The following is a 42,661-nucleotide window of genomic DNA, read 5'->3' on the forward strand; positions in this document are numbered from 1 at the left end:
CAGTGCGATTTCCTTGTTGCCGTTGGGCTTGAGGTTGTGCACATCGTCCAGCGTTTTCAAGTCCACCGGCGGCCGGTAGGACACGAAGCCTTCGCCGAACGCGATCATCCAGGGGTGATCCATGTAGAACTGCTGGCGGCCAGTCAGGGTGCGCCATGGGATCAGCTCATGCACGTTGGTGTAGCCCGCGTTGTACGAGACCTTCTCGCTTTCCAGGCCAGACCAGGTCGGCGAAGAGATGATCTTGCGCGGCTGCGCCTGGATGTCGCGATAGCGGATCTTCTCGTCTTCGCGGTGCAAGGCCAGGTGGGCATGCTCACGGCCAGTTTGCCTGGACAGGGCCTCCCAGGCCTTGACCGCCACATGGCCGTTGGTCTCGGGGGCCAGCATCAGCACCACTTCGGTGGCGTCGATGTCCGACACGATCTTGGGCATGCCCTGGCTGACGCCCTCTTCCCTCACCAGGCCATTGAGCTCGCCCAATGCCTTGACTTCGTCCTTGGTGTCCCAACCGATGCCCTTGCCACCGTTGCCCAGTTTGTTCATCAGCGGGCCCAGGGAGGTGAAACGCTTGTAGGTGTTGGGGTAGTCGCGCTCGACCACGAAGATCTGGGGCGCCGTCTTGCCGGGGATCAGGTCGATCTCGCCGCGCTGCCAGTCCTGCACACCGAAGGGCTGTGCCAGCTCGGCGGCCGTGTCGTGCATGATCGGGTTCATGACGACTTCTTTCTCGGCGCCCAGGTGGCCCACGCAGACCTCGGAGAACTTCTGGGCGAAGCCCTTGTAGATCTCCCAGTCGGAGCGTGCTTCCCAGGCCGGGTCCACCGCCGCAGACAGCGGGTGGATGAAGGGATGCATGTCGGAGGTGTTGAGGTCGTTCTTCTCGTACCAGGTGGCCGTGGGCAGCACGATGTCCGAGTACAGGCAGGTGGTGCTCATGCGGAAGTCCAGCGTGACCAGCAGATCCAGCTTACCTTCGGGGGCCTGGTCGTGCCACTTGACCTCTTGAGGCTTCGCGTCTTGGCTACCAAGGTCCCTGCCTTGCACACCATTGGTGGTACCCAGCAGGTGCTTGAGGAAGTACTCGTGCCCCTTGCCCGATGAGCCCAGGATGTTGGAGCGCCACACGAACATGTTGCGCGGCCAGTTGGCAGGGTTGTCCGGGTCGTTGCAAGACAGCTTGAGCGAGCCGTCCTTCAGGGCACCAACGACATAGTCCTTGGCATCCATGCCCTTGGCCTGCGCATCCTTGACAACCGTCAGCGGATTGGTCTGCAACTGAGGGGCCGATGGCAACCAGCCCATGCGTTCCGCACGCACGTTGTAGTCGATCATGCTGCCGCCGAACCTGGCCTTGTCAGCCAGCGGTGACAGCACTTCATTGACGCCCAACTTTTCATAGCGCCACTGGTCGGTGTGCGCATAGAAGAAACTGGTGGAGTTCTGTTGACGCGGCGGGCGCGACCAGTCCAGCGCGAAGGCCAGCGCCGTCCAGCCGGTTTGCGGGCGCAGCTTTTCCTGGCCCACATAGTGCGCCCAGCCACCACCGGACTGGCCGATACAACCGCACATCATCAGCATGTTGATGATGCCGCGGTAGTTCATGTCGCAGTGGTACCAATGGTTCATGGCCGCGCCGATGATGACCATGGACTTGCCACGAGTCTTGTCGGCGTTGTCGGCGAACTGGCGGGCCACGGTGAGCACCTGCTCGCGGGGCGAGCCGGTGATCTGCTCTTGCCAGGCGGGGGTGTAAGGCACGTTGTCGTCGTACGACCTGGCGCCGTCGTCCACCAGATTGCCCTGCGCATCCTTCAGGCCACGGAAGACACCGTAGCTCGCCACCTGCAGGTCGAACACGGTGGCCACCCACACTTCACGTGTCTGGCCCTTGTCCTGAATCGTCACGCGCTTCATGGGCACGTTGCGCAGCAGGATGTCGCTTTGCTTGTTGTGCTGGAAGTTGGGCGTTTCGATGCCACCGAAATACGGGAAAGCCACCTTGTTGACGTCAGCCGGCAGCACTTCCGCCTTGGTCGCGTCTTCCAGCACCGACAGCTTCAGATCGACCTGGCGGTCACCCAGGGCTTCCTTGTTCTCCAGGTTCCACTTGCCTTGATCGGCACGGCCATCGGCACCCCAGCGGAAACCGATCGAGCCATTGGGCTGCACGATGGCGCCTTGTGCGTCGTAGGCCAGCGTCTTCCATTCCGGATTGTTGCCATTGGCCAGGTCACCACTCATGTCGCTGGCGCGCAGGTAGCGGCCTGGTACCAGGGCTTTGCCAGCGGGGGTGTCCTGCTCTTCGAGCATGACCAGCATGGGCAGGTCGGTATAGCGGCGCGCGTAGTCGTCGAAGTAGGCACTGCGGCGCTTCTCGCCCTCGCCGAAGTAGAACTCCTTGAGGATCACGTGGCCCATGGCCATGGCCACGGCGGCATCGGTGCCCTGCTTGGGATGCATCCAGATGTCGGCCAGCTTGGCCACTTCCGAGTAGTCAGGCGTGACGGCGACCGTCTTGGCGCCCTTGTAGCGCACCTCGGTGAAGAAGTGGGCGTCGGGGGTACGGGTCTGAGGCACGTTCGAGCCCCAGGCCATGATGAAGGTGGAGTTGTACCAATCGGCCGATTCGGGTACGTCGGTCTGCTCGCCCCAGATTTGCGGGCTGGCAGGCGGCAAATCGCAGTACCAGTCGTAGAAGGACATGCACACACCACCGATCAGGCTCAGGTAGCGGCTGCCCGCTGCATAGCTGATCATGGACATGGCCGGGATCGGCGAGAAGCCGATGATGCGGTCCGGGCCGTATTGCTTGATCGTGTAGACGTTGGCGGCAGCGACGATCTCGTTGACCTCGTCCCAGGTGGAGCGCACAAAGCCCCCCAGCCCACGCTCCTTTTGCCAGTTGCGACGGGTGTCAGGATTGCTCATCAGCGCAGCCCAGGCATCCACCGGTGACCTGGCCACGGTACGGGCCGATCGCCAGTGCTTGAGCAACTCACCGCGCACCATGGGGTGCTTGACGCGGTTGGCGCTGTACAGGTACCAGGAGTAGCTCGCACCACGTGCGCAACCACGGGGCTCGTGATTGGGCAGGTCATCGCGGGTGCGCGGGTAATCGGTCTGCTGGGTCTCCCAGGTCACGATGCCACCTTTGACGTAGACCTTCCACGAACAGGAGCCCGTGCAGTTCACGCCGTGTGTGGAGCGCACGATCTTGTCGTGCTGCCAGCGGTTGCGGTAGGCGTCCTCCCAGGTGCGGTCTTCACCCGTGGTCACGCCGTGACCATCCGCAAAGCCCTCCTTGGGCTGTGCGAAGAAGGTCAGCTTGTCCAGAAAATGGCTCATTTTTTCTTACTCCAGATGCCGATCAGGCAACAAGACATCAGCAAGGTTGTTCGGCGTTGTCGCGGGCATAGAACCACCAGGTGGTCACGATGCACAGCAGGTAGAACACGATGAAGGTCAGCAACGCGGCTTCCGGGCCACCTGTTGCGGCGATCGAGGTGCCGTAGCTCTTGGGGATGAAGAAGCCACCGTAGGCTGCAAACGCACCGGTGAAACCCAACACGGCCGCGGCCTCGGTATTGGCCTCCTTGATGGCGCCGGCCATGGCGGCCTCGTCATTGCGCGCCACGCCCTTGGTCTTCAGGTTCATGAAGATGACGGGGATCATGCGGAAGGTCGAACCGTTGCCAATGCCGGTGGTGAAGAACAGCACCAGGAACATCAGGAAGAAGCCTGTGAAGTTGCCGGCCTCAGGCCCCCATGGCAGCGCGAAGGCACTGTTGCTGCCCTTGGGCAGGAAGTACAGCACCCCCACCACGGCACAGGCCATGAGGATGAAGTTCCAATAGGTGACGCGCGCGCCGCCCAGCTTGTCGGCCAGCCAGCCACCTACGGGGCGAATCAAGGCGCCAACCAGCGGGCCGATCCAGGCATAGGCCAGCGGGTTCACGTCCTTGAATTGCGACTTGATCAACAGGGGAAAACCTGCGGCGTAGCCGATGAAGGAGCCGAAGGTGCCGAGGTACAGGATGCACATCAGCCAGTTGTGCTTGTTGCGAAAGATCGCGGCCTGCGTGGCAAACGAGGCTTTCGCATCGGCAATGTCATTCATGAAGAACCAGGCAACCAGCGTGGCAATCACGATCCAGGGCACCCACACGAAGGCCGCGTTCTGAGCCCATATTTCTACGTGGGCACCGGCCTTGTTGACGATCTGCTGCGAGTCACCGCCGAACACGCCAAAGACACCCACGGAGATGATGATGGGGCTGAGGAATTGCACCACCGACACGCCCAGGTTGCCCAGGCCCGCGTTCACGCCCAGTGCCGAGCCCTTGCGCTCCTTCGGAAAGAAGAAGCTGATGTTGGACATGCTGGAGCTGAAGTTGCCACCACCAAGCCCGCACAGCAAAGCCAGGATCAGCATGGTCGGGTAAGGCGTGGTCGGATCCTGAATGGCCATGCCGATGCCAATCGCCGGGATCAACAAGGATGCGGTCGAGATGGCTGTCCAGCGACGGCCACCGAACACCGGCACCATGAAGGAGTAGAAGATGCGCAGCGTGGCGCCGGATAACGCCGGAGCCGAGGCCAGCCAGAACAGCTGGTTGGTGGTGTACTTGAAGCCCAGCAAGGGCAGGTTGACCGCTGCCACGCTCCACAGTTGCCAGACGGCAAACGCCAGGAAGAGCGCAGGCACGGAGATCCACAGATTGAGCTTGGCGATCGCCTGCCCTTCGGTTTCCCAGAAGGCCTTGTCTTCGGGGGTCCAGACGGTCAGGGTCTTGCCAGGTTTGGCGCTCCCTGCCGATACAGTTGTGCTGGCCATGATGTGGTCCTTGTTCAGGTAGTGCAAGAGGGTCAGGCGCGTTGGCCAACTGGCGCGAGCTGAGGCTCGCCCCCAATGACGTCGCGTGTGCGAACTTCGGTCGTGTACATCCAGATCAACGAAACCCAGACCACGCCGTACAGCAACATGAAGGCGCTGGAACGCACCCCGGTCAGATCCAGCAGGAAGCCGAACAGGATGGGCAACACGAAGCCGCCCATGCCACCGGCCAGGCCGACGATGCCGGAGATGGCGCCGATGTTGGTGGGGTAGTCATTGCTGATGTACTTGAAGACGCTGGCCTTGCCGAAGGCCCAGGCGATGCCCAGGGTGAACATCAGCGCAGTGAACGAATACACATTCAGGCCGATGTGAAAGGTCCTGGGACCATTCACCGTGTTGATCGTGAAGTCGGTCTGTGGATAGCTGAGGATGAACAGACAGATCCAGCTCACCCACAACACCCACCAGGTGACCTTGTGCGCACCGTGCTTGTCGGACAGATAACCACCGATGGCTCGAAGCACGCCACCTGGCAGAGAGAAACAGGCAGCCAGCAACGCGGCCACGCGGATGTCCAGGCCGTACTCGCCCACGTAGTACTGAACCATCCACAGGCTCAAGCCCACATAGCCGCCAAACACGATGCTGTAGTACTGGCAGTACTTGAGCACGCGCGGATCCTTGAGCTGCTTGAGTTGATCAGCCAGGCTGGCCTTGGACTGGACCAGGTGAGCAGGATCAGAGTGACTGCCCAGCCAGAACAGAATGGCGGTGCCCAGCATGATGGCGGCATACACCTTGGGCACCATGGTCCAGCCGGCAGCCACGATGATGGCGGGCGCAATGAACTTGTTGACAGCCGCACCGGAGTTGCCTGCACCGAACACCCCCATGGCAAAGCCCTGCTGATTCTTGGGGAACCAGCGAGCTACATAGGGCGTACCCACCGAGAACGAACCACCAGCCAGCCCCACAAACAGGCCCAAGGTCAGGAAATGCCAGTATTGCGTGGCATAGCTCATCAACCAGATCGGCACCACGCACAGCAGCATCGTGACGAACAGGACGATGCGGCCACCAAAGCGGTCCGTCCACACACCCAGGGGCACACGAATCAAGGAGCCTGTCAGGACGGGCGTTGCCGTCAACAAGCCGAACTCTGCGCCCGACAAACCCAGGGTCTTCTTGATGGGGATGCCAATCACCCCGAACATCATCCACACCATGAAGCACACCGTGAACGAGAGTGTGCTGACGCCCAATACCGAAAGGGCCTTACTTCTTGTAGACATGGAACTCTCCTTATCCATGCCTGCGAGTGTGGGAATATCTGACCCCGCTGAACATCCTTCTCACGGGATGATGCTGCGGTGCAAAAGAACGATGCCGATTGGCCAATGCAACAGCCTCATCGTCCGGAAGGAGTAGTCGGCTGCCAGACTTGCCCCATATCAAGTACCGGCGCGCTGAAAGTCTGGTACACCGACACCCACCCGATCCGGATGCATGCACATGAACATCAATACATTTGACGATTTGCTGCTGGCCGCACGCCACCAGCCCGACGCTCAGCGCTTGCTGATGGTCTTCGCGGCGGCCACGCTGCCTGATGACTGCACGGCAGAACAGCGCGCGCGCTTCGAGGCAGGCGAAGGTGGCGAGCTCAGCCCCATCATGTGCGTTGACAAGACGCCGGAAGAACTCGGCAGCTTTGCCGCCCTTCAGGCAGAGTCACGGCAGTTCGGTCAGCCCTGGGTGCTGGTCTTTGTGGCGGGCATGTCCGGGCAAGGCCCACGGGCGCCCACGGCCGAGGAGGCACGCAAGCCGCTCGAAGGCATGGTTCAGGCGATCAAGGATGGCCGCCTGGAACACTTCATCCCGTTTGATCAACAGGGACAAGCCGTGTCACTGCAATAGATCGGGTCGGAGCTGATCGCGTCAGTCGGGCTGCCCTGCCCCGCCTCGCGCAGTCGCAAACACGGCAGCCTGAACCCTCGACGTCAGATTCAATTTGCGCAGGATGTGCTGCACATGGATCTTGACGGTGGTCTCCGCGATCGACAAGGTGCGTGCGATTTCCTTGTTGCTGGCACCTCGGGCGATCTCGCGCAGGATGTCCCGCTCGCGGGGCGACAGCCTGGCCAGGCTGGCTGCATCAGGTTCGAGCCCGCTCTCCGCGACGCCCGTAGAAGCAGCGGGCTGGGCCACGGCGGGCTCGCCCGGCGTACTCAAGGCTTGCCGGTAAGCGGCGATCAGCTTGGTCGTCATCTCCGGCGACACGACAGACTCGCCCGCCCTGACCCTGAAGATGGAGGCGATCAGATCGTCACCCTCGACGGTCTTGAGCAGGTACCCTGCGGCGCCACGTGCCAAAGCCTGAGACAGGTCATCGGCGTCCTCGCTCACCGTGAGCATGACGATGCGCGCGCCCGGTGCCACAGCCAGCAATTGCGGCAAGGCTTCTACGCCATGCACGCCGGGCAGGTGGTTGTCCAGCAGGATCACATCGGGTGCATGCAATTGCGCCAGCTTGATGGCTTCGCCCGCGTCGCGTGCTTCCGCGACCACGTTCAGGCGGCTGTCACGAGACAACAGTGCAATCAGGCCACGCCTGAACAGATTGTGATCATCAACGACCAGCAGACGTACGTTCACGTTGTCATTCATGTGGATGCCATGGAGGGGGAATCGGTGGCGCGCGTGCTGGCCGGGCTGCCAACAGCCTTGGGCAGGCTCAGTTCGATTCGCGTACCAGCCGGAGAGGATTGGAAGGTCAAGGTGGCGCCGATGCGCTGTGCGCGTTCGCGCATGATGCGCAGGCCCACGTGGGTATCGTCAGGTGGGCCCGCCGATATGTCGAACCCGCGCCCGTTGTCGGACACGGCGACCCGCCACGAGGGTTGGGTCTGCACATCCACTTGCACATCTGTGGCCTGAGCATGTTTTCGCACATTCGACAGGCACTCCTGAACGATGTGCAAGACCTGGATCTGAACATCGGGCGGCAGGGGCAAGCCTTGGCCTTGCATGCTCAACTGCCCCCGCAAGCCGGATTGCAGCTCAAACTTGGACAAGGTTTCGCGCAAGGCGGGTTCGATGTCGTCGGAGTGGGTGCGCACACGGAAATGCAGCAAAAGCTCACGCACATCGCTGTAACTCTCACGCACGCCGGCATCCAGTTCGTTCATGCTGGTCTCGATCGCCTTGTCGTCGCCACGCGTCATGGCATCGCGCAGCAGTTGCATCTGGATCTTCAGGAAGGCCAGGGATTGCGCGATGGAGTCGTGCAGCTCCTGCGCCAGCATCTGGCGCTCCGCAGACACGGCGGATTCGCGATCGAGTGCCGAGGCACGCAGGCTTTCCATGGCGCCGGCCAGGTGGCTGGCCAGTGCTTCAAACAGGCCACGCTCTTCTTCACTGAAGTGAGGCTCGCCGCGGAAAAACAGCTCCACCTCGCCCAGCACGCGCTGGTGCAAGCCCAGAGGCACGGTGACCAGCGTGGTGTACCCGGCGCGCTCACAGTGTTCCTTCACTGTCTTCGCCGCAGACTGCTTGTTCAAGGCCCTCACCGCATCCTGAATGGGAATGACGCGAATTCCTGGCAGGGAGCCGGGCTCGACCTGCGCGCCACACAGGCAATCCCCCGACAGCACGCATTGCTCGTCTTCTGCCATGACCTTGGGCAGGCAGTCACTGCCCAGGAGCACATAGCGCTCGTTGGCCTCATCCGACCACCTGATCGCCACGGCATCGGCATGCGCAATGCGACGCATCTGCTGCGCAAAACCCTGCGCGAGCACACCCAGCGTATCGGCCTTGGCCACAAACGCTGCCACTTCATACAAGGCACTCAAACGCGCCTGCTTGATCTCCAGGCCTGCCGTCTTTTCCCTGACCTTGAATTCCAGCTTGCCGTAGAGCGATTCCAGGTTCTCGGCCATGCTGTTGAAGCCGCTGGCCAAGGCGCCCAACTCGTCGTCGGTGTCCACCGTGACGCGGGTGGCAAAGTCGCCCTGCTCGATGCGTCGCAGCCCCCGCTGCAGGCGTGCCACGGGCTCCAGCACCACCACATGGCCTGCATACAGCATGGCCAACGCGCTCAGCACGGCAAGTGCCATCATGGCCAGTTGGAAGGTGTGCAGCAAGGCCGTCCAGCGCGCAATGTGGCGCTCGATGGCCGACACGAAGGCGTCAATGCGCCCCACGAAGTCGTCCACATTGCCACGCAGGGACGCCGAAATCGGCTCGCCGCGCCCGATGTCGAGGGCCTGCTGGCGCAGTACCGCCCAGTCCTCGCTCACGCCCTTGAACCGGGCCTTGGTGTCATCGTCCCATGGCACGCTCAAGGGGCGACCCGGGTCACCCGCTCGCAACAGGGCCAGGCTGTCTTCGAAGTCCTTGAGTCGACGCTCGACATCGCTCAGGAAGGCGGATCGCTCCACCGTCGGGTGCTGCAGGCTCAAGGCAAGCTGGTAGCTGCGCATGCGCATGCGCCCTGCCTCGTTCACAGCGGCGGCGCCCCCTTCCAGCTGCCAGGTGACCCACAAGGTCAGGCCAATGGACGCCAGCGCGAGCACCAGGAACACACCGCCAATGGCCAGGAGTTTGGAGGCCAGGCCCTTGCTGACCATGCGCGCGCCCATGCTGGCGAGCGCATCCGACGCATCCCCGCCCGGTTGCGTATCCTTGGTCTCGATCTTGATGTCTTCCGAAGTAGCTGCCACCCGTGCTCCATCAGGGCCCAGGCCCGCAATCAGAGGCCCCATTGTCCTTCGCAAGGCAAGGCCCTATCAAGGTGAGTGTGCACATGCGCTCAGCCACCGGTTTGTGACATGAAGCGCACGATCTGCCGAGGCCGCTCCTGGAACTCGTGGCGCTCCGGCTTGGCCGCAATGCCCGCGAGGATGGCCGCGGTCAACTCGGCGTCACTGGCGCCGGCGCGCAGCATGGTACCCAGCGGCACCTGATCGTTCTGTCCCAGGCACAGATATAGCGTGCCATCCACGCCCAGGCGCACCCGGTTGCACGACGCACAGAAGTGCCTGGACATCGGCGTGATGACGCCCAGGCTCATGCCACCATCAGGTGTACACCAGTAGCGAGCTGGCCCCGCGCCCTGGCCCAGGACCTGCGGCAACAAACCGTGTTCACGGGCCAGCGCTTCACCCAACTGGCTCAGGTCCACACCCTGGCTGGCGCGCCCCGTGTCACCCACCGGCATCGGCTCGATCAGTCGCAGTACAAAGCCTTGCTCGATGGCAAAGGCCACCATGCGACGCACTTCGTCCAGGTTGACGTCGGCCTGAACCACCATATTGAGCTTGATGGGATCAAAGCCTGCGGCACGGGCCTCACGCAGCCCTTCCAGCACATCAGCCAGGCAATCGCGCCCGGTGATGCGGGCAAAGCAATCACGATCCAGAGAGTCGAGGCTGATGTTGAGCCGAAGCACGCCGGCCTCACGCAGTGCGCGCGCATGGCGGGCCAGTTGTGTGCCGTTGCTGGACACGGACAGATCCTGAAGGCCGTCGAGGGAGGCCAAGCTGCCCGCCAGCGCGGCCACGCCTCGACGAAGCAGTGGCTCGCCGCCCGTCAGGCGCACCTTGCTCACGCCTTGCGCCACGAACAGGCCCACCAGGCGCGTCATCTCCTCATGGCGAAGCCAGTGCGCGGGTTCTTCAAAGCCTTTGAAGCCCTTGGGCATGCAATAGGTACAACGCAGATCGCAGCGGTCTGTCACGGAGACGCGCAGGTAATCGATGGGACGCTGGAAGGAATCAGTCAAACGGGAGCGCATACCCCAATGTAGTCAGCCTGAGCTGACTTGCCTATCGACCGGAAGGATTAGTCCTTCGCGCCTGCGCCACGGCCGGCCAGGCGTGGTATCAATACGGCATGCGCCCCTCATTGCAACCCGTAGCCCCCAGCATTGACGACCCGATCGAGCTGCTCATGGCCTGCCACGAGAAGGTCAGGCGCTTTGCCGGCCTGACCGTGAAGCTGCGCGACCACCTCGCGCGCAAGGGCCCGGACAGCCAGGCGCAGGAGGCTGCGCGATCCATCCTGCGCTACTTCAACATCGCCGCACCGCTGCACCATGACGACGAGGAACACGACCTGTTTCCCGCATTGCAGCAATTGGACCAGGACGGCTTGAACGCCAGCATGGCGGCGCTGGAAGCTGAACATGCCGAGCTGGCCGGCCTCTGGCAGAGCCTGGGCCCCTGGCTCCAGGCCATCTCACAGGGCACGGCCCACGCGCCACCACCCACGGTCGATGCGTTTGCGCAGCGTTACCCTGCACACGCACAGCGCGAGGAAGACGAGGTCTACCCCTTTGCCTCGCAACTGGCGCCCACGCAGATCAGCCAGATCAGCGCCGCCATGGTCGCGCGGCGCACGGCGGGCTGAGCCACCGGGCCGAGTCTGCTGGCCACCGGGAAGCAAAGCGCAACCCGCGCACCTTCAGCCGCGCGGCATGGACATGACCAGTGCCATCGTGGCGTGCGCCAGCAGGTTGACCACGGCCTCTTCATCGGTCTGGCGTTTTTCCGCCAGTGCCAGCCCGAATTGCAGGATCAGGCTGACGATGCCCTCTGCAATCAGCGTGAGCTGATCAGGCTTCAAACCCGCTGTGAATGGCAGCTCTGCCACGTCGGCCACCAGTTCGTCGCGTATCTCGCTGAACAAGGTCTGGGCGCACACACCCAATGTGGATGCCGGACGGTACTGCTCCGACAGGAAGACCCGCAACAGGTCTTCATGCTCGATGCAGGCCCTGATGGATATGCGAAATGACTCGCGCGAAGCGGCCACCACATCTGGCGCACCACGCAGTGGTTGACGCGCCTCACGCAAGGACTTGCGAAGTTTGTCAACGATGTCGGTGGCCAGCTCTTCCAGCAGCGTTTCCATGTCGGGAAAGTGAACATAGAAGGTCGGCTGCGCCACACCCACGATCCGGGTCACAGCGCCAGTGGTGAGGGCCTCACGCCCTTTCTCCAGCAGGATGGACATGGCCGCCTGCAGAAGGCGCTGACGGGTAACGAGCTTGGCCTCCTGGCGGCTGAGCGGGCGGGCAAGTTGCGACATGGCGCCGATCTTATGGGCAAATCGGCCCCCTCCCGGCGCTTCAGATCAACGATCCATGTCGTAGTAGAAAAGGTCCGTGGCCCGGCGGTTCGTGCCTTCGAAGATCTCGCGTACCAGTTGCGGATTGCGCCAGAGATACCAGTCACCAAACATGTCGAACTTGCGGCACGAGGTGGTGATGCCGTGGCGCTTGATGGTGCCGTACTGCTGCCCGAACTGCCGGCCATGGGCCTTCAGCCGCAAGGCAAAGTCGATGTCCTCCACGCTCAGCAGTTGCTCGTCAAAGCCTCCCACCGCGTCGAAAGCATCACGCTTGAACCAGAACATGCCGGCCGACACCCCTCGTTTGAGCACATAGGGAATCACCACCAGCATGCTGAAGAAGATACCTACGGACATCCGCTCGGGCCACATATAGGTGCCGCCACCGATGTAGCGCGGGTCATGCACATGGCGCAGCACGGCCGACACGGTGCCCGGCGCCATCCAGCTGTCGGCGTCCAGCGTGACCACAGCCTCGGACGTCGTGCCTCGAACGGCTTCATTGCGCACCGCAGCAATGCACTTGGTGTCGTTGACCACGCAGCGCGCGCCCGCTGCCTCGGCGATGGCCTGCGTGCGATCGGTACAGCGGTTGAGCGCCACCACGATCTCCACCGGTACGCCCGCCTGTGCCGCGGAGCCCTGGATGCTGTCCAGGCAACGCCCGATGAAGCGGGCTTCGTTGTGGGCGGGAATAGCCACAGACAGGGCTGGTTTCATGGTTGCGCTCGTCAATCAGGCGGGATGTGGGAATCGGACACGACAAGCCGCGTCGCAGCCGATTTCTTGATGTACGCATGCTATGCGCATTCCGCCATCTCTCCATCGCCAGACGCCGCATCTGACCTTCACCCTATCCAGATCAGGGTCTGATTTCTTGATCTCTCTACAGTTATATGCATGGCTGGCACGAACCGATGCACGGGGACGTCAGCCCAGCAGTCAGATGCCACCGCAGTTCAGGCATCTGGCGTTGTCAGACAAATGTTTTCGTGGAGACCTGCAAATGACGAAATACCTCAAAGGCTGGCTGATGCCAACGCTGGCCGCACTGATGATGTACATGGTGGCACAGGGCGGCTGGTACATGTGGGCACCCTGGGCCTTCGTGCTGACCGTGTTCCTGTCGGCCGACATGTTCCTGCCGCACGACCTGTCCGAGCCGCCCAAGTACCAGAACGCGTTTCTGCTGAACCTGCCGCTCTACACCATCCTGCCCATGCTGGCGCTGTTGAACTTCACGGTGCTGTGGCTGGTTGGTTCTGGCGACATGCTGGGCTTTGGTGCCTGGGTGCAACAACACATCGGCCTTGATCTGTTTGCGGCACGCGCCAAGACAGACCACTGGGCCATGTGGGCCGGTTGCATCCTGGGCGTGGGCCTGATGAACGCCGTCGGCGGCACCGTGGCCGGTCATGAACTGACCCACCGTACCGGTCGTCCTTTCGACCTGTTCATGGGCCGCTGGATGCTCGCCTTCACCTGCGACACCTCGTTCGCCATCGAACACGTGTATGGCCACCACGTTCGTGTGGCCACGCCAGCCGACCCCGCCACGGCACGCCGCGGCGAGAGCTTCTACAAGTTCACAGTGCGCTCGACCATCCAGAGCTATGTGCACGCCTACCAGCTGGAAAAGGCTCGTCTGGCCAAGTTGGGCAAGTCGGTTTGGAACCCGTTCGCCAGCCCCTTCCTGCGTGGCAACCTGGAAAACATCTTCATGTTCGTGGCGGCCTACCTGATCGCCGGTCTGCCTGGCCTGGGCTTCTGGGCACTGCTGGCCTTCGTGGGCAAGCAATACCTGGAGATCACCAACTACTTCGAGCACTATGGTCTGGTGCGCGTGCCTGGTGAACCTGTGCAACCCCGCCATTCGTGGAACTCCAACCACTGGGGCAGCACCAATGTGCTGTGGAGCCTGGCTCGCCACTCCCACCACCACGCTGAAGGTGAAGCCCCCTACTGGACGCTGCACGCCTACCCCAACGCTCCCATGCTGCCTAACGGCTACCTGGGCATGCTGCTGGTCGCGCTGGTGCCCCCCCTGTTCAAGAAGTTCATGACACCCGCCCTGAACGAATGGGACGAAAAGCATGCATCGCCTGCCGAGCGCAAGCTGGCCCAACAAGCCAGCCGTGAATCCGGCATGGCAGGTTTGAAGATCATCAATGCCAAGCTGGCTTGATGCGCTCACACTGCTGAAGAAGTAGCCGTGCGCCGTTTACGCGGCGCACACACCGACCGCAGGTCAACCGGCCTTGCGGTCTTTGTCTTGACAGGACACCTATCGTGCCCCCCAGCCTGTTCAGCCGCCTGTTTGGCAGCAGCCCCTCCGAATTCAAGCTGCAGATCAATTCACCCGATCTGACCGTGACCGCTCAGGCCAAGGAAAGCCTCTTGCTGGCGGCCTTGAACCAGGGCATCGCCTTTCCCTACAACTGCCGAGTGGGCGGCTGTGGCGAATGCAAGTGCCGCCTCGTCTCAGGCAAGGTCAAGGAACTGACCGACAAAAGCTATCTGCTGTCGGCCGAAGAGTTGAAGCAGAACTACATTCTGGCCTGCCAGAGCCTGCCCAAGTCGGACGTGGTCGTCGAGGTGGTCCTGCGCCAGGGCGCGGTCGTCCATCCCATCGTGGAAACCTCGGCCCGCATCTCGGCCCTCACACCACTGACGCACGACATCCTGCACGTGCAGATGCAAGCCGAGCAGCCTTTGAACTACACCGCCGGACAGTACGCCGAGCTCGTCATCCCCGATGCGGTTGAGGCCGAGGCTGGCAAGGGCCGCAGCTATTCGTTTGCCACGGCACACGATGCAGCGCGTCCCAACGCGCTTGACTTCTTCATCCGCAAGGTGCCAGGTGGCGCCTTCACCGAGTGGCTGTTCTCCAAGGCCGAAGTGGGTCAATGGCTGAAGCTGCGTGGCCCGTATGGCGATTTCTGCCTTCGCCCCAGCGCCAACCCCATCGTGTGCATCGCCGGGGGCAGCGGCCTGGCGCCCATCAAGGCGCTGCTGGAGCAAGCCATCAAGGACAAGCAGGCCAACCGCCCGCTGGTGATCCTGTTTGGCGCGCGCACCCAGCAAGACCTGTACGGGCTGGACGACATCGACCAGATCCGCCGAAACTGGACGGGCCGCTTCCTGTTCGAGCCCATCCTGTCGAACGAACCGGAAGGATCGAGCTGGCAAGGCCGCCGAGGCCTGATCACCGATCACCTCAAGCCGCTCCTGGGCGAGCGCCTGCCTGATCACCACGCCTATATGTGCGGGCCGCCACCCATGATCGACGCTTGCGTCGAGGCGCTCACGCAAGGCGGCACGCCCTCCGGCCAGATCTACTTTGACAAGTTTCTGGACAGCGGACATACCGCACAGCCCAAATAGGCGGGAAGACCGGTAGTTACAGAATCAGGCAAAACACGGTTGACACAGAAACATTTCATTGGATATGATTTTTTACAGACTTCTGTAATGAATCATGCCGCCCAACCCGAAAAACCTGATCCTCAACCTGCTGCTGGCCAATGATGGCGCACCGTTGAGCGCGGCCGATGCCGTGGGATCCTGCGCCCTGTTCGGCATCCGCGAAAACAGTGTACGGGTGTCGCTCGTGCGTCTGGGTTCGGCCGGCATGATCGAATCCGCGGGGCGTGGCGCCTACAGGCTGGGGCCGCAAGCTGCCGGGTTGGCGCAGGAACTGTCACGCTGGCGCAGCAGCGAATCACGTGTGTGCGACTGGTCCGGGACCTGGATCATGGTCAGCACCGGCAGCCTGGGGCGCAGCGACCGCACGGCCCTGCGCGGCAGGCAAAGAGCCCTGGCCTTGCTGGGTTTCCAGGAGTTGGACGACTCTCTGCACGTTCGGCCAGACAACCTGATCGGCCACGCCCCTGCCATCCGTGAACGCCTGCGCAAGCTGGGCCTGGAAGCTGAAGCCCCCGTCTTTGCCGCCACCGATCTGGCGCCCGAACTGGACGCCAGGGCCCGCACGCTCTGGCAGGGTGATGCCCTCACCAAAGCCTACCAACAGACGCGTCAGAAGCTGGAAGCCTGGCTGGCGCACGCGCATGAACTCGAGCCCGATGTGGCCGCGCGCGAGTCCTACCTGCTGGGCAACGAGGCCATTCGCCAACTGGTGTTCGATCCCCTGCTGCCAGCGCCCCTGGTTGACGTCGCAGAACGCCGCGCTTTCACTGACACGGTGGTCGCGTTTGATCAGGCGGGCCGTCGCATCTGGGCCGAGCAACTACCGGCGGTCTTGCAGGCCCGACACGCACAACACCTCGCGACCAGCCCTTCCACCAAAGGCCGCCGGCCTGCCACCCATTGAGCACAGCGCACCATGTCCAGCTCCCTCGCCCAGCAGCCTGAATTCACGGCCACACCCACGGATCTGCCCGCCGCCACCAAACGGCGCCTGAAAGACCTGTTCACCCGCGAGCAGATGGCCACCTTGACGGCGCGCTCCGATCTGTGGGGCGCCTGGGCCGTGGGCTCCACATGGGGTGTCATCGCCCTGGCCTTTGCCGCACTGGCGCGCTGGCCGAATGTTTTCACGTTTGTTGCCGTGATGGCCGTGCTGGGTGGTCGCCAGCTGGCACTCGCCATCCTGCAACATGAAGGTTCGCACGGCACCCTGTTCAAGAGCCGTTGGGCCAACGACGTGCTCACCGACTGGCTGTGCGCACGCCCGATCTGGCAGAACCTGGGCAAGTACAAGGTGCACCACCTGGGCCATCACACCAGAACCGGCACCAACCAGGATCCCGACATCTCGCTGCATGAAGACTACCCTGTGAGCCGCGCTTCGCTGGTGCGCAAGATGGCGCGCGACATCTTCGGCCTGACTGGCCTCAAGCTGGTCTTCGGGCTGGTGATGATGGATGCCGGCGTCTTCAAGTGGACCGTGGCCAACAACGTCGAACGCCTGCCACAAGAAGGCCGCACCTGGCCCGAGCGCATCAGCACCACCCTGCGCAACATGGGGCCCATGTTGATCACCAACGGTGTGCTGTGGGCTGTGTTGGCCGCCACGGGCCACGCCTGGCTGTATGGCGCCTGGGTACTGGCCTTCCTGACCTTTCTGCCGCTGTTCATCCGCATCCGCTCGATTGCCGAACATGGCTGCCTGGACCGCTCACCCGACATGTTCCGCAATACGCGCACCACCCGCGCCGGCTGGCTGGCCCGCGCCACCGTGGCACCGGTGAACGTGAACTTCCACATGGAGCATCACCTGATGGCGTCGGTGCCCTACCACCGCCTGCCTCAGATGCACGCCTGGTTGCGTGAGCGCACGGATGTGCCCGAGCCACCCAGCTATCTGGATGTGTTGCAACTGGCCAGTTCAGGCCAGCCAGCTCGATAGGACTTGCTCAGCCCATCACCACCGGGCCGCCCTTGGCCAGCGCACGCTGGTAGGCAGGCCGGGCTTCCATCCGCTTGATGTAGGCCGACAGGTTCGGGCATCGCCTGGCATCGTCCGCACGCGAGATCAAGGCTGACACGGCAAAGCTCATCTGGAAGTCAGCCAGTGTCAGGCGATCACCCGCAAACCACTGGTTTTGGCCCAGATGGTCTTCGATGAACGCCGTCGAGGTCTGCAGGTTGGGATCGATCAGCTGCTTTTGCACCTTCTTGCAGAGTTCACGTGCAATCGGCCTGACGAAGAAGGGCATGGGCTGCGTGGGAATGGTCATGAACACCAGCTTCATCACCAGCCAGTTCATGAGCGAACCTTCGGCAAAGTGCATCCAGAAGCGCAACTGCATGTGCTCAGGCGTGCCGGGTTGGGTGCTCAAGTGCGCAGCCTCCCCTTGCGCATCAACACCGTAGCGCTCGACCAGGTATTCCAGAATCGCAGCCGATTCCGCCACCACCAGATCGCCATCGGTGATCACGGGGGATTTGCCCAAGGGATGGATCTTCTTCAACTCCGGCGGCGCCAACCTGGTAACGGGGTGGCGCTTGTAGATCTTGAGCTCATAGGGCAGGCCCAGTTCTTCCAGCAACCACAGCACGCGCTGCGAACGGGATGTTTCGAGGTGGTGAACGGTGATCATGCGCGGCAGCATACAACGACCGCCATTCATGCACCGCCACAAGACCGCTAAGATCCCACCATGAGCAAGGTCACCATCTTTCACAACCCCAAGTGCGGCACCTCCCGCAATACTCTGGCCCTGATCCGCAATGCGGGTATCGAGCCCGATGTCATCCTGTATCTCGAGACGCCGCCTGATCGCCCTCAACTGGTCAAGCTGATCCAGGACAGTGGCCTGAGTGCCCGCGAGGTATTGCGCAGCAAAGGCGATCTGTACGACGAACTCCAGTTGCAGGACAGCAAGTGGACGGACGATCAACTGATCGACTTCATGATCGCGCATCCCATCCTGATCAACCGCCCCATCGTGGTCACCCCGCTGGGCACCCGGCTGTGCCGCCCCTCCGAGCTGGTGCTCGACATCCTGGACGCCCCTCAGCAAGCCCCCTTCAGCAAGGAGGACGGTGAAGTGGTGATCGACGCTCAGGGAAAACGCGCCAAGTAATCTGACAACAATTCATGTCACACTACCGATTCATGGCGCCAACCGCGCGCGAATCAGCTTGAGGACAGGACATGGCCCGCAACGCAGCCAGCATCAGCCCCACGGCGCACTACACCGGCTACACCTGGTTCGCGCACGGCATGTCGCATCCTGCGCTGGTCACGCCACAGGGCCGGCTCATGCATGGCGCCTTGCGCCCTCTGCACAGCCTGGCCATGCTCACGGGCGCCCCCACCTTGCAAGCCTTCCTGTTGGCGCGGCACCGCCTGATCGATCTGCTGCTTACCCAGGCCATCCGCGAGGGCCGTGTGAGCCAGGTCATCGAAGTGGCCGCCGGGCTGTCACCGCGCGGCTGGCGCTTCAAGCAAGCCCATGGGGACAAGCTTCACTACATTGAAGCCGACCTGCCTGACATGGCACAGCGCAAGCGCGACCTGCTTCAGCAGGCCGATCTGCTGCGTCAGCGACACGAAGTCGTGACCCTGGATGCCCTGGCCGACACCGGCCCTGCCTCCTTGAGCGCCCTGGCTGACAGGCTGGACCCCCATCAGGGCACGGCCATCATCACCGAGGGCCTGGTCAACTACTTCGACACCCCCACCGTGGTGGCGATGTGGCAACGCTTTGGCCGCGTGCTCAACCGCTTCCCGGATGGGCTCTACTTGTCAGACATCCACCTGCACAACGCCAACAAGGGTGCAGGCGTGCAGGCCTTCAAGGCCGTCCTCTCGACCTTCGTCAAAGGTCGCGTCTTCCTGCACTTCGACAACGAAGTGCAGGCCGAAACCGAATTGCGCCACGCCGGATTTGCGCTGGCAGAACTGCATGACCCTACCCGCTTTGCCGGGCAACTGGGCATGACCATGCACCCTGGCGCCAATGCCGTGCGCGTGGTTGAAGCACGCACCAACAAGCCCACGTTCAAGGGCTAGGCGGGTCTCGCCTTCATCCTGGCGTCACATCCAGCCCGCCACCGGCAGCCTGATACAGCGTCACCAAAGCATTGAGCCGATTGAGTCGGTTGGCAGCGAGGTTGTTTTCGGCCTGCCGACGTGCTTCCTGCGCATCCAGCCAGGTCTTGAGCGGCACGGCACCAGCACGGTAACGCGCCTCGCTCAGCCGCTCGCCATCCTGAGCGGCCTTGACGGCCAGCGCGAGCTGCACCCCCTGGTTCTCGTATTGCACGCGCGCCGACAAGGCGTTTTCGACATCAGACAGCGCCTGGTACCAGCTCTGCCGATAGCCCAGCACCGCCACCTCGTAGTCAGCCTGCGAGATGTCGACACTGCGCTGCATGTCACGCCATTGCACGAAGGGCAGCGCCAGGCCTGCGCCCAGTGTGCCCACCGGGTCGCTCAACACCTTGGACAAAGCCGTGCTGCTGCCACCCACGCTACCCGTGAGCGACAAGGTTGGGTAAAAGCTGGCCCTGGTTGCATCTACCGATGCCAGTGACTTGCGCAGGCGAGACTCGGCAGCCTGCAGATCAGGGCGACGCGCCAGCAAGGACGCCGGTGCGCCAGGCTGCACATCCGGCAAGCCCCCCTCGGGCAAACGCAAGGTTTCCTTCGTCGCGACAGATGGCGGCGCATCAAACAGAATGGCCAGGGCGTTGCGTGCCTGTACACGCTGCTGCAGCCACTGCGTGTGACTCGCCTCCTGAGCAGCCAGAGCCTGTGTGGCTTGCGCCACCTCCAGGCCAGACGTGGCCCCCACCTTGTATTGCGCCTCCACCAGCTTGAGTGTCTGGCGGGCGTAATCAATGCTTAGCTGGCTGGCCTCCACGCGCTGGTTCAGGTAGGCCACCTGCCAGTACAGATTGGCCACCGTGCCCACCAGTGACATGGCTGCCGCCTGACGGTCCTGCTCGGTGGCCTGGGCTTCCCAGTCGGCTGCACTGCGCAGCGAAGCCAGGCGGCCCCACAGGTCCACCTCCCAGCTGGCGCCCGCCGTGACGGTGCTCAACCGGGTGGTCGGGCCACCGTCGAGCTGGCGCGATGCCGTGCTGCTGCCCTTCACGCTCAGCGAGGGCAACTGATCACTGGCCGCCTGGCCTGCCACCAGCTGTGCCCGCCGCACCTTGATGGCTGCTTGCGCCAGGTTGTTGTTACGAGCCAGGGCATCCTGAATCAACTGGGTCAGCACCGGGTCCTGCAAGCCTTGCCACCAGGGCGCCAGCGCGGCCTGTCTGGCGGCATCGCCTTGTTGCCAGGCCTCGGGCACCTTCACGTCTGGCCGTGCGTAGTGCCCCGGTGCAGCGCAGGCGCTCAACAACGCTGCAACCAGCGCCACGCTGCCCCAGGTCCATGCTGTGTGCCTGTGTTGCTTCACTGTATTCACGCTTTGTTCTCTCATGCACATTTCTCACTGCCTCGACAAGGCATCCACGGGATCCAGCTTTGCCGCATTGCGCGCCGGTAGAAAACCGAACACCACACCGATCAGCGAAGAGACCCCAAAGGCCGCCACGATGGACGACACTGAATAAACCATGGTGAAGGTGCCGCCACCCAATTTGTCGAACCCCAGCCCGATCAGCAAGGACAGCCCGATCCCCAGCACCCCACCGATCAGGCAGACCAGCACCGCCTCGATCAGGAACTGCCTCAGGATGTCGCTCTGACGCGCCCCCACCGCCATGCGCACGCCAATCTCCTGCGTGCGCTCGGTCACCGACACCAGCATGATGTTCATCACACCGATGCCGCCCACGATCAGCGAGATCACGGCGATCGACGAGATCAGCAGTGTCATCGTCTGCGTGGTGCTCTCGATGGTCTGGCGGATGCTGTCACTGTTGCGCACGAAAAAGTCCTGTGTGCCATGGCGTTGCGTGACCAGCTTGACGATGCCCTGCTCGGCCGCCACAGAAGGCACGTCATCGCTGATGCGCACCGTGATGTTGCGCAACCAGCGCACGCCCAGCAAGCGCCGCATGGCCGTGGTGTAAGGCACCCAGACGTTGAGGTTGTCCGAGATCATGAAACCGCTTTCCTGCGGCGAGGTCACGCCGATGATGCGCACGGGCACGGAGCCCAGAAACACCACCTGCCCCACCGGGTTCTCGCCATTGGGGAACAAGGCCTTCTGGGCGTTCGGATCAATCACGGCTTCCTGCGTCTGGCGGCGCACGCTGTCGGCATCGAAGGCCTGGCCCTGCGCCATCGTGTAGCCCTTGACGCGAAAGAAGTCCTCTCCCACACCGGTCACGTTCGCGGTGGCCTCCAGATTGCCACGCCGCAGGGTCACGCTGGTGCTCACCGTGGGCGTCACGCTGTCCACATAGCTCAGGTTGGACAAGGCGTCCGCATCACCCGGCACCAAGGTGCGGATGCGCCCGGCCTGCCGATCACCGAAGTTCTTGCCCGGGAAGATGTCGATCGTGTTGGTGCCCATGGCCGAGATGTCCTTGAGCACGCGCTGGCGCGAGCCTTCGCCCAAAGCCACCATCGACACCACGGAGGCGATGCCGATGATGATGCCCAGCATGGTCAACAGCGTGCGCAGACGGTGCCCGGCCATGGCGCGCAGGGCCATCGTGAAGGCTTCGGTGAACCGATCCCAGTTGGCGCGCCAGGGATGAGGCTCCGGCGTGCCTTCCTCCAGCTTCACGGCGCGGTGCACATCAGCCCCATCCTTGTAGCGATCCGAGACGATCTCGCCATCGGCCACCTCGATGATGCGCTGCGCATGCTGCGCCACCTTGGGGTCGTGGGTCACGATGATGACCGTGTGCCCATCGGCATGCAGCTCCTTGAGAATGCGCATGACCTCCTCGCCGCTGACGCTGTCGAGCGCCCCCGTCGGCTCATCGGCCAGAATCACGTCGCCGCCGTTCATGAGCGCGCGGGCAATGCTGACGCGCTGTTGCTGACCTCCTGAAAGCTGGCCCGGACGATGTCGAACGCGCTCACCCAGACCCAGGCGTCCCAGCAGCGCGGCCGCGCGAGCATGCCGTTCGGCCGGCCCATGGCCCGCATAGATGGCCGGGATCTCGACGTTGCCCGCCGCCGTCAGGTCACCCATGAGGTGATAGCGCTGGAAGATGAAGCCGAAGTGCTCGCGACGCAGGCGCGCCAGTTCATCCGGTTCCAGGGCGGCCGTGGGCTGCCCCGCCACCTTGTAGACACCCCGCGTCGGCCGGTCCAGGCATCCCAGGATGTTCATCAGCGTGGACTTGCCCGAACCCGAGGCGCCAATGATGGCCACCATCTCGCCGGCCTGGATCTTCAGGCTGATGCCCTTGAGCACCGCCACCGAGCCTTCGCCCGAGGGGTACTCGCGCCACAGATCCTGCACTTCCAGCAAGGCAGGCGCGGCAGACTGTTGTGAAGTCGATGCCATGGCGTCAGAACATGCCCGGCGGACGACGTGAACCACCCGAACCATTGCCCGAGCCCGTGGCCTCACCCACCACCACCAGATCGCCTTCCTTCAAGCCTTCCAGCACCTGGGCCTGGACGCGGTTGTTCAGGCCGATCCTGACCTGGCGCGTCGACACCTTCTGCTGACCAGGCGGGCCTTCCAGCACGCTCACGTCGTAGGTCCTGGTCTTGCGATCACGCTTGCCCAGTGCAGAAGCGGGAATGACGAGGGCATGGTCGGCCTTGTTCAGCACGATGAAGACCTGAGCGGTCATCAGCACACGCAGCTTGCCATCCGGATTGGGCACGTCGAACAACCCGTTGTAGTAGATGGCCGAGGTTGTGGAAGTAGATGTCGTGACCTTGGCATCCGTCTGGCTTGCCTCCGGCACCGGTTCCACACCGCGCAGTGTGGCGTCGAAACGATGCAGCGGCTCGCCCAGAATCGTGAAGTAAGCCGGCATGCCGGGCTTGACCCGCACCACATCGGCTTCGGAGATCTGTGCCTTGATCTGCACCTGGTCCAGTTTGGCCAGCTTGATGATGGATGGCGCAGACTGGATGGCGTTCACCGTGCGCCCCTCTTCGGCGATCACCGCGATCACCACCCCATCAATGGGCGCCAGGATGCGCGTGTAGCCCAGGTTCACCTTGGCCGTGTCCACGGAAATCGATGCCTGCCTGATCTGGGCGTCCAAGGCGCCGATGTCGGCCGTGGTGGTGGCCAGGGCCGCTTCCGCATCTTCCAGATCAGCCTTGGCGCCGGCATCCAGCCTGACCAGCTCCAGCTTGCGCTTGTAAGTCAGTTCAGCCTGCTTTTGCAGCGCCACCTTGGCACGGCGTTGTGCCGTCAGCAAAGCCACCTGAGCCTCGGCATTGCGCAAGGCATTGTTCTGCGTGGTGGAGTCGATCTCGGCGACCAGTTGCCCCTTCTTGACCTTGTCGCCCAGGTCCACATACAGCCGCTTGATCTGACCCGAAACCTGCGCCCCGACGCTCACCTCCTTTTGCGCCTGGATGGTGCCGCTGGCCAGCACGGTGTCCTCCAGATCTTCATACGCCACCTTGGCCGTGATCACCTGAGGTGCGGCAGGCGGCGTGAAGAAGTAGTGTTTGATGCCCCAGCCGGCTGCAGCCAGCACCACCAGACCGGTTGCCAGCCGCCAGCCGGACAACCATTTGTTCTTTTTCATCGTGTTCATCTCGCCAGTTTCCCGGGGGCTTGTTGTCCAAGCACGTCGACGCGGTTAAGGGAATGTAAAGTCACTGCATGAATCCGGTCACACTCATCACGGGCGCCAGCCAGGGCATCGGCGCCGCCACCGCACGCCTGCTCGCCGCGCAAGGCCACAGCCTGCTCATTCACTACGCCCACCAGGCCGATCTGGCCCGGGAGGTGGCGCAGTCATGCCTGCAACTCGGTTCACCACACGCCATCATCGCCCAAGCCGACCTGTCCGATGAAGAACAGGTGCTCAAACTGTTCACCATCGCGGACAAATCTCTGCCTCGCTTGACGGGGCTGGTCAACAACGCCGGCATCGTGGACCAGACCTCACCACTGGCGGACATGTCTGCGGCACGCATGCAACGCATGCTGAGCGTCAACGTGCTGGGCCCCATGCTGTGTGCGCGCGAGGCGGTCAAACGCATGTCGACACGGCTGGGCGGGCAAGGCGGTGTGATCGTCAATGTGTCCAGCAGCGCCGTGCGCACGGGCTCACCCAATCTGTACGTGGATTACGCAGCCAGCAAGGGCGCCATCGATGTGCTGACCAACGGCTTGTCCAAGGAAGTGGCGCCAGAGGGTGTGCGCGTGGTCGCGGTACGCCCCGGCATCACCGACACGGGCATTCACGCCACCGGTGGCGAGCCGGACCGTGCAGCCAGACTGGGGCCCACCCTGCCCATGGGGCGGGCAGCAGCGCCACGCGAGGTCGCTGAAGCCATCGTCTGGCTGCTGTCGGACAAGGCCAGCTACACGGCGGGCGCCATCCTGGATGTGACCGGGGGCCGTTGAGCCCTCTGCTGCTGGCGGATCAGAAGGACGCCTGCGCCGACAGGTACAAGCCTGCCTGGTCTTCCTTGCCGACGATATTGCCCAGGTTCACCCAGGCCAGCGTCAGGCTGCCGCCGCGGCAAGGGAACCAGGCCAGGAACACATCCCAGGCATTGTCTTCACGAAGAATCGCGCCGCCGGACGCCAGGTTGTCAGGCTTCATGCGGTATTCGGCGCCCAGCACCAGATCGTCACGCAACATGAGCCCCAGGCTGCCCTCCAGCTGCAGCTTGTGCGTCTCATGCCCGGAGCCACCAAAGCCCACGAGACCGAATTGGTTGGCGCGGGTCAGCCGCGCTGTCCCCGAGGCAATCACATTGCGCCCCGCCAGGCCGCCCAGCCACAGCTTGGTCGCCGTAGCGTAGACGTCGATGTCGCTGGTCCCCGTCGCGCCCAGGGATCTGACCAGATCGCGGTCGCTCGCCGCCAGTTCCTTGAGTTGCGCCCCTACCGCCACTTGCGGCATGAGCGTGTCCTGGTCGTACACGGCATCGCCGGCCACCTTGAACTTGGCACCCAGCACGTTCATCTCGATGGCCTTGCCTGGCACGGTATCGCCCAGCTTGAAAGACCAGCGCGCCATGCTGAGCTCGATGCTGTCCTTGATGCCCACGGCCGCCCCGCTGATCTGCAGGTCATAGCCGTCCTGCGTCCTCAGCCGCGTCGCAAAGACCGACCCACCGTTCTGGTTGCTGCTGCCCGTGCCCGTGATCGTGGCCCAGGGCGTCAAGCCACCACCACCCGCACCATCCACTTCGCTGACGCCCCAGGTACCCAGCAGGCGATCGCCAGCATGCGCCTTGGGCGCGACAGATGCCGCCACCACAGCCAGTCCGAGCCAGCCCAGGCGCCACCAGGACAAGGTGGTCGTGTTGCGTGCCTTTTGCACACAACACCCAGTACTTTCGGACATTTTTCGGCTCATGGTCGATCCTCGCGTGAGATCTGACCAGTCAATACCCGGCCAAATACGGAGATGAATATCGACTCACATGGTGCAATATGAAGGCACAATCCCTCGCATGAGGGGGATAGCGTGAATTTGAACCCCCTGTTTGCAGGATGAGTTATGCCGATGACCAGCCCGATCACCATGTGGACCAGCCTGAGCGAAGACAGCCGTCGCCACGCCAAAATGGCTGTCATCGGCATCACCATCAGTTGGACACTGGCCATCCTGATGGCCTGCACCACGACAGGCAATCAGGCGCCGCTGTATCAGCAACTGGGTGGCACCAAGGGCGTAGAGACCGTCACCGACCGTACGCTGGATCGGGTTTCAACCGATCCTCGCACTAGGAGATCGTTTGACGGCATCAAGATGGCAGCGCTGAAAAAGAGCGTGGCAGCCTACGTTTGCAAGGTGGCCGACGGCCCCTGTGTTTACGAAGGTGAAACCATGGCCAACTCGCATGCCAGGACCAATATCTCCGGGGCCGAGTTCGACATCATGGTGTCGGTGATGCGCGAAGAACTGGAGCGTGCCGGCGCACCTGACGCGGCCAGAAACGAGCTTTTGCGCAGACTCGCACCGACCCGACGCGACATCGTCAAATACTGAGCAAGTGGCAAGCCCACACATGCGCCCACACTGCCTTCTCACCCAGCTTGATCGGCACACGAAGGGCGCGCTGACTGGGATGGCGCTGTCGCTGTACGGTGCATCCGCCCTCGCTGCCAACCTGTCGATTCAGGTTCTGGGCGACAACGGGCAGTCGCTGGCTGGCGCCGCTGTGGCGGTGTTTGTCAAGGGCGTCAAAGCCACGGCAGGCCCTGAGGTCACGGCCGACATGGCGCAAAAAAACAAGGCCTTCTCGCCAACCTTGCGCGTCGTGCAGACGGGCACTTCGGTGAACTTCCCGAACTTCGACACGGTCCGACACCATGTCTACTCGTTCTCGCCCGTCAAGACTTTCGAGATCAAGCTGTACGCCGGCACGCCAGCTGCACCGGTGATCTTTGACAAGCCGGGCACCGCCACCCTGGGCTGCAACATCCACGACCGCATGCTGGGCTATATCCATGTGGTGGACACACCCTACTTTGGCGTCACGGACTCCAGCGGCAGGCTCACGCTCGATCTGCCATCGGGCGAGCATCGCGTACGGGTGTGGACGCCCGCCATGGGCGAAGCCTCAGCCGGCCAGGAGCAAGGCCTCAAGACCGGCCAGGACGTGGTGATCAGGCTCAACAAGCCCTGAAGCTGTCATCGTCCTTTCACATTCGGCTCGCACAATTCGCTTCGAACCGGGTCAGGCCAGCGCCAGGCTCGGAGGGATAAAGCAGACCAGGGGTGACGGTCACCGCACTCAGGATCCAGCTTCCACTCCCACCTTATTTCCCCGGCCTCCTGCTCGCTCACACACCCATCAGATAGAGCATGAGCGCCACCCGGGCCTGAGCTGCCGTCAGCTCGCCACAGGCCACAAACGCATCCCCCTCACGAGACTGCACCCCGCCACGGGCCACGCGCGAGCTGCGCCAGACCGTGACGCCATGGGCCACCGCCTTGGCCAGCGCAGCCTCCAGGCCCTTGTGCAGCGTGCCATGCCCGGTTCCGGCCATGACCAGCCCCTTGAGCGGGCCGTGTTCATGCGCGTGGGCCAGCGCGGCATCGACCATCCAGCCGTCGGCGTCCGCATGGCTGTGGATGATCTCCACACGAGGCGGTGTCAGGTTCAAGGGCCACCAGCCGGCATTGCCGCTGGCAGGCCAGGATGCCACCTCGTCGTGCCACTGCCCCTGGGCATCGATCAGCGCCAGCGGCGCTTGACCACCGGCATCAAACGCATCCAGCGACCACGAGTGCATCTTGCGCACTTGCGAGCCGGCCCACACGCCGCCGTGCATCACAGCGACCACGCCACCCAGACCACGACGCGCCGCCTCCAGTGCCACCCGAACCGCATCCAGCAGGTTGCGCGGCCCATCGGCATCCGGCGCCGTCGCCGGGCGCATGGCTGCGGTGATGACCACCGGCTTGCGTCCGTCCACCAGCCGGTGCAAGAGATAGGCAGTTTCTTCCAGCGTATCGGTGCCGTGCGCGATCACGATGCCTGACACATCATCACGCGCCAGCTGACGCTGCAGCTCGCGCCCCATGTCCTGCCAGAGCTGCCAGCTCATGTCTTTGCTGTCGACCTGGGCCACCTGCACGACCTCGGTCGGATAGACCGCCAGATCAGGCATGGCCTTGACCAGTTGCGCGATGGACAACTGCCCCGCGCGGTAGTCCCACACACGATCAGGATCTGCACCCGTGCCGGCGATGGTGCCCCCTGTTCCCAGAATCACAACGTTTTGCATGACTGATCAGGCGCCTTTGCAAAAATACTGGACAAACCAGCAGTACTGTATAAAATGACAGCCAACGATTCATCCAGCGTTAGCTACAGATGTCGAACGATAAACCCAAACTCACGCCGCGCCAGCAGGAAATCTTCGAGTTGATCCAGCGTGCCATTGCGCGCACTGGTGCACCTCCTACTCGTGCTGAAATCGCCACGGAACTCGGCTTCAAGTCAGCCAATGCCGCTGAAGAGCACTTGCAGGCGCTGGCCCGCAAAGGCGTGATCGAACTGGTGGGTGGCACCTCGCGCGGCATCCGTCTCAAGGCTGGCACGCTGCGCACGGTCAACGAAACCCGCAAACGCAGCGGCGATGCGCCCTCCAACGTGTTGCCCTTCAATCTGCCCCTGCCCGGCCTGGAACAGCTGGTCCTGCCACTGGTCGGCCGCGTCGCCGCTGGCAGCCCGATCCTGGCTCAGGAGCATGTTGAGCAAACCTATTCGGTCGAGCCCGGCCTGTTTGCCCGCCGCCCCGATTACCTGCTGCGGGTCAAAGGCATGAGCATGAAGGACATCGGCATCATGGACGGCGACCTGCTGGCCGTTGCCCGCACCCGAGACGCCCGCAACGGCCAGATCGTGGTGGCCCGCATCGGTGATGAGGTCACGGTCAAGCGCTTCCAGCGCACGGCCAAGGGCATCGAACTGCTGCCGGAGAACCCTGACTTCAAACCCATCCTGGTCTCACCTGATCAGGACGACTTCGAACTGGAAGGTCTGGCCGTGGGCCTGATCCGCAACCAGTTGCTGAACTGACTCTCGCGCCACCAGGCGGGTGGCGGGCATTGGCATCACCTGGCCGGTGGTGCGATCCCGTCTGGTGGTCCCTGTTGAATCCTGCCGAACTTCATCTGCTGTCAACCGGAGTTCACCATGATTCACCACCTGGCCCGTGCATTCTTCGTTCGCAACACTGCCGCTCAAGGCGCAGCAGGCGATCCCCCCTCTGACGGTTCTCGCCCTGCCAGTGCGCCAGCGACCCGCCCGGTCAAGGCTCGCCCCATCACGCCCTGGGGCACCCCGCCTGCGCGCCAGCAGGACAACAGCCCCAACAGTGCGGCCGTCATCGCCTTGCGTCCGGCGGCACAGCAAATGGCCCCCGTACGCCGCGTCCGCATCAGCACCGATCCCAGTGATGCACGCCGCACCGTGATCACAGGCCGCTTTGCAGAGGTCTGTGCTGCACTCGATCGCCTGGTGATGGAGCAGGAAGCGGCCGCCTGAACTGCCTGGCCCCGCCCGCTCCCGGCGGGCGTCCATGAAAAAACCCCGCAGGCATCGCTACCTGGCGGGGTTGTTCGAGCAGACTGGCCTTCATCGAGCCTGAGCGCGCTGCGCCCCCGGCTCAATGCACCCGTCATCAGCCCATGTGCAGGCCACCGTTGACCGAGAAGTCAGCGCCCGTGGCAAAACCGGCTTCATCGCTGGCAACCCAGGACACCATCGAGGCGATTTCCTCAGGCGTACCCAGACGCTTCACAGGGATGGTGGCCACGATCTTGTCCAGCACGTCCTGGCGGATCGAGCGCACCATGTCGGTGCCGATGTAGCCAGGCGAGACGGTGTTCACGGTCACACCCTTGTTGGCCACTTCCTGAGCCAGGGCCATGGTGAAGCCGTGCATACCGGCCTTGGCAGCCGAGTAGTTGGTCTGACCGAACTGGCCCTTTTCACCGTTGACCGAGCTGATGTTCACGATACGGCCCCAACCGCGGTCCACCATGTCGTCGATGACCTGCTTGGTCACGTTGAACAGGCTGTTCAGGTTGGTGTCCATGACCGCATCCCAATCGGCCTTGGTCATCTTGCGGAACATGCCGTCACGGGTGATACCAGCGTTGTTCACGAGGATGTCGATCGGACCGTGCTCGGCCTTGGTCTTGCGGAAGGCATCCACAGTCGAATCCCAATCGGCCACGTTGCCGACGGAGGCGTAGAAGGTATAGCCCAGAGCCTTTTGCTCATCGAGCCACTTGACGTGGTCACGGCTGGGGCCGCAACCAGCGATCACCTTGTAACCGTCCTTGTGCAGGCGCTGGCAGATGGAGGTACCGATACCGCCCATGCCACCGGTCACGTACGCTACTTTTTGGCTCATGAAGTTCTCCTCTTTGGGATGTATGAAAGACTACTTTTCAGTCGGGGTCAGCGTTCGATGGTCAGGGCTACGCCCATACCGCCACCGATACACAGAGATGCGATGCCCTTGTGAGCATCGCGCTTCTGCATTTCATGCAACAGGGTCACCAGAATGCGGCAACCCGATGCGCCAATGGGGTGGCCAATCGCGATGGCGCCACCGTTCACATTGACCTTGCTGGTGTCCCAGCCCATTTCATTGTGAACAGCACAAGCCTGAGCCGCGAAGGCCTCGTTGATTTCCAGCAAATCGAGATCGGCGGGCTTCCAGCCGGCACGTTCCAGCGCACGGCGTGACGCCGACACGGGCCCCATGCCCATGATGGCGGGATCCAGGCCGGAGCTGGCATAAGAAGCGATGCGACCCAGCACCTTCAGGCCCAGTTGCTCGGCCTTTTGGGCGCTCATGACCATGACAGCCGCAGCGCCATCGTTGATGCCCGACGCGTTACCCGCCGTCACGCTGCCAGCCTTGTCAAAGGCCGGACGCAAGCCAGCCAGCGCTTCGGCGTTGCTCTTGCGGTTGACGAACTCGTCGGTGTCGAACACCAGCGGGTCGCCCTTCTTCTGCGGAATCAGGACGGGCACGATTTCGTCCTTGAAGCGGCCTGCATCCTGGGCTGCTGCAGCCTTTTGCTGCGAGCCCAGCGCCAGCGCATCTTGCGCTTCACGCGTGATGCCGTACTGCTTGGCCACATTCTCGGCCGTGATGCCCATGTGGTACTGGTTGTAGACGTCCCACAAGCCGTCGTTGATCATGGTGTCGACCATCTGCCAGTTGCCCATGCGCATGCCTTCGCGCGAATTGGGCACCACGTGAGGTGACATGCTCATGTTTTCCTGACCGCCTGCGATCACGATCTCGGCATCGCCATCGCGGATGGCCTGTGCCGCCAGCATGACGGCCTTCAGGCCGGAGCCGCACACCTTGTTGATGGTCATCGCGGGCACCGTGTTGGGCAAGCCTGCCTTGATCACCGCCTGGCGTGCCGGGTTCTGGCCGCAACCAGCCTGCAGCACCTGCCCCAGGATCACCTCGCTGATCTGATCGCCGCTCAGGCCCGTGCGCTTGAGCAGTTCCTTGATCACCGTCGCGCCCAGTTCGGACGCGGGCGTCTTGGCCAGGGTTCCGCCGAACTTGCCAACGGCGGTCCGGGCTGCAGCAACGATGACGATGTCAGACATGGTGATCTCCTTAAATGGTCAAGTGTTCAAGCCTTGCGAAGGACGTAGCGACCAGGTGCGGCCTCAATGGGCTGGTGCCGTTTGTTGCCGGGCTGCTTTGGCGCCGGCACTTTCGCACCAGCCTGTTTGCCCAGCCACTCGGCCCAGACGGGCCACCAGCTGCCAGGATGCTCCTGCGCCGTTGCCATCCATTCCTTGGCCGTTGCTGGCAAGCCCCGTGCCAGGGAGCCGGAAGTCCAGTAACTGCGCTTCTTTTTCTCGGGTGGGTTGATCACACCGGCGATGTGACCGGAGGCACCCAGCACGAAGGTCTTGGGCCCCTGCACGATCTGGGTGGACTCGTAAGCCCCGCCCCAAGGCACGATATGGTCTTCACGCGAACCATAGATGAAGGTCGGCATGTCCAGACGGCGCAGGTCCAGCGGCACGCCGCATACCTTCACCGCATTGGGCTCGCGCAGCTTGTTTTCAAGGTAGGTGTTGCGCAGGTACCAGGTGTAGAAAGGCCCTGGCAGATTGGTACTGTCGCTGTTCCAGTACAGCAGGTCAAACGCTGGCGGCATCTCCCCCTTGAGGTAGTTGCCAACCACGTAGTTCCAGACCAGGTCGTTGGGACGCAGGAAGGAGAAAGTGGCCGCCAGATCGGTGCCCTTCATCAGGCCGCCACCTTGCGGGCTGGTCGGACCCATGGTCATTTCGCGCATGCGCACCATGGCCTCGTCCACGAAGACATCCATGATGCCGGTGTCGGAGAAATCCAGGAACGATGTCAGCAGCGTCAGGCTGGCAGCAGGCTTCTTGCCTTGCGCGGCCAGTGTGGACAGTGCACAGGCCAGCATCGTGCCGCCCACGCAGAAGCCCAGCATGTTGGCCTTGTCCGTGCCGGCCACATCCAGCGTGACGTCGATGGCCTTCATCACGCCCTGCTCGATATAGTCGTCCCAGGTGGATAGGGCCAGGCTGTCATCCGGGTTGACCCAGCTGATCATGAACACACGGTGGCCTTGCGACAGCAGATAGCGCACAACCGAGTTGTCCGGCTGCAGGTCCAGGATGTAGTACTTGTTGATGCAAGGCGGCACGAAGAGGAAAGGCACTTCGTGGACCTGAGGCGTCAAAGGCGCGTACTCGATGAGCTGGAAGTACGGATTCTCGAACACGACCGTACCAGCAGTGGTCGCCACGTTCTTGCCCACCTCGAACACGCTCTCGTCCGTCTGGGACATGTGGCCCTGACGCAGGTCGTTCATCAGGTGCTGCAGGCCTTGCTGCAGGCTTTCACCCTTGGTGTCGACCGCCTTCTTGAGCGCTTCCGGATTGAAGGCCAGGAAGTTGCTGGGCGACGCCGCGTCCGCCCATTGCTGCACGGCGAAACGCACACGCTGACGGGCCTTGGCATCACCTTGCAGGTTGTCAGCCAGCTTTTGCAGCGTGCGGGCATTGAGCAGGTACATCGACGCCATGAAGGCGTTGACCGGGCTGCTGCCCCACTCCGGTGCATCAAAGCGACGGTCGCCAGCCTTGATCTGTTCGGGCTTTTCCAGCGAGCGGTTCCACAACTCGGTGGCCTGCTTCATGTAGTCCTGCTGGATGTCCTTGAGCGCGTCAGGTGGCACCGACAAGCCTGCCATGGAGGTCAGGGTCGAGCCCAGGCTCTTGCCCATGGACTCCATCGCCTGCTGCATGGGCTTGAGTGCGTCCAGCCCGGGCGGCAAAGCCTCGGCAGATTGACCCATCCACTGCTTCATGGCCTCGGAAGCCTTTTCAGGCAGGCCTTGCAGATCCAGTTGCGCCAGGCCCGGCACCTTGAAGGCACTGAACGCCTTGGCCGCCTGCTCGAACGGGGCGGTGAAGGCGGAGGCATTGGCTGCTTTGGCAGCTCCGGCACTCGAAGCTTCAGTATGTGCTTGATCGGCTTGGGGTTCAGCAGAACGGCTTGTCTTGCGCGTCGGCGCGGGTTTCGCAGCCTTGCTGGCACCAGCCGGCTTGGCTGATGCGGCAGGCTTGCTCGCCGCCGTCTTCCTGGGTGTCGCGCCGGCCTTCTTGGCGGCCGGTCGTTTGGTCTTGGCTGCGGGCTTGGGTTGCACTGCAGCATCGCGCGGCGTCACGTCCTCGGCAGCGACAGCGCGCTGCGAGCGTGACCGTTGAGGAACAGCCATATGTCTCCTACTTGGAATCCTGAGCTGAGGCATCCGAAAAAGTGATGCCCCGGCATGTTGCCGTATTCTGACCTCGTATTTTTTGAAGCGACAAGTCAGGCAGATGACTTTTGGCCAGTTTTCAACATCGGCCCAACGGTCATCAATCTGACTTGCTCATGCACCTTGCAGCAAGAGCTGTTCCAGAATAGATGCAAGCACCGTGGCATGAATGATCTGCATCAATCATGTTGAGTGCATCGCACCGCAATGTCTGCGGGACTTTCACCAATCGGATGGCGTTGGATGTGGATTGTTGCTATTGCCTGGCTGTATGTGGCCGTGATGATGTCATTGGCCGAAGCCACCAGCCCTCAGGGCACGGTACTGGGCGCCCTCATCACCTTCGTGTTTTATGGCGTCGGGCCACTGGCACTGGTGATGTACCTGATGGGCGCGCGAAACCGGCGCGTCGTCAGGCTCAAGGCCGAGGCCGAAGAGCGCAGGCGCCATGTGGCCAGCCTGGCCGCGTCAGCCGCGAAGGCAGATGGCAGCGGCCTGCCTGCCGGTGACGCGATCGCGCCGGAAGGAAAAGAACCTTGAAGCATCGGTGACGGTGCACCACTCACCACCGCTGATGCGCTGCACGCCGCGTCCTTGAAGGATGTCGCGGGCCAGACCAGGCAGGTCTGCGAGCCATTTCGGCGGGGCTTCCGCCGTTGCACCAGCCCCCAGGCTGCCATCGTTGGCGCCGAGATCCGGCTGGCGCCGCTTGAACCTCGGGTGCGGCATGGCGCCTTGTGGGTCCACGCCGAAGCCAATCAACACGTCGGCACCCACCTCGAAATGCCGCGGCCCGATGCATGGCCCCAGCCAGACGCTCAACTCGGCCGGATCGCAAGAAGCCGCCTCACACAAGGCCGCCACACCGATGTGCACGATGCCCCGCCCGACCATGGGGCCCGCACCGGCCAGACCGCGCCAGCCGGCGTGCAGCGCCGCCACGCCCCGCCCCTCCGGCGCCGCCAGCAACAGGGGCAGGCAATCGGCCACCATCACCGTGCATGCCAGGCCAGGCTCAGTCGTGAAGGCGCCATCGGCCACGGGCTGCGCCAGCGAGCCGTTCAGGTCTGCAGGGTTGACATCGTCTCCACGAGAGACATCGTGCGTCAGCCTGATCACCCGGTTGCCATGAACCTGTGTGAGCCAGGCCGGCCGAGCCTGCAACTGCGCTGCCAACACCTCACGGTTGTGCGCCACGGCCTGTGGATCATCCTGAACGTGGTCACCCAGATTGCACTGCGCGTAAGGCGCCTGGCTGATGCCACCGGCCCTGGCGCTCATGATCGCACCGAGCCTTGGCGACAGCCCGGCGCCGAAATCGATGGCCATCCAGCCCTCAGGCATCGGGGATGGCAGTGAGTTTGATGTCATGAAGCGCGTTCGGCGCGAGGCCCGCTATGATCCCGCCCCGATGCTACCTCGTCTGCCCGCCGTACCCCGCCTGAACGCCGCCCGCGCCCGCCGCGCTGCCGGAGGTCGACAGGCCGTCCCTGCTCGCCTGAAACAGTGGCTGTCTGCGCCCGGCTCGCTCACGGCGCGCCTGCGCCTGCATGGGCAGGTCAGCGTGCAGGTGATCAGCCAGGGGCGACAGACTTTGTGGCCGCAGGAACAAAAAGCGCTGCGCTGCCGGCAGGCTCACGTGCGCGAGGTCGTGCTGCGCATCGATGGCCGGCCGGCCGTCTGGGCCCGCAGCAGCACGCCGCTGAATGCCGTGAAAGGCCCCTGGCGCGCCATCAAGGGCCTGGGCACCCGCCCCTTGGCCGAGTTGCTGTTCGAACACAGTCAGGTGCGACGCGACCCGCTGATCGCGCAGGCTTTGGCCACCCGCTCGCCCGAGCGTCAGCATCTGGCGCGCCAGTGGGCCCGGTTGCGCCCCCCGGCTGACGCCCATGCGCCCCTCTGGACGCGCCGATCCGTGTTCTGGCACCGCGGCCACCCACTGCAGGTGCTGGAGAGCTTTGCCCCCTGGATCACCCGGCTCCCGGCCGGCCCCAGGCGGCGCTGAAGCCTCCCCGCCGTCCAGGTTGGCCCCTGTGAATTGCCGACCACAGGCCGAGGAATAGCGCGCTTGTTGCCCTAAACTGCGGGCATGCTGTTTTCACGCCGAATCGAGCACTGCCAGGTCTGTGGCACGCCGGTTGAGTACAAGGTTCCCGAGGATGACAACCGGGAGCGCGCCGTGTGCCCTTCCTGCAGCCACATCCACTACGTCAATCCGTTGAACGTGGTGGGGACGCTGCCTGTCTGGGGCGAGCAAGTGCTGCTGTGCAAGCGCAACATCGAGCCGCGCAAGGGTTTCTGGACCCTGCCCGCCGGCTTCATGGAGCTGGGTGAAACCACCGAAGAAGGCGCGGCCCGCGAAACCGACGAAGAAGCCGGCGCCCACATCGAAATGCAAGGCCTCTACTGCATCCTCAATGTGGTCACGGCCGGTCAGGTTCACCTGTTCTACCGCGCCCGCCTGCTGGACACCGAATTCGCGCCGGGCCCGGAAACCATGGAAGCCAAACTCTTCCACCAGCACGAGATCCCCTGGGACGATCTGGCCTTCCGCACGGTACGCATGACCCTGGAGCGCTTCTTCGCAGACCGCGTCAAGGGTCAATTTGACGTGCATTGTGCCGATATCCGCTGATACCGCCGCGCTGACCCCTGGTGTCTCGTGCGGCGCCGGACCTCACGACCACACACATGACCGCCACGCTGGACAACTCTGATCCGACCTCCTCCGCGCCGCCCGACGCCCCCGTCCAGCCGGGAACCGGGCCGCGCCTGCGCGAAGACCTGATCGCGCCGGATCCCCTGCTGGACTGCCTGGTCGAAGTCTGCCGGCAACATGGCATCCCCGCCTCCCGCGCCTCACTGACCGCCGGCCTGCCGCTGGACAAAGGCGCCCTGCCCCTGACGCTGGCCGAACGTGCCGCCGCCAAGGCTGGCCTGGCCACCAAGCTGCAGCGGCTCGAACTGAGCCGCATTGACGACCTCACCCTGCCCGCCATCCTGATCCTCCACAACGATCAGGCCTGCGTGCTGCTGGGCCGCGACAAGGGGCAATGGCGCATCCTGCTGCCCGACACCGGCCAGGGCGCGGTCACCTTGAGCACGGACGAGCTTCAAGCCCGCTACACCGGCGTGGTGCTGTTTGCCCGCCCGCACTTCAAATTCGACGCCCGCACACCGGAGATCCGCGCGACCAAGTCCGGACACTGGTTCTGGGGCCCGGTACTGGCCCAGCGCTTTGTCTACCGTGACGTGATGTGGGCCGCGCTGCTGGTCAACCTGTTCGCGCTGGCCTTCCCGATCTTTTCCATGAACGTGTACGACCGCGTCGTGCCCAACCATGCCACCGAGACGATGTGGGTGCTGGCCATCGGCGTGTGCCTGGTGTTCTGCGGTGATCTGTTCATGCGTCTGTTGCGCAGCCACTTCGTGGACGAAGCCAGCGCACGCATCGACGTGCAGATCTCTGCCTCGCTGATGGAGCGGGTGCTGGGCATGCGCCTGGAAAACCGACCGCAATCGGTCGGGTCCTTTGCATCGAACCTGCGCGGCTTCGAGCAGGTGCGTGACTTCATCGCTTCCAGCACGGTCACGGCGCTGATCGATCTGCCTTTCGCGCTGCTGTTCGTGATCGTGATGGCCTGGATCTCGCCCTGGTTGATTCTGCCGGTGCTCACGGTGTTCACGGCGATCGTGGTGTCGGGCTATGTGCTGCAACACCGCCTGCATGAACTGTCGCAAAGCACGTATCAGGCATCTGCGCAGCGCAATGCCACCCTGGTGGAGAGCCTGACCGGCATCGAGACCATCAAGTCACAAGGTGCCGAAGGCCTGATCCAGGCACGCTGGGAGCGCGCCAACCAGTTTTTGTCTGCCTTGAACGTGCGCATGCGCGGGCTGTCGTCCACCGCGATGTACACCACGGCCACGCTGCAGCAACTGGTGTCGGTCAGCATCATCCTGATCGGCGTCTACCTGATCACCGACAAGCAACTCACCATGGGCGGCCTGATTGCCTCGACCATGCTGGCTGGCCGCGCACTGGCCCCCGCAGGTCAGATCGTGGGCCTGTTGATGCAATACCAGGGTGCCCGCACGGCCATGGAGTCGCTCAACAAGATCATGGACCAGCCTGTGGAACGCCCGGCTGGCACCAACTTCGTTCAGCGCAAGGAGCTCAAGGGCGAGATCGAGTTCCGCCATGTCTCGTTTGCCTATCCGGGTCGTCAGGATTCGGCGCTCGACAACATCAGCTTCAAGATCAACCCCGGAGAAAAGGTGGCCCTGATCGGCAAGGTGGGTTCGGGCAAGACCACGCTGCAAAAGCTGATCCTCGGGCTGTACCAGCCGTCGCAAGGCGCGGTGCTGCTCGACGGCATCGACATGCGCCAACTGGATCCGGCCGATGTGCGCCGCAACCTGGCTCACGTGTCGCAGGACGTGACGCTGTTCTACGGTTCGCTGCGAGACAACATCACCTTCGGCATGCCGCATGCGCAGGATGACGCCATCGTGGCCGCCAGCGAAACAGCCGGCCTGACCGAGTTCGTACAGCGCCATCCGCAGGGCTATGACATGCAGGTGGGCGAACGCGGCGAACTGCTCTCCGGCGGCCAACGCCAGAGCGTGGGCATTGCCCGCGCCGTGCTGCACAACGCCCCCATCCTGCTGCTCGACGAGCCCACCAGCGCGATGGACTTCTCGACCGAGGCCCTGGTGACGCAACGCATGCAGGCCTTCTCGGAAGGCAAGACGGTGGTACTCGTGACGCACCGCACCTCGATGCTGTCTTTCGTGGACCGCGTGATCGTGGTCGACCAGGGCAAGATCGTGGCCGATGGCCCGCGTGAACGGATCATGCAGGCGCTGCAAAGCGGCCGCATCGCCCGCGCATCCTGATCAAGGCAAGGAGATCGACATGAGTACCTTGCTGAACGCCGGACAGAAGCTGGTCAACGCGCTGGAGGCCGTGCGCCGCAGGCTCGCGCCTTTGACCGACCGCGTGCTGGACAAGGTGGCCGGCCCCCGCGTCACGCCTGACACGGCCACCGATGCCGGCATGCGCTCCTTCGAGCTCGACGCCCATGCGGTGATGAGCACGGAAAAAACCTACCGCGCCCAGACGCTGGTGCGCACCGCCTTGCTGCTGGTGGCCGTGCTGCTGACCTGGGCTGGGCTGGCCAAAATAGACGAGGTCACCAAGGGCGAGGCCAAAGTGATCCCCTCCAGGCAGTTGCAGGTGATCCAATCACTCGATGGGGGCGTGGTCTCCGAGATCCTGGTCAAGGAAGGCCAGGTCGTGGAAGCCGGCCAACTGCTGCTCAAGATCGACGAGACCCGCGCCACCTCGGGCGTGCGTGAAAGCGCTGCGCAAGCCTTTGCCTTGCGGGCCAAGCTGGCGCGCTTGAAGGCCCTGGCGGAAGGTCATGCCTTCAACCCGCCCGCCCCTCAGGCAGGCAATGCCGAAGAGCAACGTGTGATCGATGAAGAGCGCCAGCTCTACGACGCCAAACGTTCGGAACTGAAGGCACTGATCTCCATCAGCGAAGAACAGCTCACGCAGCGCGAGCAGGAACTCAGCGAAGCCCAGGCCAAGCGCGATTCGGCCAAGCGTTCTCTGGAGCTGTCGCAGCAGGAACTGGCCAAGACCAAACCCCTGCTGGCCACCGGCGCCGTGTCAGAGGTGGATGTGCTGCGACTGGAGCGTGACCTGACCCGCGCCCGCGGTGACAAGGAACAGGCCAGCGCGCAGGCCTCGCGTGCCAAGGCTGCGATCTCGGAAGCCACCCGCAAGATCCAGGAGACCGACCTGTCCTTCCGCAACGAGATCCGCAAGGAACTCTCCGAAGTGCTGGGCCGCCTCAACGCGATCAATGAGGGTGCCGTGGCCCTGGCAGACAAGGTGGACAAGTCTCAGGTCAAGTCACCTGTGCGAGGCCGCGTGCAACGCCTGCTGGCCAACACGGTCGGCGGCGTGATCACGCCGGGCAAGGACATCGTCGAAGTCGTGCCCCTGGATGACGCGCTGGTGCTGGAGGCCAAGGTCCAACCGCGTGACATCGCCTTCATCCACCCCGGCCAGCCCGCCACCGTCAAGTTCACGGCCTATGACTTCTCGATTTATGGCGGCCTGGATGCCGTGGTCGAGAACATCAGCCCCGACACCGTCACCGATGAAAAGGGCAACACCTTCTATGTGGTGCGTGTGCGCACCAGGCAGACCAACTTCAGCGACAAGATGCCCATCATCCCGGGCATGACGGCTGAAGTGGACGTACTGACCGGCAAGAAGACCGTGCTGTCCTACCTGCTCAAGCCCGTACTCAAGGCGCATTCGTATGCGCTGAGGGAACGCTGAACAAGGCTCTGAAGAAGACACTGTCCGAACATGTCTGCGCATACACCTTAAGTCGCCAACAACCCCGTCCATACGTGACGAAAGCCCTTCACAGCGGGCCAGACAAGCCGACAAGAGATTGTTGGACATGTCTGGCCCGTTTCACTTGGTGGCAAAGCCATAGAAACGGCGCACAACCCTGACGAGGGCTGCGCTAAAGCGTTGATTTATTCGGCGCAAGGCCGGAATTGTTCACGGACTGCGGTCCGACCAATTCACCTTGAGGACGGCCCCCTGGCTATCCTCGCTGCAACGGCTTTAGTTACGTTTCGAGAGGTTTTGCCATGCCCAAATCCGCGCAAGTTCCAGGCGGTATCGTCTCCAGTCTTCAAGGACGCGCCAACGTCATTGCGGCAGGCGAAAAAACTGCTCGACCGCTCCAGCAGGGTGACACCATCCAGCCAGGTGACGTCATCCTCGCGGCACAGAATGCCGAGTTGCAGATCACCGATGTGGACGGCAACGCATGGATGCCGCGCGACATGCAAGTGGCCCTGGCCGATGTCAACGACAAGGCTGGTGCCGACAAGAAGCATAGCCACCCCCGGCACACCGTTGACCACAAGACATTGGACGACGCCATCAATGCGGTGGAACGCGGCGATGAAGATGCGGCGACTGCAGCAGGCGTGACGGGTGGTGGCGGTGGCGCGATGTCGCCGGGCCTGCGTGTGGACCGCGTGATCGAAGCGGTGACACCTCAGGAGTTTGCCTACAGCACACCTGACCGCGAAGCCGGCATCCCGATTGCAGCAGCCGACAACAGCGTGGCCGCGCCTCTGGGCAACCGCGCACCTTACGTTGACGACCCGGGCAACAACTACAAGCCCGCCAGCGGTCGCTACCAGTTTGAAACCCCCGAAGACAAGCCCGTGTCTGGCCAGGTCAAGGCCTCGGACCCGGATGGTGATGCGCTGACCTTCACCAAGGGCACCGATCCCCTGCACGGCACCGTCACGGTCAATCCGGATGGCACCTGGGTCTACACGCCTGACAAGGACTATCACGGCTCGGACTCGTTCACCGTGACCGTGTCCGACGGCAAGGGCGGCACCACCACGGCCTATGTCGACATCGGCATCACGCCTGTCAACGATCCCCCCAAGATTGACGACCCCAATGTCGACCCGGAGTCCGGCCACTACAAGCTCACCACGGACGAAGACACGGCGGTATCGGGCAAAGTCAAGGCCAGTGATGCTGATGGCGACGCGCTGACGTTCAGCAAGGGCTCCGACCCTCTGCATGGCACCGTGACCGTCAATGCCGACGGCAGTTGGACCTACACACCCAACAAGGACTACACGGGCTTCGACACCTTCACCGTGGCGATCTCGGACGGTCAAGGCGGCACGACCACGGCCACCATCGATATTGGTGTGATACCTGCCAACGATCCGCCGAAGATCGACGACCCGACCAATCCCAATCTGGATCCCAACACTGGTCACTACAAGCTCACGACTGACGAAGACAAGCCTGTGTCGGGTCAGGTCACGGCTACCGACCCGGACGGCGATGCGCTGACCTATGCCAAGGGCGCCGACCCGGTGCACGGTACGGTGACGGTCAATGCCGATGGCACCTGGACCTACACGCCCAACAAGGACTACAACGGCTCGGATTCGTTCACGGTCACCGTGTCCGACGGCCACGGCGGCACCACGACCGCGACAGTGGACATTGGCATCAATCCTGTCAACGATGGTCCGAAGATCGACGATCCCACGAACCCGAACCTGGATCCGGCCACCGGCCATTACAAGCTCACCACTGACGAAGACAAGCCTGTCTCTGGCCAGGTCAAGGCCACCGACCCGGATGGCGATGCGCTGACTTACGCCAAGGGTTCCGACCCCGCGCACGGCACTGTCACCGTCAATGCAGACGGCACCTGGACTTACACCCCGTCCAAGGACTACAACGGCTCTGACTCATTCACGGTCACCGTGTCTGACGGCCATGGTGGCACCACGACCGCCACGATTGACATCGGCATCACCCCCGTCAACGACGGCCCCAAGATCGACGATCCAGCCAACCCGAACCTGGATCCGGCTACTGGCCATTACAAGCTCACCACTGACGAAGACAAACCCGTCTCCGGCCAGGTCAAGGCCTCCGACCCGGATGGCGATGCGCTGACTTACGCCAAGGGTTCCGACCCCGCACACGGCACCGTCTCCGTCAACGCCAACGGCACCTGGACCTACACCCCGTCCAAGGACTACAACGGCGCCGACTCGTTCACCGTGACCGTGTCTGATGGCAAGGGCGGCACCACCACGGCCACCATCGACATCGGCATCAACCCCGTCAACGATGGTCCGAAGATCGACGATCCCACGAACCCCAATCTGGATCCGGCGACCGGCCATTACAAGCTCACCACTGACGAAGACAAGCCTGTCTCCGGACAGGTCAAGGCCACCGACCCGGATGGCGAT

37 protein-coding genes are annotated in these 42,661 nt (G+C 63.2%); 19 read left to right on the top strand and 18 right to left on the bottom strand.

Annotated features, from left to right (window positions below; genetic code table 11):
• The 3 genes from VFW93_RS13535 to VFW93_RS13545 all read right to left on the bottom strand — a co-directional run.
• The coding region (locus tag VFW93_RS13535; protein ID WP_329694513.1) for a nitrate reductase subunit alpha at nt 1–3,348 on the bottom strand (3,348 nt) is incomplete at its 3' end.
• Between the two features lie 37 nt (nt 3,349–3,385).
• Nucleotides 3,386–4,837 (bottom strand): NarK family nitrate/nitrite MFS transporter, encoded by a 1,452-nt coding sequence (locus tag VFW93_RS13540; RefSeq protein ID WP_329694514.1) that lies wholly within the window; start codon nt 4,835–4,837, stop codon nt 3,386–3,388.
• A gap of 32 nt (nt 4,838–4,869) precedes the next feature.
• Nucleotides 4,870–6,132, bottom strand: a complete 1,263-nt coding sequence (locus VFW93_RS13545; protein ID WP_329694515.1) for a nitrate/nitrite transporter — start codon at nt 6,130–6,132, stop codon at nt 4,870–4,872.
• A 220-nt stretch (nt 6,133–6,352) separates the two neighbouring features.
• On the opposite strand from VFW93_RS13545, the gene VFW93_RS13550 reads away from it, so the two are divergent.
• Nucleotides 6,353–6,757, top strand: coding sequence for a ribonucleotide reductase subunit alpha (locus VFW93_RS13550; RefSeq protein WP_329694516.1), 405 nt, complete (start codon nt 6,353–6,355; stop codon nt 6,755–6,757).
• Nucleotides 6,758–6,778: 21 nt separating this feature from the next.
• Here VFW93_RS13550 and VFW93_RS13555 read toward each other — a convergent pair whose 3' ends face one another.
• From VFW93_RS13555 to moaA, 3 genes are all read right to left on the bottom strand, one after another.
• On the bottom strand, nt 6,779–7,507 hold the full coding sequence (locus VFW93_RS13555) for a response regulator (RefSeq protein WP_329694517.1): 729 nt from the start codon (nt 7,505–7,507) through the stop codon (nt 6,779–6,781).
• Complete coding sequence (locus VFW93_RS13560; protein WP_329694518.1) at nt 7,504–9,564, bottom strand: type IV pili methyl-accepting chemotaxis transducer N-terminal domain-containing protein; 2,061 nt, start codon at nt 9,562–9,564, stop codon at nt 7,504–7,506. The genes VFW93_RS13555 and VFW93_RS13560 overlap by 4 nt, the downstream gene beginning before the upstream one ends.
• Before the next feature lie 89 nt (nt 9,565–9,653).
• The gene (moaA, locus tag VFW93_RS13565) at nt 9,654–10,637 is read right to left on the bottom strand and encodes a GTP 3',8-cyclase MoaA (protein ID WP_329694519.1); all 984 of its coding nucleotides are present in this window, start codon (nt 10,635–10,637) and stop codon (nt 9,654–9,656) included.
• A 98-nt stretch (nt 10,638–10,735) separates the two neighbouring features.
• On the opposite strand from moaA, the gene VFW93_RS13570 reads away from it, so the two are divergent.
• Nucleotides 10,736–11,251, top strand: coding sequence for a hemerythrin domain-containing protein (locus VFW93_RS13570; RefSeq protein ID WP_329694520.1), 516 nt, complete (start codon nt 10,736–10,738; stop codon nt 11,249–11,251).
• Between the two features lie 54 nt (nt 11,252–11,305).
• Here the strand turns inward: VFW93_RS13570 and VFW93_RS13575 are convergent, their stop codons facing one another.
• Together VFW93_RS13575 and VFW93_RS13580 are read right to left on the bottom strand one after the other, a co-directional pair.
• On the bottom strand, nt 11,306–11,932 hold the full coding sequence (locus VFW93_RS13575) for a TetR/AcrR family transcriptional regulator (protein WP_329694521.1): 627 nt from the start codon (nt 11,930–11,932) through the stop codon (nt 11,306–11,308).
• A gap of 45 nt (nt 11,933–11,977) precedes the next feature.
• Entirely contained in the window at nt 11,978–12,694 is a 717-nt protein-coding gene (locus VFW93_RS13580) for a glycosyltransferase (protein WP_329694522.1), read from the bottom strand.
• 286 nt (nt 12,695–12,980) lie between these two features.
• Between VFW93_RS13580 and VFW93_RS13585 the strand changes: the two genes are divergently transcribed.
• From VFW93_RS13585 to VFW93_RS13600, 4 genes are all read left to right on the top strand, one after another.
• The gene (locus VFW93_RS13585) at nt 12,981–14,159 is read left to right on the top strand and encodes an alkane 1-monooxygenase (protein WP_329694523.1); all 1,179 of its coding nucleotides are present in this window, start codon (nt 12,981–12,983) and stop codon (nt 14,157–14,159) included.
• A gap of 104 nt (nt 14,160–14,263) precedes the next feature.
• A complete protein-coding gene (locus VFW93_RS13590; protein WP_329694524.1) occupies nt 14,264–15,358 on the top strand; it encodes a 2Fe-2S iron-sulfur cluster binding domain-containing protein in 1,095 nt (364 codons plus the stop codon).
• Between the two features lie 94 nt (nt 15,359–15,452).
• Nucleotides 15,453–16,304: a PaaX family transcriptional regulator C-terminal domain-containing protein gene (locus VFW93_RS13595; RefSeq protein ID WP_329694525.1), complete on the top strand. Its 852-nt coding sequence runs from the start codon at nt 15,453–15,455 to the stop codon at nt 16,302–16,304.
• Nucleotides 16,305–16,418: 114 nt separating this feature from the next.
• A complete protein-coding gene (locus tag VFW93_RS13600; protein ID WP_329694546.1) occupies nt 16,419–17,342 on the top strand; it encodes a fatty acid desaturase family protein in 924 nt (307 codons plus the stop codon).
• Nucleotides 17,343–17,349: 7 nt separating this feature from the next.
• Here the strand turns inward: VFW93_RS13600 and VFW93_RS13605 are convergent, their stop codons facing one another.
• Nucleotides 17,350–18,036 carry a glutathione S-transferase gene (locus VFW93_RS13605; protein ID WP_329694526.1) on the bottom strand — a complete coding sequence of 229 codons (687 nt, stop codon included), beginning with the start codon at nt 18,034–18,036 and terminating at the stop codon, nt 17,350–17,352.
• A 60-nt stretch (nt 18,037–18,096) separates the two neighbouring features.
• Between VFW93_RS13605 and arsC the strand changes: the two genes are divergently transcribed.
• Together arsC and VFW93_RS13615 are read left to right on the top strand one after the other, a co-directional pair.
• Nucleotides 18,097–18,522, top strand: coding sequence for an arsenate reductase (glutaredoxin) (arsC, locus tag VFW93_RS13610; RefSeq protein ID WP_329694527.1), 426 nt, complete (start codon nt 18,097–18,099; stop codon nt 18,520–18,522).
• Nucleotides 18,523–18,593: 71 nt separating this feature from the next.
• Nucleotides 18,594–19,454 (top strand): class I SAM-dependent methyltransferase, encoded by an 861-nt coding sequence (locus tag VFW93_RS13615; RefSeq protein WP_329694528.1) that lies wholly within the window; start codon nt 18,594–18,596, stop codon nt 19,452–19,454.
• A gap of 13 nt (nt 19,455–19,467) precedes the next feature.
• Here the strand turns inward: VFW93_RS13615 and VFW93_RS13620 are convergent, their stop codons facing one another.
• Genes VFW93_RS13620 through VFW93_RS13630 form a run of 3 tightly spaced genes read right to left on the bottom strand, consistent with a single transcriptional unit; the run spans nt 19,468 to nt 24,088 of the window.
• Complete coding sequence (locus tag VFW93_RS13620; protein WP_329694529.1) at nt 19,468–20,862, bottom strand: efflux transporter outer membrane subunit; 1,395 nt, start codon at nt 20,860–20,862, stop codon at nt 19,468–19,470.
• Between the two features lie 24 nt (nt 20,863–20,886).
• The gene (locus VFW93_RS13625; RefSeq protein ID WP_329694530.1) at nt 20,887–22,866 is read right to left on the bottom strand and encodes a MacB family efflux pump subunit; all 1,980 of its coding nucleotides are present in this window, start codon (nt 22,864–22,866) and stop codon (nt 20,887–20,889) included.
• Nucleotides 22,867–22,870: 4 nt separating this feature from the next.
• Nucleotides 22,871–24,088, bottom strand: a complete 1,218-nt coding sequence (locus VFW93_RS13630; RefSeq protein WP_329694531.1) for an efflux RND transporter periplasmic adaptor subunit — start codon at nt 24,086–24,088, stop codon at nt 22,871–22,873.
• Nucleotides 24,089–24,156: 68 nt separating this feature from the next.
• Here VFW93_RS13630 and VFW93_RS13635 point away from each other — a divergent pair, with 68 nt between their 5' ends.
• Nucleotides 24,157–24,906, top strand: coding sequence for an SDR family oxidoreductase (locus tag VFW93_RS13635; RefSeq protein ID WP_329694532.1), 750 nt, complete (start codon nt 24,157–24,159; stop codon nt 24,904–24,906).
• Between the two features lie 19 nt (nt 24,907–24,925).
• Here VFW93_RS13635 and VFW93_RS13640 read toward each other — a convergent pair whose 3' ends face one another.
• Nucleotides 24,926–25,858 carry a DUF3034 family protein gene (locus VFW93_RS13640; protein ID WP_329694533.1) on the bottom strand — a complete coding sequence of 311 codons (933 nt, stop codon included), beginning with the start codon at nt 25,856–25,858 and terminating at the stop codon, nt 24,926–24,928.
• Nucleotides 25,859–26,014: 156 nt separating this feature from the next.
• Here VFW93_RS13640 and VFW93_RS13645 point away from each other — a divergent pair, with 156 nt between their 5' ends.
• Together VFW93_RS13645 and VFW93_RS13650 are read left to right on the top strand one after the other, a co-directional pair.
• A complete protein-coding gene (locus VFW93_RS13645; protein ID WP_329694534.1) occupies nt 26,015–26,506 on the top strand; it encodes a group 1 truncated hemoglobin in 492 nt (163 codons plus the stop codon).
• Between the two features lie 79 nt (nt 26,507–26,585).
• The gene (locus VFW93_RS13650) at nt 26,586–27,146 is read left to right on the top strand and encodes a methylamine utilization protein (RefSeq protein WP_329694535.1); all 561 of its coding nucleotides are present in this window, start codon (nt 26,586–26,588) and stop codon (nt 27,144–27,146) included.
• A gap of 157 nt (nt 27,147–27,303) precedes the next feature.
• On the opposite strand, the gene VFW93_RS13655 is transcribed toward VFW93_RS13650, so the two are convergent.
• Nucleotides 27,304–28,251, bottom strand: a complete 948-nt coding sequence (locus tag VFW93_RS13655) for an asparaginase (RefSeq protein ID WP_329694536.1) — start codon at nt 28,249–28,251, stop codon at nt 27,304–27,306.
• A gap of 89 nt (nt 28,252–28,340) precedes the next feature.
• Here VFW93_RS13655 and lexA point away from each other — a divergent pair, with 89 nt between their 5' ends.
• Nucleotides 28,341–29,048 carry a transcriptional repressor LexA gene (gene lexA, locus VFW93_RS13660; protein ID WP_329694537.1) on the top strand — a complete coding sequence of 236 codons (708 nt, stop codon included), beginning with the start codon at nt 28,341–28,343 and terminating at the stop codon, nt 29,046–29,048.
• A 117-nt stretch (nt 29,049–29,165) separates the two neighbouring features.
• Nucleotides 29,166–29,516 carry a hypothetical protein gene (locus VFW93_RS13665; protein ID WP_329694538.1) on the top strand — a complete coding sequence of 117 codons (351 nt, stop codon included), beginning with the start codon at nt 29,166–29,168 and terminating at the stop codon, nt 29,514–29,516.
• Between the two features lie 136 nt (nt 29,517–29,652).
• Here the strand turns inward: VFW93_RS13665 and VFW93_RS13670 are convergent, their stop codons facing one another.
• From VFW93_RS13670 to phaC, 3 genes are read right to left on the bottom strand one after another with little or no spacing between them, the layout of a single operon-like run.
• Nucleotides 29,653–30,390, bottom strand: a complete 738-nt coding sequence (locus tag VFW93_RS13670; RefSeq protein WP_329694539.1) for a 3-ketoacyl-ACP reductase — start codon at nt 30,388–30,390, stop codon at nt 29,653–29,655.
• A 47-nt stretch (nt 30,391–30,437) separates the two neighbouring features.
• Nucleotides 30,438–31,616 (bottom strand): acetyl-CoA C-acetyltransferase, encoded by a 1,179-nt coding sequence (locus tag VFW93_RS13675; protein WP_329694540.1) that lies wholly within the window; start codon nt 31,614–31,616, stop codon nt 30,438–30,440.
• 26 nt (nt 31,617–31,642) lie between these two features.
• Nucleotides 31,643–33,352, bottom strand: a complete 1,710-nt coding sequence (gene phaC, locus VFW93_RS13680) for a class I poly(R)-hydroxyalkanoic acid synthase (RefSeq protein ID WP_414639679.1) — start codon at nt 33,350–33,352, stop codon at nt 31,643–31,645.
• A gap of 708 nt (nt 33,353–34,060) precedes the next feature.
• On the opposite strand from phaC, the gene VFW93_RS13685 reads away from it, so the two are divergent.
• Nucleotides 34,061–34,357, top strand: coding sequence for a hypothetical protein (locus tag VFW93_RS13685; protein ID WP_329694541.1), 297 nt, complete (start codon nt 34,061–34,063; stop codon nt 34,355–34,357).
• Here the strand turns inward: VFW93_RS13685 and pgeF are convergent.
• Nucleotides 34,286–35,188 (bottom strand): peptidoglycan editing factor PgeF, encoded by a 903-nt coding sequence (gene pgeF / locus VFW93_RS13690; protein WP_414639677.1) that lies wholly within the window; start codon nt 35,186–35,188, stop codon nt 34,286–34,288. The two genes, VFW93_RS13685 and pgeF, sit on opposite strands and share 72 nt — an antisense overlap.
• On the opposite strand from pgeF, the gene VFW93_RS13695 reads away from it, so the two are divergent.
• The 5 genes from VFW93_RS13695 to VFW93_RS13715 form a co-directional block, all read left to right on the top strand.
• Nucleotides 35,187–35,822: a chorismate--pyruvate lyase family protein gene (locus tag VFW93_RS13695; protein ID WP_329694542.1), complete on the top strand. Its 636-nt coding sequence runs from the start codon at nt 35,187–35,189 to the stop codon at nt 35,820–35,822. The genes pgeF and VFW93_RS13695 overlap by 2 nt on opposite strands.
• A gap of 84 nt (nt 35,823–35,906) precedes the next feature.
• Nucleotides 35,907–36,452 (top strand): NUDIX hydrolase, encoded by a 546-nt coding sequence (locus VFW93_RS13700; protein ID WP_290677919.1) that lies wholly within the window; start codon nt 35,907–35,909, stop codon nt 36,450–36,452.
• Nucleotides 36,453–36,508: 56 nt separating this feature from the next.
• Entirely contained in the window at nt 36,509–38,716 is a 2,208-nt protein-coding gene (locus tag VFW93_RS13705) for a type I secretion system permease/ATPase (protein ID WP_329694543.1), read from the top strand.
• Between the two features lie 19 nt (nt 38,717–38,735).
• Nucleotides 38,736–40,175 (top strand): HlyD family type I secretion periplasmic adaptor subunit, encoded by a 1,440-nt coding sequence (locus VFW93_RS13710; protein WP_329694544.1) that lies wholly within the window; start codon nt 38,736–38,738, stop codon nt 40,173–40,175.
• Nucleotides 40,176–40,498: 323 nt separating this feature from the next.
• The coding region (locus VFW93_RS13715; protein ID WP_329694545.1) for a retention module-containing protein at nt 40,499–42,661 on the top strand (2,163 nt) is incomplete at its 3' end.

The organism is Aquabacterium sp., assembly GCF_036279675.1.
In the GTDB taxonomy this organism is placed as follows: domain Bacteria; phylum Pseudomonadota; class Gammaproteobacteria; order Burkholderiales; family Burkholderiaceae_C; genus Aquabacterium.

What these genes read in the sequence shown, in the direction of transcription:
- VFW93_RS13645 (WP_329694534.1), top strand. Translation starts at nt 26,015, where the DNA reads ATGCCGATGACCAGCCCGATCACCATGTGGACCAGCCTGAGCGAAGAC.
- VFW93_RS13705 (WP_329694543.1), top strand. Translation starts at nt 36,509, where the DNA reads ATGACCGCCACGCTGGACAACTCTGATCCGACCTCCTCCGCGCCGCCC.
- VFW93_RS13570 (WP_329694520.1), top strand. Translation starts at nt 10,736, where the DNA reads ATGCGCCCCTCATTGCAACCCGTAGCCCCCAGCATTGACGACCCGATC.
- VFW93_RS13540 (WP_329694514.1), bottom strand. Translation starts at nt 4,837, where the DNA reads ATGGCCAGCACAACTGTATCGGCAGGGAGCGCCAAACCTGGCAAGACC.
- VFW93_RS13665 (WP_329694538.1), top strand. Translation starts at nt 29,166, where the DNA reads ATGATTCACCACCTGGCCCGTGCATTCTTCGTTCGCAACACTGCCGCT.
- phaC (WP_414639679.1), bottom strand. Translation starts at nt 33,352, where the DNA reads ATGGGTCAATCTGCCGAGGCTTTGCCGCCCGGGCTGGACGCACTCAAG.
- VFW93_RS13615 (WP_329694528.1), top strand. Translation starts at nt 18,594, where the DNA reads ATGGCCCGCAACGCAGCCAGCATCAGCCCCACGGCGCACTACACCGGC.
- VFW93_RS13710 (WP_329694544.1), top strand. Translation starts at nt 38,736, where the DNA reads ATGAGTACCTTGCTGAACGCCGGACAGAAGCTGGTCAACGCGCTGGAG.
- VFW93_RS13550 (WP_329694516.1), top strand. Translation starts at nt 6,353, where the DNA reads ATGAACATCAATACATTTGACGATTTGCTGCTGGCCGCACGCCACCAG.
- arsC (WP_329694527.1), top strand. Translation starts at nt 18,097, where the DNA reads ATGAGCAAGGTCACCATCTTTCACAACCCCAAGTGCGGCACCTCCCGC.
- VFW93_RS13655 (WP_329694536.1), bottom strand. Translation starts at nt 28,251, where the DNA reads ATGCAAAACGTTGTGATTCTGGGAACAGGGGGCACCATCGCCGGCACG.
- VFW93_RS13575 (WP_329694521.1), bottom strand. Translation starts at nt 11,932, where the DNA reads ATGTCGCAACTTGCCCGCCCGCTCAGCCGCCAGGAGGCCAAGCTCGTT.
- VFW93_RS13630 (WP_329694531.1), bottom strand. Translation starts at nt 24,088, where the DNA reads ATGAACACGATGAAAAAGAACAAATGGTTGTCCGGCTGGCGGCTGGCA.
- lexA (WP_329694537.1), top strand. Translation starts at nt 28,341, where the DNA reads ATGTCGAACGATAAACCCAAACTCACGCCGCGCCAGCAGGAAATCTTC.
- VFW93_RS13555 (WP_329694517.1), bottom strand. Translation starts at nt 7,507, where the DNA reads ATGAATGACAACGTGAACGTACGTCTGCTGGTCGTTGATGATCACAAT.
- VFW93_RS13580 (WP_329694522.1), bottom strand. Translation starts at nt 12,694, where the DNA reads ATGAAACCAGCCCTGTCTGTGGCTATTCCCGCCCACAACGAAGCCCGC.
- VFW93_RS13545 (WP_329694515.1), bottom strand. Translation starts at nt 6,132, where the DNA reads ATGTCTACAAGAAGTAAGGCCCTTTCGGTATTGGGCGTCAGCACACTC.
- VFW93_RS13700 (WP_290677919.1), top strand. Translation starts at nt 35,907, where the DNA reads ATGCTGTTTTCACGCCGAATCGAGCACTGCCAGGTCTGTGGCACGCCG.
- pgeF (WP_414639677.1), bottom strand. Translation starts at nt 35,188, where the DNA reads ATGACATCAAACTCACTGCCATCCCCGATGCCTGAGGGCTGGATGGCC.
- VFW93_RS13595 (WP_329694525.1), top strand. Translation starts at nt 15,453, where the DNA reads ATGCCGCCCAACCCGAAAAACCTGATCCTCAACCTGCTGCTGGCCAAT.
- VFW93_RS13650 (WP_329694535.1), top strand. Translation starts at nt 26,586, where the DNA reads ATGGCGCTGTCGCTGTACGGTGCATCCGCCCTCGCTGCCAACCTGTCG.
- VFW93_RS13635 (WP_329694532.1), top strand. Translation starts at nt 24,157, where the DNA reads ATGAATCCGGTCACACTCATCACGGGCGCCAGCCAGGGCATCGGCGCC.
- VFW93_RS13670 (WP_329694539.1), bottom strand. Translation starts at nt 30,390, where the DNA reads ATGAGCCAAAAAGTAGCGTACGTGACCGGTGGCATGGGCGGTATCGGT.
- VFW93_RS13675 (WP_329694540.1), bottom strand. Translation starts at nt 31,616, where the DNA reads ATGTCTGACATCGTCATCGTTGCTGCAGCCCGGACCGCCGTTGGCAAG.
- moaA (WP_329694519.1), bottom strand. Translation starts at nt 10,637, where the DNA reads ATGCGCTCCCGTTTGACTGATTCCTTCCAGCGTCCCATCGATTACCTG.
- VFW93_RS13685 (WP_329694541.1), top strand. Translation starts at nt 34,061, where the DNA reads ATGTGGATTGTTGCTATTGCCTGGCTGTATGTGGCCGTGATGATGTCA.
- VFW93_RS13585 (WP_329694523.1), top strand. Translation starts at nt 12,981, where the DNA reads ATGACGAAATACCTCAAAGGCTGGCTGATGCCAACGCTGGCCGCACTG.
- VFW93_RS13640 (WP_329694533.1), bottom strand. Translation starts at nt 25,858, where the DNA reads ATGTCCGAAAGTACTGGGTGTTGTGTGCAAAAGGCACGCAACACGACC.
- VFW93_RS13600 (WP_329694546.1), top strand. Translation starts at nt 16,419, where the DNA reads ATGGCCACCTTGACGGCGCGCTCCGATCTGTGGGGCGCCTGGGCCGTG.
- VFW93_RS13605 (WP_329694526.1), bottom strand. Translation starts at nt 18,036, where the DNA reads ATGATCACCGTTCACCACCTCGAAACATCCCGTTCGCAGCGCGTGCTG.
- VFW93_RS13625 (WP_329694530.1), bottom strand. Translation starts at nt 22,866, where the DNA reads ATGGCATCGACTTCACAACAGTCTGCCGCGCCTGCCTTGCTGGAAGTG.
- VFW93_RS13695 (WP_329694542.1), top strand. Translation starts at nt 35,187, where the DNA reads ATGAAGCGCGTTCGGCGCGAGGCCCGCTATGATCCCGCCCCGATGCTA.